45 protein-coding genes, 1 tRNA gene and 1 pseudogene (2 of these 47 only partly in view) are annotated in these 57,671 nt (G+C 61.4%); 23 read left to right on the forward strand and 24 right to left on the reverse strand.

The genetic code is table 11. From position 1 onward, the window contains the following. The 4 genes from ACSION_RS02200 to ACSION_RS02215 form a co-directional block, all read left to right on the forward strand. A protein-coding gene (locus ACSION_RS02200) for a hypothetical protein (protein WP_435304660.1) crosses the window boundary here: on the forward strand, positions 1-1,588 show its 3' portion. 3,041 nt of this gene lie to the left of the window's left edge; the window shows 1,588 of its 4,629 coding nt (coding positions 3,042-4,629); the start codon falls outside the window, past its left edge; the stop codon is at positions 1,586-1,588. Between the two features lie 6 nt (positions 1,589-1,594). Next, entirely contained in the window at positions 1,595-3,157 is a 1,563-nt protein-coding gene (locus tag ACSION_RS02205; RefSeq protein WP_185894586.1) for a MotA/TolQ/ExbB proton channel family protein, read from the forward strand. Positions 3,158-4,533: 1,376 nt separating this feature from the next. After that, entirely contained in the window at positions 4,534-5,073 is a 540-nt protein-coding gene (locus tag ACSION_RS02210) for a hypothetical protein (protein ID WP_185894585.1), read from the forward strand. A gap of 300 nt (positions 5,074-5,373) precedes the next feature. After that, positions 5,374-6,102, forward strand: coding sequence for a hypothetical protein (locus tag ACSION_RS02215; RefSeq protein WP_435304661.1), 729 nt, complete (start codon positions 5,374-5,376; stop codon positions 6,100-6,102). Here the strand turns inward: ACSION_RS02215 and ACSION_RS02220 are convergent. Then, positions 6,023-6,681: pseudogene (locus ACSION_RS02220) on the reverse strand (IS30 family transposase); the annotation flags it as partial. The gene ACSION_RS02215 and the pseudogene ACSION_RS02220 sit on opposite strands and share 80 nt — an antisense overlap. 87 nt (positions 6,682-6,768) lie before the next feature. On the opposite strand from ACSION_RS02220, the gene ACSION_RS02225 reads away from it, so the two are divergent. Continuing rightward, positions 6,769-7,883, forward strand: a protein-coding gene (locus ACSION_RS02225) for an IS3 family transposase (protein ID WP_435304662.1) whose coding sequence is annotated in 2 segments (ribosomal slippage) — positions 6,769-7,021 and positions 7,021-7,883 — 1,116 coding nt in all. Because the reading frame shifts where the segments join, the coding sequence is not laid out codon by codon here. A 29-nt stretch (positions 7,884-7,912) separates the two neighbouring features. Here ACSION_RS02225 and ACSION_RS02230 read toward each other — a convergent pair. Continuing rightward, positions 7,913-8,500, reverse strand: a complete 588-nt coding sequence (locus ACSION_RS02230; RefSeq protein ID WP_435304663.1) for a hypothetical protein — start codon at positions 8,498-8,500, stop codon at positions 7,913-7,915. Positions 8,501-9,072: 572 nt separating this feature from the next. Here ACSION_RS02230 and ACSION_RS02235 point away from each other — a divergent pair. The 3 genes from ACSION_RS02235 (at position 9,073) to ACSION_RS02245 (ending at position 13,025) form a co-directional block, all read left to right on the forward strand. Further along, positions 9,073-10,080, forward strand: a complete 1,008-nt coding sequence (locus ACSION_RS02235) for a TerB family tellurite resistance protein (protein WP_185894569.1) — start codon at positions 9,073-9,075, stop codon at positions 10,078-10,080. A 206-nt stretch (positions 10,081-10,286) separates the two neighbouring features. Next, a complete protein-coding gene (locus ACSION_RS02240; protein WP_435304664.1) occupies positions 10,287-11,162 on the forward strand; it encodes a hypothetical protein in 876 nt (291 codons plus the stop codon). A 57-nt stretch (positions 11,163-11,219) separates the two neighbouring features. Continuing rightward, positions 11,220-13,025 carry a GmrSD restriction endonuclease domain-containing protein gene (locus ACSION_RS02245; protein ID WP_185894567.1) on the forward strand — a complete coding sequence of 602 codons (1,806 nt, stop codon included), beginning with the start codon at positions 11,220-11,222 and terminating at the stop codon, positions 13,023-13,025. A 160-nt stretch (positions 13,026-13,185) separates the two neighbouring features. Here ACSION_RS02245 and ACSION_RS02250 read toward each other — a convergent pair whose 3' ends face one another. From ACSION_RS02250 to ACSION_RS02280, 7 genes are all read right to left on the reverse strand, one after another. Further along, complete coding sequence (locus ACSION_RS02250) at positions 13,186-13,587, reverse strand: hypothetical protein (protein ID WP_435304665.1); 402 nt, start codon at positions 13,585-13,587, stop codon at positions 13,186-13,188. 1 nt (position 13,588) lies between these two features. Beyond that, positions 13,589-14,461 (reverse strand): DUF3553 domain-containing protein, encoded by an 873-nt coding sequence (locus ACSION_RS02255; RefSeq protein ID WP_435304666.1) that lies wholly within the window; start codon positions 14,459-14,461, stop codon positions 13,589-13,591. Positions 14,462-14,766: 305 nt separating this feature from the next. Continuing rightward, a complete protein-coding gene (locus ACSION_RS02260) occupies positions 14,767-15,426 on the reverse strand; it encodes a hypothetical protein (RefSeq protein WP_435304667.1) in 660 nt (219 codons plus the stop codon). Positions 15,427-16,069: 643 nt separating this feature from the next. Further along, positions 16,070-16,549, reverse strand: a complete 480-nt coding sequence (locus ACSION_RS02265; protein WP_435306642.1) for a BPSL0761 family protein — start codon at positions 16,547-16,549, stop codon at positions 16,070-16,072. Then, positions 16,449-17,306, reverse strand: coding sequence for a hypothetical protein (locus tag ACSION_RS02270; RefSeq protein WP_185894563.1), 858 nt, complete (start codon positions 17,304-17,306; stop codon positions 16,449-16,451). Before ACSION_RS02270 ends, ACSION_RS02265 begins: the two co-directional genes overlap by 101 nt. A 117-nt stretch (positions 17,307-17,423) precedes the next feature. Further along, positions 17,424-18,734 carry an Arm DNA-binding domain-containing protein gene (locus ACSION_RS02275; RefSeq protein ID WP_185894562.1) on the reverse strand — a complete coding sequence of 437 codons (1,311 nt, stop codon included), beginning with the start codon at positions 18,732-18,734 and terminating at the stop codon, positions 17,424-17,426. Further along, entirely contained in the window at positions 18,727-18,963 is a 237-nt protein-coding gene (locus tag ACSION_RS02280) for a hypothetical protein (protein WP_056881497.1), read from the reverse strand. Before ACSION_RS02280 ends, ACSION_RS02275 begins: the two co-directional genes overlap by 8 nt. Before the next feature lie 125 nt (positions 18,964-19,088). Between ACSION_RS02280 and ACSION_RS02285 the strand changes: the two genes are divergently transcribed. Then, positions 19,089-19,340 carry a helix-turn-helix domain-containing protein gene (locus ACSION_RS02285; protein WP_056881498.1) on the forward strand — a complete coding sequence of 84 codons (252 nt, stop codon included), beginning with the start codon at positions 19,089-19,091 and terminating at the stop codon, positions 19,338-19,340. Positions 19,341-19,419: 79 nt separating this feature from the next. On the opposite strand, the gene ACSION_RS02290 is transcribed toward ACSION_RS02285, so the two are convergent. After that, entirely contained in the window at positions 19,420-19,893 is a 474-nt protein-coding gene (locus ACSION_RS02290; RefSeq protein WP_260618847.1) for a very short patch repair endonuclease, read from the reverse strand. Between the two features lie 30 nt (positions 19,894-19,923). Between ACSION_RS02290 and ACSION_RS02295 the strand changes: the two genes are divergently transcribed. The 6 genes from ACSION_RS02295 (at position 19,924) to ACSION_RS02320 (ending at position 30,883) form a co-directional block, all read left to right on the forward strand. Next, positions 19,924-21,522, forward strand: a complete 1,599-nt coding sequence (locus ACSION_RS02295) for a DNA cytosine methyltransferase (RefSeq protein ID WP_202924195.1) — start codon at positions 19,924-19,926, stop codon at positions 21,520-21,522. A gap of 77 nt (positions 21,523-21,599) precedes the next feature. Then, positions 21,600-23,678, forward strand: a complete 2,079-nt coding sequence (locus tag ACSION_RS02300; protein WP_185894560.1) for a sigma-70 family RNA polymerase sigma factor — start codon at positions 21,600-21,602, stop codon at positions 23,676-23,678. Next, positions 23,675-25,180 (forward strand): ATP-binding protein, encoded by a 1,506-nt coding sequence (locus ACSION_RS02305; protein ID WP_221893521.1) that lies wholly within the window; start codon positions 23,675-23,677, stop codon positions 25,178-25,180. Before ACSION_RS02300 ends, ACSION_RS02305 begins: the two co-directional genes overlap by 4 nt. Before the next feature lie 21 nt (positions 25,181-25,201). Next, positions 25,202-28,078: a Z1 domain-containing protein gene (locus tag ACSION_RS02310; protein ID WP_162338826.1), complete on the forward strand. Its 2,877-nt coding sequence runs from the start codon at positions 25,202-25,204 to the stop codon at positions 28,076-28,078. Beyond that, positions 28,062-29,090: a PD-(D/E)XK motif protein gene (locus tag ACSION_RS02315; RefSeq protein ID WP_162338827.1), complete on the forward strand. Its 1,029-nt coding sequence runs from the start codon at positions 28,062-28,064 to the stop codon at positions 29,088-29,090. The genes ACSION_RS02310 and ACSION_RS02315 overlap by 17 nt, the downstream gene beginning before the upstream one ends. Next, entirely contained in the window at positions 29,081-30,883 is a 1,803-nt protein-coding gene (locus tag ACSION_RS02320) for an AIPR family protein (protein WP_162338828.1), read from the forward strand. Before ACSION_RS02315 ends, ACSION_RS02320 begins: the two co-directional genes overlap by 10 nt. A 74-nt stretch (positions 30,884-30,957) precedes the next feature. Here ACSION_RS02320 and ACSION_RS02325 read toward each other — a convergent pair whose 3' ends face one another. From ACSION_RS02325 to ACSION_RS02335, 3 genes are read right to left on the reverse strand one after another with little or no spacing between them, the layout of a single operon-like run. Further along, positions 30,958-31,836 (reverse strand): hypothetical protein, encoded by an 879-nt coding sequence (locus tag ACSION_RS02325; RefSeq protein ID WP_202924197.1) that lies wholly within the window; start codon positions 31,834-31,836, stop codon positions 30,958-30,960. Between the two features lies 1 nt (position 31,837). After that, entirely contained in the window at positions 31,838-32,539 is a 702-nt protein-coding gene (locus tag ACSION_RS02330) for a Cro/Cl family transcriptional regulator (RefSeq protein WP_162338829.1), read from the reverse strand. A 10-nt stretch (positions 32,540-32,549) separates the two neighbouring features. Further along, positions 32,550-33,359, reverse strand: a complete 810-nt coding sequence (locus ACSION_RS02335) for a TIGR04255 family protein (RefSeq protein ID WP_435304668.1) — start codon at positions 33,357-33,359, stop codon at positions 32,550-32,552. 782 nt (positions 33,360-34,141) lie between these two features. Between ACSION_RS02335 and ACSION_RS02340 the strand changes: the two genes are divergently transcribed. Next, the gene (locus ACSION_RS02340) at positions 34,142-35,074 is read left to right on the forward strand and encodes a hypothetical protein (protein ID WP_185894556.1); all 933 of its coding nucleotides are present in this window, start codon (positions 34,142-34,144) and stop codon (positions 35,072-35,074) included. A gap of 134 nt (positions 35,075-35,208) precedes the next feature. Here the strand turns inward: ACSION_RS02340 and ACSION_RS02345 are convergent. Next, positions 35,209-35,285 (reverse strand) — tRNA-Arg (locus tag ACSION_RS02345). Positions 35,286-35,515: 230 nt separating this feature from the next. Between ACSION_RS02345 and ubiA the strand changes: the two genes are divergently transcribed. Further along, positions 35,516-36,409 carry a 4-hydroxybenzoate octaprenyltransferase gene (gene ubiA / locus ACSION_RS02350; RefSeq protein ID WP_435304669.1) on the forward strand — a complete coding sequence of 298 codons (894 nt, stop codon included), beginning with the start codon at positions 35,516-35,518 and terminating at the stop codon, positions 36,407-36,409. Between the two features lie 6 nt (positions 36,410-36,415). Here ubiA and ACSION_RS02355 read toward each other — a convergent pair whose 3' ends face one another. Next, complete coding sequence (locus ACSION_RS02355; RefSeq protein WP_435304670.1) at positions 36,416-37,117, reverse strand: ComF family protein; 702 nt, start codon at positions 37,115-37,117, stop codon at positions 36,416-36,418. A gap of 61 nt (positions 37,118-37,178) precedes the next feature. On the opposite strand from ACSION_RS02355, the gene bioB reads away from it, so the two are divergent. From bioB to bioC, 4 genes are all read left to right on the forward strand, one after another. Then, positions 37,179-38,255: a biotin synthase BioB gene (bioB, locus tag ACSION_RS02360; protein WP_435304671.1), complete on the forward strand. Its 1,077-nt coding sequence runs from the start codon at positions 37,179-37,181 to the stop codon at positions 38,253-38,255. 126 nt (positions 38,256-38,381) lie between these two features. Then, positions 38,382-39,581 (forward strand): 8-amino-7-oxononanoate synthase, encoded by a 1,200-nt coding sequence (bioF, locus tag ACSION_RS02365; RefSeq protein ID WP_435304672.1) that lies wholly within the window; start codon positions 38,382-38,384, stop codon positions 39,579-39,581. Between the two features lie 58 nt (positions 39,582-39,639). Continuing rightward, a complete protein-coding gene (gene bioH / locus ACSION_RS02370; protein ID WP_435304673.1) occupies positions 39,640-40,410 on the forward strand; it encodes a pimeloyl-ACP methyl ester esterase BioH in 771 nt (256 codons plus the stop codon). Then, positions 40,407-41,306, forward strand: coding sequence for a malonyl-ACP O-methyltransferase BioC (gene bioC, locus ACSION_RS02375; RefSeq protein WP_435304674.1), 900 nt, complete (start codon positions 40,407-40,409; stop codon positions 41,304-41,306). The genes bioH and bioC overlap by 4 nt, the downstream gene beginning before the upstream one ends. Positions 41,307-41,316: 10 nt before the next feature. Here the strand turns inward: bioC and ACSION_RS02380 are convergent, their stop codons facing one another. The 3 genes from ACSION_RS02380 to ACSION_RS02390 are packed head-to-tail and all read right to left on the reverse strand — an operon-like array spanning position 41,317 to position 43,362. Continuing rightward, positions 41,317-41,745, reverse strand: coding sequence for a ketosteroid isomerase-related protein (locus ACSION_RS02380; protein ID WP_435304675.1), 429 nt, complete (start codon positions 41,743-41,745; stop codon positions 41,317-41,319). Between the two features lie 49 nt (positions 41,746-41,794). Then, on the reverse strand, positions 41,795-42,403 hold the full coding sequence (locus ACSION_RS02385) for a YdcF family protein (RefSeq protein ID WP_435304676.1): 609 nt from the start codon (positions 42,401-42,403) through the stop codon (positions 41,795-41,797). Continuing rightward, a complete protein-coding gene (locus ACSION_RS02390) occupies positions 42,400-43,362 on the reverse strand; it encodes a pyridoxal-phosphate dependent enzyme (RefSeq protein WP_435304677.1) in 963 nt (320 codons plus the stop codon). Before ACSION_RS02390 ends, ACSION_RS02385 begins: the two co-directional genes overlap by 4 nt. A gap of 156 nt (positions 43,363-43,518) precedes the next feature. Here ACSION_RS02390 and ACSION_RS02395 point away from each other — a divergent pair, with 156 nt between their 5' ends. Both ACSION_RS02395 and mnmG read left to right on the forward strand, forming a co-directional pair. Beyond that, positions 43,519-44,127: a hypothetical protein gene (locus ACSION_RS02395; RefSeq protein WP_435304678.1), complete on the forward strand. Its 609-nt coding sequence runs from the start codon at positions 43,519-43,521 to the stop codon at positions 44,125-44,127. 442 nt (positions 44,128-44,569) lie between these two features. Beyond that, entirely contained in the window at positions 44,570-46,459 is a 1,890-nt protein-coding gene (gene mnmG, locus ACSION_RS02400) for a tRNA uridine-5-carboxymethylaminomethyl(34) synthesis enzyme MnmG (RefSeq protein WP_435304679.1), read from the forward strand. 12 nt (positions 46,460-46,471) lie between these two features. On the opposite strand, the gene ACSION_RS02405 is transcribed toward mnmG, so the two are convergent. From ACSION_RS02405 to glyS, 6 genes are all read right to left on the reverse strand, one after another. Further along, a complete protein-coding gene (locus ACSION_RS02405; protein WP_435304680.1) occupies positions 46,472-46,639 on the reverse strand; it encodes an oxidoreductase-like domain-containing protein in 168 nt (55 codons plus the stop codon). Beyond that, a complete protein-coding gene (locus tag ACSION_RS02410) occupies positions 46,636-48,777 on the reverse strand; it encodes a S46 family peptidase (RefSeq protein ID WP_435304681.1) in 2,142 nt (713 codons plus the stop codon). Before ACSION_RS02410 ends, ACSION_RS02405 begins: the two co-directional genes overlap by 4 nt. A gap of 71 nt (positions 48,778-48,848) precedes the next feature. Then, entirely contained in the window at positions 48,849-49,919 is a 1,071-nt protein-coding gene (locus ACSION_RS02415; RefSeq protein ID WP_435304682.1) for a winged helix DNA-binding domain-containing protein, read from the reverse strand. Positions 49,920-49,941: 22 nt separating this feature from the next. Next, complete coding sequence (locus ACSION_RS02420) at positions 49,942-53,688, reverse strand: translocation/assembly module TamB domain-containing protein (RefSeq protein ID WP_435306643.1); 3,747 nt, start codon at positions 53,686-53,688, stop codon at positions 49,942-49,944. A gap of 83 nt (positions 53,689-53,771) precedes the next feature. Continuing rightward, positions 53,772-55,556 (reverse strand): autotransporter assembly complex protein TamA, encoded by a 1,785-nt coding sequence (locus ACSION_RS02425; protein ID WP_435304683.1) that lies wholly within the window; start codon positions 55,554-55,556, stop codon positions 53,772-53,774. 117 nt (positions 55,557-55,673) lie between these two features. Further along, positions 55,674-57,671, reverse strand: the 3' portion of a protein-coding gene (glyS, locus tag ACSION_RS02430; RefSeq protein ID WP_435304684.1) for a glycine--tRNA ligase subunit beta. 96 nt of this gene lie beyond the right edge of the window; only the last 1,998 of its 2,094 coding nucleotides appear in the window; its start codon lies off the right edge, out of view — the gene reads right to left on this strand; the stop codon is at positions 55,674-55,676.

Genomic DNA, 57,671 nt, shown 5'->3' on the forward strand with positions numbered 1-57,671 from the left:
GGGAGAGGTGCTTAAGCAGCGCGTTAGCGTTACCGCAACGCAGGCACTGATGCCGATGGGCCTCCCTTCCTTGTCAGCGACCGTCGAAGTACTCGGCATCAATCTTTCTACAGAAATTCGTCGCAGCAGAGTTGTCATGCGAGGCAGAGCCGGTGGTCTTGCAAGTGTGACATTGATTCTTCCGCCGGCTGGCCAATTCGACAGGAGACAGGTAGAACAACTGCTGCGAAAGCTCCTGGAACCAAAGCTTAGTTGGGACGCCATTAGAGAGCGTGAGATAACTTTGTCGCTCCTCCCAGAAGGCACTTCAAGTAAAGAAGCTGATTCCGCTTATAGGGTCAATAACGAAGAGACAAAGCAAGATGAAACCAAAGGAACGAAGCCTACACGTCAAGTTCAAGGCCTTCCTTGTGGTCAAGACGGACGGGTGTGTACAACATTCTCAAATGGCAGCGCGATTTGGATCGACGACGCGCCATGCCGCATTGTAGTCGGCGAAGAGGGTGGCAATACACGTTCATGGAACTTATCTCAAGAAGTCTGCACGGGTGGCCTAAAAAATGGGCTTCTCCTCAACGCAAGAAGCGATCTACTTGATGAGTATCGTGTAGCAATCTTCTGTCCAAAGAGTGGATGTGCCGAGAACACACTTCATGTATCTGATGTAACAGGTCCTAGTACGCCCAATGTGAGCACACTTCGCGCGATCAAGATTCCTGACCGCGTGATCGGGAAGGCACGGCTTGCGTGGACGCCCGCTGCAATCAATAACTCAATTGGGGCGCTGATAAATTTTGTGAACGTAGGAAACAAGCACTCAGACTTTGACTGGGTTTGCATCCTTCCTATTCAGCAGGATCAGTCGTGCATGACATCCCTTGTTGTATATGGAAATCAGCTGTATCAAGCAGCTTGGGCAGCATTTGAGCGTCTCCCTTCTGATAGTCCTTACGCTGTGATCGCTTCACTAGGCGGCGAGGGAATTCGTCTTGCTGGAATTGAAGGCATCGTCAGTGGAGCGACTGGATGGATTCAGGCGGCAGGCCTAGATCAGAATCAAGTCATTGTTGCAACGAATAGAGAATGGTTCACCGTCTACAGGGGCACGGATGGCTCTTTGGCTAAAGGTAATACGCTATCCCTCCGCAGCCGACAGTTCTTCTGGCCACCAGTTGAGGTCATCTCCCAATCCCCTCGACCTGAATATGGCGGGATCCTCGCGTACGTAGCCCGCCACGAGAGTAAGTTTAGAGATTGTCAACTCTTGGCGCAGCGCATGATCTTCTGCGGCGACTTGGACAGTCGGGGAGTGTTAGCAGGGCGACTGTACGGCATCGAATCTCCTGACCGCCAGGCAAGCATAGTGGTTCGAAGTATCGATTGCTTGAGTCAAGGAATGGATCTATGGAAGAACGAAGGTCTGGCAAAGGAGTGGATTGCTTTCGGTGCGGCAGGAGCTACACCCAGCATCGACAAGATGTCGCGCTTCGTCCATGGCTTGAGTCAATGGGCCTCGAACGCGAAGCCTCATTGGTTGCACGCGAACCCTGCTCTCCTTGTCTATCACCCACCTATTGTTTGTGAGTGACAATCTATGGGTATTACTTCATTTGTTATCGCGTGCTTGCTCGGTCCGATTTACTGGGCATGCAAGGTTATCGTCGCCCTGCTTACTGAGCGGAAAGGCAGCTCGCAAGGGTTTGATATCGATTGGAAAACCAGCGCGTCTATACTTTTTGGCGCACTATTCTGGGGAAGTTTGATCTATGCCGGACTAGTCTTTAGCTCCCACAATGAACTGGTGGAGTTCGTGGCCAATGAAGCTGTTCCTCCAGCTTTGGTAGATCCAGTGCCCGATGTGGCACCGTCATCACCTGCTTACGGTCTATGTAGCCCGCGCAATCCGCTGATTACCAGCACAAAGGAGATTGGCGGCGCTCAGCCCAAGGGCTCTGGAGAAGACAATAAAGTAAGCGAGTTTCGCGCGGGTGCGCCAGAAGTCCTTGCTGCATGCGCAATGCTAGGAGAACTTGGCCAAGAAGTTAATGAGCAGTCCGTCGTAGCCGCCGCGTGCTCTCTTTCCTCCGAGACTGAGAGCGACGTGGCCGCTATGACCGGCGTAAAGGCGGCCACGCGCATCGCGATTATGAGCAGAGGAGCAGCTAATGTAGTAGATCCGGTGGCAAGCGAAAGCAGAAGCGCCATGGGCTGCGACAGGAAGCTTCTATGCAGCGATGGTGGAAAATGTGACGAAGACTTGCGAGAGGCCGTAGCCCAAATGCTTGTCGGCAGCTTAGGGTGTGCAAAAGAAAGCGAGGATGCCCTGAGGACATTGACTCTCGACTGCCCACTCGGCCTAACTGCACCGTGGCGACCGAGTGCGCTTGCGGCACCAATCTCTCCTCCAATCATAGCCGCGCGCATGGGCTGCGGCCCAAGTGATTCGCCAGCATGCACCCAGATGTCTTACCTGCTAAAGGGAGCGCTGAGCGATCCCGAGGCTCGCAGGCTCATGGTTTCCTTCGGCATGGTATTCGGCTGGGGTCGTTGGCTGGTTCTCGTTCTCTTCTTCGGAATTCTCGGCGTTCTTTGCTGGAGAGGCATCGCATCAATCGAGATGAGTCGGCAGATTGCAAATCTGAATTCCTCGATGGAAAGCACGGCAAACACAGAGCGAGTTGCTCGGGCCGAAGCCGCCTGGAAATTGGTAGTCACAGAGTACGGCTTCAAGCCTGACGGGCTTCCTCGCAGTCACCCGGTTCTTGCCGCCGTATATCAAGCAACCCAATCCCATCAGCTCCAGGATCCAACAGTCATTAAGGACATTGGGAACCAGGGGAAGGAAGAGGTTTCACGTTGGTGGGAACAGCTAACCACACTGATTACTTTGTTCCCGGTGATTGGGTTGGCCGCTACTTTGAACGGCCTCATCCACGCGTTTGCTCAAGCCGACCAAATCGCCGGGGCGCTTGGTGATGCACGCGCAAGCGCAATTCGCGCGATGGTTGGAGAGCTTAGTGCTAGCTTCTCGACGACCTTTGTAGCGCTACTGGCAATGGGGGTGCTGACGATATTGGCAATTCGCTTACAGCACACAGAGGAGCGCAACCTAGAAGCAGCAGTCGAGAGGATTGACACTCATCTTGGCTGGAAATAGCACAAATGAGTCGGCGCAAGAACGATGCTGGGTTGCTACTCATAGTCTCAGGAATTGACCTACTGCTCGCCGCACTGTGCGCCGCGGTCGGGATCCTCGTACTTCTCATGGGTAGTCGTGCTGATGAATCAAGGGAGGAAAGTCTATCGAGTGCGCATTTTGCGCGCTGGTGGGTACTAGTTATTGAATCCAGAGGTACGGACGCTCCAATTATCCTATGCAACGGGAAGGTGCCAGTGATTGCTGTCTCTGGGGATTACAGGCGAGTGATAGTCACTGGATCAGGTGATGAGGTGGCGAAATGCGAGGTCAATGGAGCCTTGGATAGATCAAAAGGTGAGCATATTGATGCGACGATCTTCCGAAACGACGCCTGCTGGAGATCGGACGGCGCTTCACCGTGTAAGAGCATAGAGAGTTCGGACAATCCGAGTGTCGTCATGAAAATTTCAAGCGTTCCTCCTGCTATGAGAAGTCTTGGGGATGGGCTTCAGCGATGAGCAGGAATTTTGCAGTAGCGATTGGGATCTCGGCTATGGACGGGATCCTTTGCGCTTTTGTGGCGGTTCTAGCGCTCGCGTTCATACTGCAGGCTCCCGACGGTGAGCCACGAAAGGCTGGAGACTCGAAAGTTGGATTGCTTCTCCTTGAGGTGGAAAAGCGTCCGAACGTCCCAATGTCTTCCAGCAACAACACTGCGGTGTCGGCGCGGATTAGAGGTTTGAGAGGAGTCTGCAAGGATGTGATCCTTGCCGATTTCGACAACTCGCGGCCCGCAGGAATAGGGAGCAGTGAGTGCGCGGCAAGTGCGCGATGGATGGACTGCAGAGCAGTGACGGGATCATGCGCCGGGTATCTGCTTTTCAATGGGCTTGTCCCTGATCAGACGTGGAGCGTGCAGTTAATCTCCAGTGACCGTATCGATTCTCTTGAGTTCTTCCCAGACAGAATCGGACTTCTGCCTACTGTGTTTACGGAAAGTGGGTTAAGAGGCGAGCGCGCCGGTGAGAAAATTCTTAGGGCTGGAGCACCAGAGGGTGCAAGTATCGTTGTTGAGGTAACGCAAAGCGGGCGGATAAAGGTGAGATAGAACGCGCATTGTGCAGACGTCGTTGGATGGCAACGTTTCGAATTGGAGCCTGCGACCGGGAGGGCGGTCCTGAATGGCGTTGATCGGGACGTCGGCTTCGAAAGCTGTCAGGTAGTGAGGCATGGGCCTTTAGGCTGAGGGGTTAAGCCACGAAGGCCTGGAAGACCCAAACTACTCTTGTAACCGTCATTACCAGAATCGCGGAAACGCCACTCAGTAAAGACCTAAGCTGGCCGAAACCGCAATTCCATCCCGTTTTCGCCTATATGCCAACTGGTGGTGCGCCATGAAACGCCTTTGTCTCGCCGCGTTCGCTCTCCTGCCGTTGCTTGTGGCCTTCAACGCTTCCGCCGGTTCCCTTATCAAGGGGCGAGACAATCGCGGGGTGCGGCTTGATTACGAAAGCTTGAGCATGGGCGGAAGTGGCGCTGTACGTTTCAGTCTTGAGTGCGTCAAGAACTGGGGCGGTCAGGTCGGCGGTGTTGCAACGGTGGTTGCCTACTACCTGGATGGGGCCGGTGAGATAAGGGAGAAATCTGAGTCAGTTTCATGTCACGTGAAAGGCGGTCTAGATGGGGAGCGCAGAAAGAGACGTGGCGTAGCAAAATCCATCACCATTCCTGTCCCGCTATCTCAGGCCGAAGTCAGGGCGTATGTCGATTACGAAGAGACCAGTAATATCGATGACGCCCTTGAGCACCTCGGAAATGAAGTGAACAAGGGAATCGAACGCGTCACTAGTGGAGAGGTAAGAAAGCCTCTGTCCGTTGGAAAAACACTTGAGCAAGCCGTAGCACCTGCGGGTGGTGACAAGCTAGCGCTCTGAAAAAAGTCCGAGGAGACCTGGCCTCCTTGCTTGGGTTCTGTAGTACTACAAGCCGACACCCCTGATCGAATGCGAGGCTGCAGAGATCAGTCCCTTCTTGTCGAACTCGTCCAAGAATCGCCCGAACTTCTCATCAGGGTCAGCTCCATTACCTCCTTCCGCTTGCCGTACGTGGGCCTGCTGAGCCGGCGGTCGTCGATCCAACTGCGGTTCTGAACCCGGCCTGCCATGGGACTTCGAGATCTTGCTCTAACAGCCCACGGCGGACTGCACGCCAAGCATCAATCCAGGAGGACAACCATGTACTACCGGCACGCTCTGTCGTTCATTGTGATCGTCGGGCTAGGTCTGCCGTCCGCAGCAGGCGCGGAGAAGCTAACTGGTCGCTCCACTCTTTGGACGTACGCGCCCTGCGAGGGGGTGGGACTGCACGGCGCGGCCAGTGCACGCTATGAAGCCGACATCACCCGTGAGAGGGGGAAGATCACCCTCACATCTTTGCAAGTCATCATCGACAGCGCACAATTTGAGCGAGCCGCTGTGACGGTGGCGGCTGGTCTAGAATCCTCCGATTCAGGCAGTAGAACTGCCCTTGTCCGTCCCTGGTTTGACACGATTCGCAAGGCAGCTGACAGGTCGCAAGACTTCTATTTGCCGCCGCGTCCAAGCGGTGGTCTCATGACAGATCAGGCCCCGATCACCCTGACCTTTGGCAAAAACCCGACGGTGACAGTCAGCGCATACTTTCAGGTCGACGGAGGAACATGTGTGATGGGTACGGGAATTCTAACTATAGACGTACCCTGGGCTAATACCTCAGGTGCGAGTGCATTCATTCGTGTGTTTGCTTCTGGGACAGAGACTCTGACATTGGGTTACGAGCGTGCTGCACCTGCTGACGGCAACATGAGCATCACCAACCCGCGAAGGTCCGCTTCTGGCCTTGGATTCAACCGATCGACGCAACAGTTCGTCGATATCGCTCTGCCGGTGTTTCGTAGCCAAGCGTCTTGCGGGGCCGTTTGTTGAGCTGACGCGCGACGGCATCCAGCTTGGCCTGCGTGACATCGGCCAGATTGATCCCCTTGGAAAAGTACTGCCGCAGTAGGCCGTTGGTGTTCTCGTTGGTACCACGTTGCCAAGGATGGTGCGGATCGCAGAAGTAGACCTGGATGTCGGTGGCCAAGGTGAAGCGGCGGCGCGCCGCCATCTCCTTGCCCCGATCCCAGGTCAGCGACCGATACAGCTGCTTCGGCAGACGGCGTGCGTTCTTGATCAGTGCATTGACCACGGTCTCGGTGTCCTTGCCTGCCACCTTCACCAGCATCAGGTAGCGGGTCTGCCGCTCCACCAGCGTAGCTATCTGACTGTTCCGGTCACGAACAGCAGGTCGCCTTCCCAGTGTCCCGGCACGGCCCGATCTTCGGCGCTGGCCGGCCACTCGTTGATTGAGACGGTGTCGGTGATCCGGCCCTGGTTCTCTGTCTTCTGGGTGTGATGTCGTGATCGACGCATCGCCCGCGTGCGCCTCAGGTGCGCGAGCAGCTCCTGTTTCAAGGCTCCGCGCGACTGGATGTAGAGCGTGCGATAGATGGTCTCGTGGGACACCTGACGGCTCGCATCGTAAGCTCCCCGCTTTGACAGACACCCGATAAGTAGAACTTTCTGGCAAGGTTTTCCCCGCCAGGAGGTTCCATGAAGAAGTCCCGTTTCACCGAGGCGCAGATCGTTTCGATCCTCAAGCAGGCCGACGCCGGAGTTCTGGTGAAGGATCTGTGTCGCCAGGCCAGCATCAGCGTGGCCACGTACTACCAGTGGAAGAGCAAGTACGGGGGTCTGGAAGCCTCCGAACTGCGCCGGGTGAAGGACCTGGAAGCGGAGAACGCCAGGCTCAAGCGGATGTATGCCGAGCTGGCGTTGGACAACGCGGCCATGAAGGACCTGATCGCAAAAAAACTGTAGGACCGGCGCAGAAGCGCGAGGCCGTGCGATTCCTGACCGAAGTGCATGCGCGGCCGCTGAGCCGGTCCTGTCGTTGCGTGGGGCTGTCGCGGGCGGCCTGGTATGTGCCGCCGCTGGACTGGACTGTGCGCGATGCAGAGCTGATCGCTGCGTTGGCCGGGCGGGTTGAGGAACATCCCAGCCGCGGCTTCTGGAAGTACTGCGACCAGCTGCGCAAGGCGCGGCCGGACTGGAACCCCAAGCGGATCTATCGGGTGTACAAGGCGATGAAGCTCAACCTGCGACGGGCCGCCAAGCGGCGCCTGCCCAAGCGTGAACGGGTGCCGCTGTACGTACCGCGGTTGCCTGACAGCGTCTGGTCGGTCGACTTCATGAGCGACGCGCTGTCCTGCGGACGGCGGTTCCGCACCTTCAACGTGGTCGACGATTTCAATCGGGAGGTCCTGCACATCGAGATCGACACCTCGATCAATTCCGATCGTCTGGTGCGCGTGTTCGAGCAACTCAAGCGCGACCACGGCTTGCCGCAGGTGGTGCGTACGGATAACGGCCCGGAATTCCTGGGAGAGGCGTTCACTGCCTGGGCCAAAGGCAATGGCGTGGCCATCCAGTACATCCAGCCCGGCAAGCCGAACCAGAATGCCTACATCGAGCGCTTCAACCGTACCTTCCGGGAAGAGGTGCTTGACCGACACCTGTTCGCCCGCCTGGACGACGTCCGCGAGGCGGCGCACTGGTGGATGATGGACTACAACGAAGAACGACCCCACGACTCACTTGGTGGGCTGACGCCCGCCGAGTACCGCATCCGACACGCCGAAAGTTCTACTTTTGAAATGTCTGCTTGACGGGGGAGCTTACGGCTTGACGGGGGAGCTTACGCCAAGAGCACAGCAAATCTGGGAAGGCCCGCCATGGCATCCGGCAGCTTCGCGCGGTCTAACCGGTGCCCGATTTCGTGATCCACAGCCGCCAGGAACGACAGCGCCATGTGGGCGCGTCGGTTCAAGGCAAGGTCTAAGATAGTCCGCTCAGATGCGGACAGAACCAACGTGGGGCCTCGGATAGCCCTCACCGCAAGCGGTGCGCAATAGTCAGGCCCCAACTCGGACTGTAGCCCAATCTCGGCGAGAAGACCGGACACGTCTGTGTCCGGCAACTGGCATAGCCGTTTGTCTGACGCATCGAACATGGCGACCAGTTCTCGGGTTGCCGACGTGCTGTGCTCGTCGAGCAAACCCAGCCCGTAGACCATGAGTGCTGAGTGCCCCTGGGGGATGTTCTCCCTGAACCCTCGGAATTCGGAGTCCGGGACACCGCGTTTCTGGAGCATGCGCAGCAGCAGCGAGTCCGAATGCGCTTCGACTTGCTCCCGCTTGGCCATGAGGGCCGCGTAGCCGCGGCCCCGTCGATAGTTCATGTGGCTGAGCCCTGTCGCGTACTCGAAGAACGCAGCGGGGGCCATGCCCACAAGCCTGTGGGCTACCTCAATGTGGAGCGCGAAAAGCATAGCGTTGAGTAGCCGCAATCTAAAGCGCAGGTCTGCCACCATTCTTGCGCATGGACGGATGTGGCGCCACTGCAGGCCCATGCCTATGAGTGAGCGAATCAGGGGTGGCGCTCTGCGCCCATATTTGGACCTCTAGGGGCAAGTGGAGCCAGGAATGAAGTGGGTCGGCGTATCTCGTCGGAGAGTTGAGGCTGGCTCCAGATGCCCGTTGAATCAGCAGAAAATTCTCGGTGTTTGTAGCGAAGAGTTGGCGAAAGAGATCTCGAAATTTGAGACGTGATGTTTATAGAATTGAAAGGCCGCAGCAGACGTCGAGGCAACGGGTAACGACCGTGCCTTATGGGTGCCAAGCAGGGGGGGGCGCCATGTCTTCCACTGCATCTAAATTTTCCAATGGCGCAGCCGATAGTTGATAACATCAGCTGCTATATCGCGTCACCTCTTGGGTTGCTTTAGTAGTGCAAGAGTAGGGCGTGTAGCAATTCCATAAATCAGGGGAGATCATGGAAAGAAGTCTTACGGAGCAGATGCAGGACAAGATCAGCGATGGCCTGCGCGAGGCGCTCGATTCGGTACGTATCTCTCGGAACGAGTACTACCAAGCAAACCCTGACAAAATCCCGGGCCCGGCGGCAATAGACGCCCTGATCCGCGCCGCTGTCACGCAGAACGCGGCGATATCCGGCGCAGCCAGCTTGGTGCCCGGACCGTGGGGCATGTTGGCGGTCGTACCGGAGCTAATGCTGGTAATTAGAAACCAGCTCAAGTTGATTTACGACATAGGCGCCGCACAGGGCCAGAAGGAGATTCCGAACGAGCTGCTGCTGGGCGTTTTTGTCAGTGCAGCTGGCAGCAGCGCGGGCAGTCTTCTCGTCATGCACGGTGGCAAAGTGTTGGTACGGCGTGCTTCGCTGCAGGTAATGCAGAAGATGATCACTTTGCTGGGCGGGCGCATCACCCAGCAGGCGTTGAAATCTGCAGTCAGCAAATGGCTGCCGGGCATCGGCGCGGCTGCGATGGCCGCTTGGACGGGCTACCTGACAAAGAAGATTGGTGAGAAAGCTCGCGAGGTATTCCAGCACGAGATCGTCAACGATCTCGCCACTGGTGACTTGGAGCTGATCAAGCCAGTAGAGCTTGCCGACACCAGTAGTGAAGTTGCAGATATCGAGGCAGATGCCGAAGATCTGCTCGAGTTTTGTAAGCTACAGGTGCTGATCGATCTGGCTAAAATCGATGGGCGTCTCGTCGACGCTGAAAGGCGCTTCATAGACGAAGCACTGGAGAGCCCAGAGCTGAGTGAGCAGCAGCGCGTACGACTGCGTACGTCATTGCTAGGCCATTCAGAGCCTTTGCAAGGTATCGACATGATTGCCGACCGTCCAGACAGCGCGATCGCGCTGCTATCTAACATGATCGCGCTCGCTCGGAAGGACGACGACTTCCATATCACCGAGAAGCTGTACATCAAAAAGGTCGGAGGTCTTCTGGGGTTCACATCGGCGGAGATCGACGAGGTGATTGACGGCGTCTGAGCCACCAGCCATAACTTCGCGCCGAAGGCGCGAAGGCTGCGCGCCGTCTCCATGCTTGGCTGGTGTGGTGTACGTCGCCTGTTGTGTGGCGGGGGAACGGCCAGCCGCACGGTCGCGGCTATGCCGGATGTCGGCTGCTACCTTCGCATTGTCGACCTTTTATAATAGGGCGTCAGGCCTGGGGAGGCCTCAGCTAGGGGAACATGATGCGGTTCAATCGCCCAGTGGTGATGCCCATCCTCGCGATGATGTTCTTTGCGTCTGCAAACGCCCAGGACATCAAGTGTGATCAGGTTTTCATGAACCCCTCGGAGAAGCAGATTTGCGGCTCCGAGGAGCTTCTGCGACAGGACGCGGTGATGGGCGAGCTGTATCGCCGTGTCGAGCCACACGTGGACCAAATCAAGAAGCAGCAACGCGAATTTCGCCGCGGACTAAAGTCGTGCAAGGGTGATGTTCCTTGTTTGGAGAGTTCCTACGGGCGCCGTATCGAAGAACTCAAGCAGGCGATTGATACGCTGCCGGATGCAACTCAAGAGCAGATCGAACAGCTATCTCAGGAGGCTGCTGTCATCGAGGAGCAGCGGAATGAGGATGCGCTTGTGCGCGCCGAACTTGAAGCGGAAATCGCGCCGACGGTTGAGACATCACAAGAGAATGTCGAGACGCCGCCTGACTCTGTAGTTCCGAACCCGGAAACCGTGATCAGCGAAGTCGTGGATGAGACGCCCGACATCGCAAGGGAGAGTGTTGAGTCGCCTTGGTGGTTGAAATGGCTGGGCGTTGGTGCTGCAGGTATCTTCCTATTGTGGTTATGGGGCGTAATCCAGGAGGTATTCGGTCGCTGTCCGAAATGCAAGCAGTGGCGGGTAGCTTCCGTTACTGACAGTGATCAGAGGAGACATACCGAGTATGAGACGAAGACTTTCACCGACGTTCACCGAGACAAGAACTACAACGTCACGGGAAGAACCGAGAAGAAGCGCCAAGTTAGAGTCAATGTCGTGAATACCACTGAGTACTTGAAATGCAGGAGCTGCCAGCATGAATGGTCAAGAAGCCATACTCGTCGTAGCAGCTGATCCGAATTGCCGGAACTCACGTAAGGCCTTCCATTCCAGACAAAAGGTTGCATCTGCGTGACCACTTTTGACAGTACCAAGCTACCGCTCAAAGACCTGCTCAAGGACATCGTCAGCGGAAAGATCCAGCTGCCGGACTTTCAGCGTGGCTGGGTCTGGGATGACGAGCACGTTCGTAGCTTGCTGGTCAGCTTGGGTCGCTCCTTTCCCGTGGGCGCGGTAATGCTGCTGGAGACCGGTGGCTCAGTGCGCTTCCAGGTGCGCCCGGTCGAGAACGTTCCGCTTGACGGGCTATTGGCATCCGAGAAGCTCATTCTGGACGGCCAGCAGCGTCTGACCACGCTCACGCAGGTACTCAAGCTCTCTGGCCCCGTCAAGACTACGACAGACAAAGGCAAGCCAGTAGATCGCTACTACTACATCCATATTCCGACCGCTTTAGCAGGGTCGGATCGGTTGGACGAAGCGATCATTGCCACTGACGGCAGTCGCCAGCAGCGCAGTGACTTCGGTCGAAAGATCGATTTGGACCTTTCTACGCGCGAGCTAGAGTGTCGGCAACTCTACTTCCCCTGCTCGGAGATTCTGGAGGCCATGGAATGGCTGCAGGACCTCTATCAGTACAACGCAGTAGCGGTGCCGCTATTCTTTGACTTTAAGAGGCATGTGCTCGATGTCTTCAACGAGTATCAGATACCGCTTATCGTGCTGAAGAAGGAGACCAGCAAGGAGGCAGTCTGCCTGGTGTTTGAGAAGGTCAATACCGGTGGAGTGCCGCTGTCGGTGTTCGAGCTGGTTACAGCGACCTACGCCGCAGATGCCTACAACCTGCGCGATGACTGGTTTGGAAGCGCACAGAGACAGGTGTCGTCACGCAAGGCACGCTTGGCCAAGGAAGCCATCCTCAAGGGGGTGGAGAACACCGACTTCCTGCAGGCTGTCACGATGTTGCACACCTTTGAGAAGCGGCGGGTTGATTTGGCTGAGGGTAAGATGGGGAAGCAGGTGACCCCTGTCAGCGCCAAGCGAGCCTCGGTGCTGGAACTGCCGCTTGAGGCCTACCAGCGCTGGGCTGACCAGGTAGAGCAGGGATTCCTGCGCGCAGCCAAATTCCTCAGACAAGAGTGTTTCACCTCACCCCGGGATCTGCCTTACAGGACCCAGCTGGCTCCTTTGGCTGCGGTGCTGGCTCTTGTCGGCGCTGATGAGCGCTGGCGCGAGCCGCGCATTCACCAGAAGCTGGCTCAGTGGTTCTGGTGCGGCATTCTTGGAGAACTGTACGGCGGTGCGGTCGAGACTCGCATGGCCAATGATGTGGAAGAGCTGGTGGCATGGATCGAGTCCGATGGCGCGGCCCCACGGACGATCGGTGATGCAGCGTTTCAAGTAGATCGTCTGGCATCTTTGACCTCGCGCCTCAGTGCTGCGTACAAGGGCATCAACGTACTCGTTCTGCGTGAAGGAGCCCATGACTTGTTCTGGAAGTCCCGCATTCGCGATCTGGAGGCAGACGAGGTCGCCCTCGACATTCATCACATCTTCCCGCGTGACTGGTGCGAGAAGCAGGGCATCGCCCGCCGTCGATACGACTCGATCATCAATAAGACCCCCATCTCATACAAAGCGAATCGCATGATCGGCGGCGCCGCACCATCCAGCTATCTTGTCTCCCTTCAAGCACATCGGCAGGTGCAACTTGACGCTGTTGGAATGGATATCCTTCTCAAGAGCCATCGAATCCCGACAGCAGCTTTGCGTGCCGATGATTTTGATACGTTCTACACGCAACGCCAGCAGAATCTGATGAGTCTTATCGAGGGCGTAATGGGCAAGCATTTCTCTTCCGAGACCACCCTTGGTTAGGTAGACGAGCTAACAAGCCCCAAGGGCCGGATACGACTCAAGCTTCGGGAAGATGCTGCGCGGAATCCGCGTTATCGAGAGTGCATTCGATTCCGAACTCAGAGCTCACGTGTCCTTCAGAGCTTGGCAGACGCCCGGCTTGCAGCAGCGAATCTTCTGGTCACCAGAAGGTAGATGGGTCCTGAAGAAACTCCGTTCGCGCGACAGTGAGCACTTGCTGGGGATCTCTGGCCATCACATCTACCGGCCGCTCACTGTCCAGCAGCAAATGTGGAGACATAAACCACTCCACTATGCCCCATGTGTTCTTCCAGACGTGACTGTAGTAGGTCTCATAGACGGCTAACAGGTCGGGCATCTCCCTAATCAAAGCGTTATCCCGAAACTGGAAGTCCGGATAGAGCCACTCATTGATGGGTCGATGCCAAACTGCGAGTAGTCTCCGTTGCTTGCGCCAGACCGTAAGCGTCGCCGCATCAATGCCGAGAGCCGACTGCACTGCCTGCCCCGATAGGTAGTTTCGCGCCAGCTCCAAGCGGTAAGTCGCCGCAGTGGCTGCCAAACTACTCCCCGTCGGCATAAGTACCGGGCGCTATGCACCACATGAAGGACTGGACATCAATCATGTCTCGCGGCTCCAGCTCCGCTAGAGCGTCAAAAAGATAGCGGGAGAAGCCAAGGACAGAGTGATAGGTTCGCCAGTTGAGCTGGGGCGTGTAATTCAACTCGAACCCACATAGCTCAGCCGCGAACCGTGTAATCGTTGGCTTGACGAACATGTACTGGTCGGGGTGGAGGAAGAACGGGAAGTAGGTGGCTGTTGTCCACTTACCAGCACCGATGCCATCCAACACCTTGGCGAACCGAGAGAACCGGCTCTCAAAAGAGTCGTCCCCGTGCAAAAGCCCATGAAGAGCCAGCGAGAAAAGACTTTGCGCCGCTTCGCTCTTCAGGCCGTCCCGGAGGGAGATCTTCTCTCCGGGGTAAACCAGATTCGTGGCATTGATGAGCTTTAGGGCGCGTCGGACCAGCTCGGCGTGATCATCTACCGCCAAGAGTGCGTCGAATGGTTCCCTGCCGAGAAGGTCAGAGGCTTGCCGGTGGGCCTTGTCCTTGTAGTCCCGCTCATGTCTTGCAAACCGCTCGCCCCGAAATCCTTCGGGGAATTGTGCCAGGAATATCTGGATGGACTCCGGCAGGCTCTGATAGCGGATGCCACTGGCGGAGCTTGAGATCCTTAGGTTGTCCAAGACGGGATGTGCTGCTTCGCCTCCTGAGACGCGGAGCGGCGTGACATGCTTCAACGAAAGCTTCTTTTCTCCGGCACCGACAAAGAAGATCCGCACGTGATCCTCGCCGCCCTCCTCGAGTACTTCACCGATACCCCAAGCTGGCATCCCCGGGTGGACCACGCGCTCACCTTTCAGATACTTCATTCACTTCACCTGTTCTGTTGGCCAGTCTGGCTTCTGTGTTCAGTAGATGGAACTTCTTTGCGTGTCAGCCTGAGTAGGTCATAGCGAGTCTCTCAGAGATTGAAGCGACTCCTCGTATCGAAGTAGGAGTTCCTGAAGCACGTAGGCCGAACCGGCAGCGTTCATGAATCTGCCGGTTGTCTCAAACTCCGCATACAGATGAAGCGGTCGCGGGTGCATGGTCCCATTTACAACTGAACCTGCGAAGGCATGCGTTTCCTGAGCCACGAAGAGCGCCAACTCGGCTGTGACGTAGGTAAGTGCCCCTAAGGAAAGGAAGTTGAGTTGGCTGGGGCAGAAAGTGCTGGTGAGAAAGCACTGAACAACGATGAGTTGCGACCTCCATGCGTGCTCTCGGAGAACATCTTCTTGGCCTGCCGATGACGCTCTACCAGTACACGTGCCCGATCTTCTGGAACGCCGCACGCAAGAAGATACTGAGTCATCTTGTCGTACACCTTGCCGTAGCCGATGTGTTTGTTCCAGAAGTCGTTCGTATCATGTGTGCTCGCAAAGGCGCGGCATGTGTCTGCGCTCAATGCCAATGCCATCGCGATCTCGATGTCCTCGACAAAAGTCCGTGCCAGAACCCGCGCCGTCATGTCTTGTCCGATGGCCAGAAGCTCCCTGATCGATAGGATGTCTCTCTTGAGCTTGGAGACCATGACGGCGTAACCCATGAGCTCGCTACTCAAGGGGAACTGATACAAGAACCGTTCGAACTGCACGAAGAACTGGACGCTTTCATCCAGCAGGATGAACCAGGGTTGCAGCTTCTCGTCGATCTTCTTTGATAGCCGAGATCGTAGGTCTAAAAGCTCCTTGGCGATGTCGATGCGGCCGTAGTCCGCAGGGATGACAGCGGCGAGCTGTAGCCGGTCGGCTTTTGTGATCAGATCACTGACAACTGATGGCTCAATTCTCATTCGGTTCCCCTTCCCCAAGAGGATGATGGGTGACGCTTCTCGGCAGATACTAGTGCACGTTCGTCTGGCTCGCGAGTTCCATCCGGTAATGGCCACTAGGCCGGCGTAACCGCTTGAATTAGGGCTTGAACGCGCGATCCACGGTTAGCCCGTGGCTCCGGCTGCGAGGTTTAGGGCGTAGGCATGAACCGCGGCGGTCCTCCCTTGAGACACATACTGCTCGGCGGTAGCGCCTCCCAGCTCGATCAATGGAGCATGGCGAAACCAAGTGACGGCGTGCTCGACGTCCAAGTCACTGAGTTCGGTAAGTACCGCTATGACGCTAGCGGCGTTGCGCATGTAGTTCTGCAGTAGCTCCGACTCCGGAGCATGCGAGATGGCATCTGGCTGAACGTGTGCCAGATCAGCGAGCGTCTCCAAGTCGACATGGAACTGTTCGGCGAACAGTCTCGGAGAAATGGTTCCGTTTTCGCATAGTCCCGCTAGGAAGTTGCTTGATGGCTTATGCGGAGCGGATGTCATTGCCTGTGTACCTTTGAACGAAAGTTTCGGTGATGTTGCTCGACCCGATGGTGTGTTCGATGTATCCGGTTGTCGGGTCCATTCGGTTGCCGTGGCAATGAATGGCTGCCAGCTCTTGAATTTATGGGCCGTCGGGCCAGCTGAGTCTCGTGGAGTGCCTTAGCGGCTCGAAGTCCCAGTCACTCTGTTCGGGAAGTGCTTGTTCCGGTGAGGCCAGCTGAATGCTGAGAACAGACTCGCGAAGGGACTCCGCCAGCCAGGTGACGTCTTCCACAGTAGGGAAATGTCTCACGATCGTTGCGGCCCTCCGCCTGATGGAGACGGGAAGTGCTTCGTCACGCGCAATGTCGACAAGGAAGCTACCTGCCCACAACAGGGATCGGGTTCTTTCATCTGGCATGGTCATGAGATGGCCTTGGAATAGTCGGGTTAGAGCATCGCTTTGGCGGATATCAGGTAGTGAGACCGCGACTGCACCGGTGTCTGGCGGCACAAAGATGTCAGGTAGACCCGGAAGCCCGACGGCGCCGGAGGGCGTCCAAGGAGATGAGGTTGCTCGGGCCATTAGGCTCTTGTCCGTCCAATCCCCCCCAGTGGGCATCAAGCCAGCTTGTATCAGCCAGATGATTGACATGCTCCAGAGTGGAAAGGGCCAGCGGGCTGAGGGAGAGGCGGTACTCGTGCTCCATCAGTTCCCTCAGAACGTCCGCATCCTCTGGATACCCTTGGGCAAGATGCGACATGGATCCATCGATTTGCCTGAGCAGGTGCAAGGCATGCTCGCCATCTGACCATTGCTCCCGCGGCCAAGCCTGCCCTGCGTTTCGAAGCAGGGCGAACGTCATCCCCACGGCGCGCTGAAAGGATGACAACCCCACACCCCACTGGACCAGTTCGGCGTTGATGATGGCTTTCTCCGCCAAGGAGCGGGATTTGCCGTCGATCTCAAGCGCCGTGTTCCAGTAGTTGTAGAACAGCGGCCGCAGGGCAAAGACGTCATGCAGAAGCTGTTGCAGGCCCGGGTGACGGATCTGATCCACCAACGAGCGGAAACGTGCGACCAGTTTCGCGGTGCCTGCGACTTCGGGGATGAGGTCGATGACCTGCAAGGCTGGCTGCCACTGGATCCGGTCAATGACAGAGGTCAACCCCACTGGCTGGCCAAAGGGCTGGATACTCACGGTGCCCGTCAGTACTGAGTCCGTGTTGGCTGCATCGAAGTGATGCCAGGTCCACGCGGCGAGCTCGCCGTCCGGATGGATCACGCGCACCGACTGGAGGCCATCGCCGCTGATCAGGCCTGGTTCGAGAACGGCATCGAAGGTAACGGGGTGGGTGATCAGGGGTTGCTTGTTCATGGGTCTTCCTTGGATGAGTGGCTTAAGAGTGGACTTTTGGGGCGCAGTAGGGCTTCGCCCGACGCAAACATGTTGGAGCGGTCGAAATTGGTGGGTGGCAGCTTGTTGTTGGAGCCGCTACTGCTGTTGCAGCTGGGCGACCAATGCTTCGAGCTGTTTGCGTGTCAGCACCGACAAAGGAGTAGCCGTGCCCTGCGGGGCATCCTTCGTCCGGGGAGTGTTGTTGGTCGGCATGGAGGAGGCGGTGACCAGCCCCGTGAAGGCCTTGCCGTCGTTGCGGGTCAGGTTGGGCACGTAGCGAGAGTAGACCCGGAACAACATTTCCGTATTGGCATGGCCCAAGGTCCGGGCCACCCACTCCGGATTCTCGCCCGAGGCCAGCATCAGCGTGGCCGCCGTATGGCGAGTCTGATACGGCCTGCGGGGTGCCAAGCCCAGATGGCGGAGCAGGGGGTGCCAGACCCGGTTGGTGAAGTTGACCAGGTTGATCGGATCACCGTTGCGCTGTGCAAAGACCCAGCGGCAATCGTCAGAAACCAGTTTCCGCTGTTCCAGCAACGCGGTCCGCACCAAGGGAACCATCGGAATGTCCCGCATCGACCCATCGGTCTTGGTGTTCTCCAACTTCCCTTTGACGATCGACTGGCGGACAAGGATCAGATCCTGCTCAAAGTCGATGTGCTTCCACTCCAGCGCATTGATCTCGCCTGTCCGCATCCCCGTGAAGAAGCGGGTCGCCAGGTACGGATGCCAGTCTTTGCGGACGGTGCCGAGCGCACGGTGGACCTCATCCAGCGAAAGCGGCTGGATGTCTAGCTTGGGTAGGCGCAGCGGCTTGATGTTCCGGAAAGGGGTGAGGAACTCATAGCGCTCGGAGGCCTCGGCCATCAGCATGCGCAAGGGCGTCATGATGTGATTGATCCTCGAGGGAGACAGGGCGCCGCCGCCTTTGCCGGTTTGCTTGCCCAGTTCGGCCCGGAAGGCCAGCAAATCTGCCCGCGTGATTTCAGCCAGCGGCTTCTCACCCAGCTTGGGAAGGATGTGCTGATGCAGGGTCCCTTCAACCGTGTCGGCATGGGTTTGGCGCCAGCGCGGCAGGTTCTCTTGGTACCAGGTCCCGGCGAACTGCCCCAGCGTCGGTGTGGAGGGACCCCTATCCGGCGAGGCATGGCTGCGTGTCGCCACCGCCGTCGGAGTGGCCTGCATGTCGCCGTCAAACTGGCTGGCGCGAGGACTGTCTGGGAAGAACGCTCGGTAATCGAACGTTCCTTTGGCCATCTCGCGCTTGATGCGATTGGCGAAAGTTTCCAAGGTTCGACGGTTGGCTGGTGTGTCCTTCAGGGCGGTCTGCTCTTTGCACCGTTTGCCGCGGAACGAAAAGTCCAAGTAGAGGTTGTTGGTCTCAGGGCGCAAGCGAACCTTAGCCATGTGCCACGCCGCCATTTGCCATTGGGATCAGCGGGGTGTGGGCCGAGGAGGCAGTGTGAATGTCGCGCTCGATGGCCTCCCAGACGAAAAGGAGCTTCCGCCCGCCGAAGGGACGGATGTAGTGGATGCCCTCCAGCAGGACGCTATCTTTGAGGCGGTTGCGGATGGTTCGAACGTCGTAGTGGATGCGTTCCGACAACTGTTCAGTGGTAAGGTAAGTACTGCTCATCAATGCTCTCCTATGCAGATATCCGCTATCACGTGATAGTCAAAATCATCATGAGATGACGATACTAGCTATCGGATGACGAAAAGCAAGATCGTTTGATTATTTTAATAATCGGTATTCAGTCAATGTTAAGATTCAAGTTGCGGGAGCGGATAGCCGACCTCGAGTTCCGAGAGCGGAAGCGAGTCCAACTGCAGGAGATCGCAACCGCCACCGGCTTGAATCGGATGACGCTTTCAAAGCTCGTCAACCAGCATGGAGCAAATGTCCAAACGGACGTGCTCGACAAGCTATGTGCCTATTTCGGATGCCGGATCGAGGATCTGGTCGAGCATGTCCCGGACGAGTTGCAGGGACACTCGGATATCGTCCAGTGAGACGTGTATGGCCTAGGGTCTTGGCCGCGCGGGTGGACGCTGACAGGGGGCGGACATGAGTCTTGGGGCCAGCATCTGCTCAGATGCGGGGAAGAGGGAGTTGGCGACTTCGAACTTTCTGATCAAGTCCCTCGATCTGGATGTTTCCCTTGCCTCGCCCAGCCCATGCGGCGAGCTTGCGGCCGACGGCGTCAGGGTCGCTGCGGACAGCACATTCCCATACGACCGCAACGCGCCAACCGACATCGATCAAGGCGGAAATTGCCGTCTCGTCCCGTTCCTGATTGCGTCGCAGTTTCTCGTCCCAGAAGTCGGGGCGGGTTTTGGGAAGGCGAAAGTAGGGGCAGCCCGCGTGGCAATGCCAGAAGCAGCCATGCACAAACACGACCGTTTTCCATTTAGGCAAAACCAGATCGGGTTTGCCTGGCAGTCCCTTGTCATGCAATCGATATCTGAAGCCGGCTCGCCAGAGCTGCTTCCGCACCCGCAATTCCGGGCCGGTGTCCTTGCCCCGGATACGTGACATCAATGCGGAGCGCTTGTCAGCGCTCATCACGTCAACCATATCGTCAGAGTCCAGATCTTGTCCGCAGCACGTAAACGCAAACGCAGCACCATCGGTGTAATCGACATCTTCGCAGGCCCCGGCGGGTTGGGCGAGGGGTTCAGCGGCTTCGAAACCGTTCCCGGCTCCGGCATGCACCCGTTCGAACTTGCCGTTTCTGCCGAGATGGAGGCATCTGCCCATTCAACCTTGCGTCTGCGCGCGTTCTATCGACTGCTGGTTCGGCAGGAGGGAAGCGTGCCTCGAGACTACTTTGCCTACCTTGAAAAGGTAGCTAAGGGTGAAGCATTGCCGCCCTCCGTCCACTTCGGGGAGGGGAAATGGAAGCCGCTTTGGGATCAGGCCGAAGAGGAGGCCTTGAACCTGACACTGGGTGTGGAAAAAGACAATCGCGCCCTTCTTGATCGGATCGAGGCGGTGAAGGATGAGTTCGAGGAAATGATTCTGATCGGGGGCCCCCCATGCCAGGCGTATTCGCTTGTGGGGCGTTCCCGGCAGAAAAAAGTGAAAGGCTTCAGGAGCAAGGGCACAACGAAGCACTTCCTCTACAAGCAGTATCTCGACATCCTTGCGGAGTATTCGCCCGCCGTCTTCATCATGGAAAACGTCAAGGGCATCCTGACATCGAAAGTCGGGAACAATGAGATGTTCGCGGCCATCATGCGGGATCTGGCCGACCCATCCGCGGCGTTGTCTGGGTCCTCCCGACCAGGCAAGAAGGACAAGCGATACGTTCTTCTGCCCATCCACCTGGATGAAGCGCAGAAGCGAACCACCGAACTGGTAGCGGACAACCCTGCCGCCTTCATCATCCGCTGCGAAAACCATGGCATTCCACAGGCAAGGCATCGGGTGATCATCATGGGGATCCGCGAGGATCTGATGCATCCGGGCGTCGCTACGGTGCCGGGGCTGCCTGTATCTGACAGCGAGATCCCGATCGAAAAAGCGTTGGCAGGCCTGCCGAAACTACGGAGCGGATTGAGTCGACAGCAGGACGATCCGGAGCTGTGGAAATGGGCTATGGAGTCCGAGCGGGATTGGGTGCTAAAGGTTCTTGGGACGAGCATGCCGAATGTCTCTGGGCGGCTCAAGAAGCTGAAGCCATCCCACGGGTTGCCGCGCAGCTCCATCAGATACAGCGAAGGGACGAGTTGCTTTACGGAGAAGCTGCGGAACTCCGACCAGACGGTGGTTCTAAACCATGAAACTAGGGGCCACATGCAGTCGGATCTGGGCCGCTACATGTTCTGCGCGGCCTTCGCCAAGGAGCACAAGCGCTCGCCCTCCAGCGAGGAATTCCCGAAGCGGCTGGCCCCGGATCACAAGAATTGGGAATCCGGCGCATTCGCCGATCGCTTCCGAGTGCAGAGGCAGGAGCGACCTTCAAATACCGTGACCAGCCATCTTTCCAAGGATGGTCACGCCTTCATTCATTGGGATCCAAAGCAATGTCGCAGCCTCACTGTTCGTGAAGCTGCACGTTTGCAAACCTTCCCGGACGACTATCTGTTCATGGGAAACCGGACCCAGCAATACATCCAGGTCGGAAATGCAGTTCCGCCAATGCTGGCGCGTGAAATTGCACAAGTGGTCTGGTCGATCATTAAAAAGTAAGGGGCATTCCGGGGGGATAACCAGATGAATGAAGGACCTGAGCACCTCCAAGGTATCGGTGCGGTGTAGTTTCCAAGATGGACGGAAGCACGAACCATCCACCGCTCAAGCCGCTTCTGCGCCTTGCCATTTCGCAAGGCAACGCGGAGTTGGTGCGAACGTACTTGGAAAACGGCGGCAGTGCGGAGGCTCGCGATCAGCGTGGGCGATCGCCATTGATGCTCGCTGCGACGAAGGGCAATCTGAAGCTGTGTCGCCTTCTCTTGGAATACGGAGCAGATCCAAAGAGCACGGACGATGATGGGATTGATGCGATAAGAATCGCGAGGGCTGCTGGCCAAATTGAAGTGGCCGAGTATTTGATGGAGTGCAGCGCCCCAGATTTTCCATCAGTGCCGTCCCCCGAAACAACGAGCGCGGACCCGCCGGACGGCGTGGAGTGGGCGTGGGAGGAAGAACAGGAAGTCAGCTCACCTGAAGACGACACGGCCCTCCGGATTGCCATTTCCGAGGTCGAAATGGAATTGGCCGCGCATCGCATCTTCGATGCCTATGAAGACTGGTCGGATCTCGAAGTTGATCTGCCGGACGTCCAGGATCTCACGGCAAGACGCACTCTGTTCGACGGGGATGGAAGGAATCACCTAGCAGGTATTTTGGTGGATGGTCGCGATTACGGTTGCGTGAGGATTTCCCGCATACGCGAACTCGCACGTGAAATGGAAGGATCGCGTGACGGGGAGCTTGCTGCACGACTCGAGCAAGTGGCCGGTGAACTTGGATTTGTCATCTCCGACGATGATTCGGAGTGGATGACGGAAGCTGAAGTTGAAGAGCTGTCGGAACCCGATGAAGAGCTCCTTGCTGACGTGGAGGCATACCTGCTTGAGCTGGCCTCTCGTGGAAACGATCCCGCGTTCCATTTGAGCAAGACGTTGGGGCGGTCTGAATTGCTGGACCGGGAGGGGGAACAACGTATTGGAAGGCTGATCGAGCTGTCTGTCGGAGATGCGTGCCGCGCGATCGCGAATAGCGAATCAGCAACAGACGTTCTCTTGGCCATTCGGGAGGAGCTGCTCTCAGGTAGGTTGCAGGTGGGCACGGTCAGCCGGATCGGCGAGCAGGAGCAGGAAGAAGGGGATGGCAATGGCGCAGCGCCACAGGAGGCGACACCCATTGATCAGGACGATGGCCCGGAAACTGGAGCGAATACCGGGGTAGCGAAATTCAATGGACTTCTCGACGAAGTGCAACAAATTAGTCAGCGAAGGAATCCCGCTTCCGATCGTGGCCGCGCAGACAACCGTCTCGTCGGAGCGGTTCTGGATCTCAAGCTCACCATCGCCGGCATCCGATGGGTCCACTCGAGATTGGCGAGTCTAGGCAACGAATGCCCGCCGTTGGCGGCTGCGATTGCAAAACTCGACGTACTCAGAACGGAACTGGTCGAAGCCAACCTGCGGCTCGTCGTTTCCATCGCAAAGAAGTACAGCTGGTCAGCCCTGTCCAGAATGGATCTCATCCAGGAAGGAAATCTTGGGCTCCTTCGTTCTGTCGAGAAATTCGATTGTTCCCGGGGAACAAAATTCTCCACCTACGCGACGTGGTGGATTCGACAGGCAGTCACGCGAGCGGTTGCGGACAAGGCCAGAACCATTCGGGTTCCGGTGCACATGCTGGAAAAGGTAGCCAAGCTGGATGCCGTGGCGCGAAGCATGGGGCTTGATACCGCCTCTGAGTTGCCTTTGGACGTCCTTGCAAGGAAATCCGCCATGCCGATGGCGGAAGTTGGCAAGGCCCTGGGCGTAGTTCGAGAGCCAGAGAGCAGCGACGAATCAGAAGCGATCCGAGAGGCGGTCGAAGCGGTTCAAGACGAGATGGTGGGGCCGGAAGAATACGCGACCGCGCAGAACCTTATAGAGGTCATGCGGGTGTGTGTCTCGGCATTGCCTGAAAGGATGGCGGCTGTGATCAGCCATCGGTTCGGCCTGATCGATGGCCAACAAATGACGCTCGAAGAGGTGGGTCAGATGTTTGATTTGACGCGCGAAAGAATCAGGCAGATCGAAAACAAGGCGCTCGTGAAACTTCGGAATCCCTCATACGCTCGCCAGCTGCGTACGTTCTGGGCCGACGATGACGATGAAGAGGCATGAGCATGCTCAAGACCAGGAGTGCTCCACCGCGAGCCGACGGCACGATCGAAGCATTGAGAGGACTCGGCTATACGACGGAGACGGCGCTCGCCGATCTGATCGATAACAGCATCACAGCGGGCGCCACAAAGGTTGAGATCACATTCCACTGGGCAGGAAGCGACAGTTGGGTGACGATTTGCGATGACGGCCGGGGAATGTCCGACCCCGAGTTGGATAGGGCCATGAGATTGGCCGAAATGAATCCACTTCGAGCCCGGGATCCAGCGGATCTTGGCCGGTTCGGCATGGGCTTGAAGACGGCATCTTTCTCGCAATGCCGCCGGCTTACGGTAGCGAGCCGCAAGAATGGTGAGGTGAGCTGCCTGCGTTGGGATCTGGACTTCTTGGCCAACGATGACGAAGGTGGTTGGTTTCTGCTGGAAGGGCCACACGAGGGTTCAAATGCAAAGCTTCATTCCCTGGAAGGGCTTGAAAATGGAACCGTGGTTCTATGGGAAGTTCTCGACAGAATCGTATCTGTAGGCTTCAGGGAGCGAGATTTCCTGGATCTCATAGACCGGGTAGAGCGTCACCTGGCCATGGTGTTCCATAGATTTCTTGATCGTAGCGGACCTTCAATCGATCTCCGTATCAACGGACAGAGAGTCAGGGCATGGGATCCGTTTCTGTCATGGCATTCGGCAACTTGGCGGTCACCGGAAGTCCCAATCGGCGCGTCCGACTGGCGCGTCTATGCTCAGGCGTTTGTGCTTCCCCACAAGGACAGGCTGAGCGAAAAGGAATATGAGAACGCCGGAGGCCCCGAGGGTTGGTCATCGCAGCAAGGGCTGTATATCTACCGAGGCCGGAGGTTGCTGGTTGCGGGTAGCTGGCTTGGCTTGGGCCGCGGCAGATCGTGGTCGAAAGACGAATCCCACCGGCTGGCACGTATTCGCATTGATATCCCGAATAGCACCGATTCCGACTGGAAGATCGACATACGGAAGTCTACGGCGCACCCACCCGTACGGATCCGTGAACAGCTGACAAGGCTGGCCGAAGACGTCCGCGATAGGGCGCGCAGGGTATTTCTTCACCGCGCCCAAGCGAATACGTCCTTGGTGCGGGGCGAGCAAGTGGCGCCGGTATGGGTTTCGGAGAATCTGGCTTCCGGTCGCCGGTATCGAGTTGATCGTTCGCATCCAGTAGTTCGGTCCCTCCTGGAAGAGGGTGGGGATATAGCAAGAAGAGCGGAAGCGTTGCTCCGTGTGCTCGAGGAAACCATTCCGGTGCAGCGGATCTGGCTGGACACCGCCGAGACCGGTGAGCAGCCAAAAGGGGGCTTTACCGCGGAACCGGATTCGTCGGTTCTGGAAGTGTTGAGCGTCCTGTATCGGAACCTTGTCCTCCGTAAAGGTATGGCGCCGGCGATGGCGCGTCGACAACTGTTGGTGACCGAGCCCTTTGACTTGCATCCCGACTTGGTAATGGGCCTGCCCGACAATGTCGCCGCCGACTGACTGCGTAACACAGGGAACACAATGAACGATTCGAATTCAAGCCGCGTAGTCAAGATTGTTCAAGAGCTACTCCTCGACGAAGAGGACAAGTCCGTCATCACTCCGGCATTGATCGCAGAAAAGATCGATCTGGTTTTGCGGATGCACGCGAAATGGGCAGAAGCGCTTGATCGTGAAGCTGTGACAGACGAGTTGATACGCCGATTCAGCGTCTGGATAGGCGAAGACACCTCGCTTGTGGATTCGTCGGGTCATGAGCCTTGGCTTGATGCAGCGAGAAAGCAGGATTGGCGCTACTGGCAGCGCTATAGGGAGTTCCAAGAGAAGAAGTTGTCCTGGAAGGCAGTGGACGCTTTGGACAAGTCCACAGACAGAATCCTTAGCATGCTCGAAGACCCAATGCGTCCGGGCATGTGGGACCGTCGTGGGTTGGTCGTAGGTCATGTTCAGTCAGGCAAGACCGCAAACTACACCGGTCTTGTTTGCAAGGCGGCAGATGCCCAGTACAAGGTCATCATCGTGCTGGCCGGTCTGCACAACAATCTCCGGTCTCAGACACAGATCCGTCTCGAGGAGGGGTTTCTTGGATACGAGACCAATGGCGCCACGAATGTTCAGCGCCGCATAGGCGTAGGGCTCATTGACACGGACCAATCGATCAATCCTAACTGCGCAACGACGCGGGCCAACAATGGCGATTTTGGCGGCCGTGCTGCCACACAACTTGCGATCTCTCCAGAGCAAAGGCCTTGGCTATTTGTCGTCAAGAAAAACAAGTCTGTTCTCGTCCAGTTGTTGAAATGGATCCAGAACCATGTTGCCGACATGCCGATCGCTTCGGATGATTCATTCACCGCGGAAAAGGATCAATTGCCGCGAGTAAAGAAGCGGGTAACCAAGCTTCCGCTTCTCATCATCGACGACGAAGCGGACAACGCCTCCGTGGACACAGGTGAGACCGTCGTCGATGCAGACGGAAATCCTGACGACGAGCATCAGCCCACGACGATCAACCGCTTGATCCGTCGAATACTCCATTCGTTCTCGAGAGCGGCGTATGTCGGATACACGGCCACGCCGTTCGCGAACATCTTCATTCACGAGCGTGGTACGACCAAGTCGGAGGGGCCGGATCTCTTCCCCTCCGCTTTCATCCAGAATCTCGCCGCACCGTCTAACTATGTCGGTCCGGGGACAGTGTTCGGGCGTCCTGGGCCGAATGGTAGGGAAGGCCAGCTCCCTCTCATCAAGGAGGTGGCGGACTACATGTCCGAGGATGAAAAGTCGGGTTGGATGCCAGTGAAGCACAAGCCCGTTCATGTTCCAATGTATTCGAGCTCCGATGCGCTTCCGCCAAGTTTGAAGACTGCGCTGAACTCCTTTCTGCTTGCATGCAGTGCAAGGGAACTGCGCGGCCAAGGAGGCGAGCACAGCTCAATGCTTATTCATGTGACCAGGTTCAACTCGGTCCAAGCAGCCGTCCATCAGCAAGTCGCTGAATACATGCAGGACGTGCGGCAGAGGATAAGTCGCCGGATTGGCCACGAGGCAATCATCGAGCAGCTTCGGGAGCTTTGGGAGACTGACTTCCTGCCCGCGACGCAGCAAATTCGCTTGGCAGGGGTCGGCAATGTTCCGGAAGAAGACCCGGAATGGACGGACATCGTCGGCGTTCTGCCAGATGTAATGCATGACATCGATGTTCGAATGATCAACGGCACCGCAAAGGACGTGCTGGACTACGAGGAAAGCAAAGCCAAAGGACTGAAGGTTATTGCCATCGGTGGAGACAAGCTCGCCCGCGGCCTGACGCTTGAAGGACTGTGCACAAGCTACTTCCTTCGTGCGTCCAGGATGTACGACACACTGATGCAAATGGGTCGGTGGTTCGGCTATCGGCCGGGCTATCTTGACCTTAGCCGTCTCTACACTTCTTCAGATCTTGTCCGCTGGTTCCGACATGTTTCGGATGCGGCCACGGAACTGCGTGAGGAATTTGACCTGATGGCGAATTCCGGTGCGACGCCGAGGGAATATGGACTAAAGGTCCAGTCGCACCCCGAGCTTCTGGTTACTTCGCAGATAAAGATGCGGAGTGCCCGCACCTTGCAGCTATCGTTCAGTGGTCAACTGATGCAAACGGTATCTCTGCCACGCCGGAAGTCCGAAATCCAGAAGAATTTCGATGCGGCCTCAAGGCTTTTCGGAGCACTTGGTCCATCGGCGGGAGAGGCTTTCGAGCGCAGATTCGGTGCAACCAGCCATCAGTGGAATGGCCATCTATGGAAGGATGTGCCGCATTCTCACATTGTCGATTTCCTGCAGGGATATAGGACCAATGAAGCCGCTCATCGTGTCAACAGTGCCGCTCTGTCGGACTTCATCCGGATGATGGCCGGCTCCGGCGAGCTGACAAAATGGACGGTTGCTCTATTGGGAGTTCGCACTGGAAGGCCGTCTGAGCTTGCGCCTGGGGTGTCGGTGAACATGGCCAAGCGAACAGGCGATTCCCAATTCGATGATCGATACGCGATCGGAGTGCTGTTGGACCCCAAGGACGAATCGATTGGCCTGGACGAAGCCCAGTGGAATGCGGCGCTTGAGTTGACAGCGGAGGCATGGACGAAAAGCGGGAAAGCCGGACAGCCGGAGATCCCCAGTGGGCCTGCTATCAGGAGGGTCAGGGGCCTTGGGGCACCTGGAGCACTACCACGGCCCGACGAAGGGCTTCTGGTCGTCTATGTGCTGGACCCGGGAGGTGCCGGGCTCGACTTCGAAGTCGGGACGTCTGGCATTGTGGCTTTTGGCATCAGTTTCCCAGGAAGCAAATCGAACGTGAAGGTCGACTACAAGATCAACAATGTCGCCTGGGAGCTTGAGTATGGCGCTTCAGAATGAGCAGGATCAGCTGACCGCAGCGTGGCGTGCTCTCGGAGCTGAAAGCGGCCAAGGCTGGAGAGTTATCGAGCTTGTTCGGAAATTAAACTGTACCGTCCACGCAGGGCGGCGGGCGCCGGGCAATGAGGAATCGCTACTGATTGGCATCGAAGGCTCTCCGGTCGGACGGGATGTCCAGCTGCCAAGGGGGCAGGGATTCAGCCTTACCCGGACCGAAACCATTGATGCGGCTACTGGGCGGACATGGTTCGCACTCGCTCGCAATATTGGTGGGCAACTGGGGCTTTTTACACTGATGGCCGCAGATCTGGTGGCGCTACTTGCTCAAGCGGGTGACGAGGACCCAAGCCGCATCTACTCCGCCTTGATGGCCCGCATTCGCGCATGGCAGGAGTTCATGAAGCGGGACCGCACCGGCGTGCTATCAGCGGAAGAGGAAGTTGGCCTGTTCGGGGAATTACTTGTGTTTAAGGACATCTTGAAGAGCGGCATGAACGCATCGGATGTCATTGATTCTTGGGAAGGTCCAGCGGATGGTTTGCACGACTTCCTGATCGGGACCGGGGCAGTCGAAGTCAAGTCGACGGTTTCCCCAGTGGGATTTGTCGCGGAAATTGCAAACCTCGATCAACTGGATGACAGCTTACGACGCCCCCTGTATGTGGGTGCAGTTCGCCTCTCGCAGACAAGCAGCGGACAGACATTGCCGGAGCTTTGTGACGAACTGGCGCAGGTTGTCCAGGAAGCTGCGGGAGCGACGACGGCATTGGGGAGCAAACTCTTATCGGCGGGCTACATCGAGGCCATGCGGGAGAGGTACACGCGTAGATTCGTCCAAGTCCATCTTGGCTATAGATTGATTCGCGATGATTCGCCTCGTTTGACTAGATCCAATGTTCCTGCGGCTGTGCAACGCGTCAAATACGCGATGGATCTTGACGCCATACCTGAAGTGGCGACGAGATGCGAAGAAATCATTGAAAGTCTTGGGGTGAATGTCGCGTGGAACTGATCGAATTCCTTGTCCAAACCCGCGCCGAAGTGAGCGATGAAATTGCGGAGCGGATGACCGTATCCGGTACTCCGTATCCGTATCCCGAGCTCGTATTCTCCGAAATCGTCATGCGCCATATGGAAGATGTGGGGATGACGTACGAGCCGCAGGTCTGCTACTACGACACCAAGGTTGGTAATGCCAACATCAAGCTGAGCGGCTACTCGGTTTCTGAGGATGACGACAGACTCGATCTGTTTGTCAGCATCTACATGAACGCGGAGACGCTGCAATCGGTGCCGGATTCGACAACCCAGAAGGCGGCCGAGCAGTGCCTGCGGTTCTTGTCGCTATCGGCGCAAGGGAAACTTGCGTCAACCATGGACCCTTCGAATGACGCCCATGAGCTGGCCGTGCACATTGAAAAGGGTTATGCGGGCTTGGACGAAATCAGGATCTATGTCCTGACCGATGGCCAAGTCAAAGCCAAGAACTTCAAGTCTCGGGAGATCAACGGTAAGACCGTCAGGCTGGAAGTAATGGACATCGAGCGGCTTCATCGCCACTGGTCGGAAGGCAAACCGCGGGACGAGCTTGTTGTGAACTTCGACGATGTCGCTGGCGGACCATTGCCCTGTGTCTATATTGAGGGAAATCCGAGTACCTACGACTATGCGATGACCGTCTTTCCGGGCGATGTCCTCAGATTCCTCTATGAAAAGTACGGCGCCCGCCTTCTTGAGGCCAACGTCCGGTCGTTTCTAAGTGCCACGGGAAAGGTCAACAAGGGGATCCAGGCGACACTTCGTTCGGACCCAGAGAAGTTCGTTGCCTATAACAACGGTATCGTCATCGTCGCAGATGAGGCCAGACTGGGGCAGACCAAACAGGGTGGCCCAGGAATCGCATGGCTCAAGGGTATGCAGATCGTCAACGGCGGTCAGACTACCGCTTCGATCTATTTCACCAAGAAGAAGTATTCCGAGATCGACCTTGGGAAGGTCCGTGTGCCTGCCAAGGTGGTTGTCTTGAAGACTGACGACCCTGCGGCTGAAGAAGCGATGATCTCGGACATCTCACGATATGCCAACAGCCAGAACACAGTGAAGCAATCTGACTTGTCGGCAAATTCTCCCTTCCATGTGGAGCTGGAGAAACTGTCCAACAGGATCTATTGCCCGGATGGTGTTGGCCGCTGGTTCTACGAGCGAGCTGCGGGCAGCTACACGACCATGCTGGCGCGGGAGGGATCGACGCCGGCCAAGTACCGCAACCTGAAGACGGTCGTGGTGCCGCCTGCTCGCCGCCTGACTAAGACTGACCTTGCCAAATTCTTAAATGCCTGGGATGGTCGGCCGGACCTCGCGAGCTTGGGCGGACAGAAGAACTTCGCGCGCTTCATGGATGAGATTCGGGACAAGGAGGAGCAGGGTGTATCCGCGATTCCAGACGTCCAAGGCTACAAGCGCATGATTGCCAAGGTCATCTTGTTCAAGCGCGTTCATTCGCTTTTGCGCCCCATGTTTCCCGCGTTTCAGGGCAACGTTGCGATCTACATTGTCTCGATGATTTCCCGCGTGTACGCGAGCAAGGTCGATCTCGACAAGATTTGGGAGCAGCAGGACGTTTCAGATGCCTTCAAGAGTCAGATCCGGATATGGGCGGTAGAGGTGAATCAGGCACTCCATGCGTCTGCCAACGGCCGGATGATTTCAGAGTGGGCAAAGAAGGAGGAGTGTTGGGTATCGGTCCAGAAAGTTGCCTTGTCCTCGCCAGGCGCTCTCATACCAGAGATATCGCCAGTAAAGTGACCCTTGGTTTTCTTCGGTCATCTTGTACGTTGCCTTCGTGCCGAGCGGCTCTTTGGTCTTCCCGGGTCAGATCCCTATCGGTCAACAAAAACGGGCTGCTCGGGATCTGTTCGCAAGCTAATGTGATCGCCATGCCACTTGCTCAGGGCTTGTGACTGAGCAACCGTAATTGCGTCGTCGGCAATAGAATCAATGCCGCAGAGTTCGATCCACTTCCAAGATTCAACTCCGTCTACAGTGACTTTGCATCTTGAACTAAAGATCTCCTCAATGCGGTCTGCAGTCTTCTGCGCAACGTCGAACGCTTCACTTGGATCGGAAGCTGTGCTGTACATCAGCGTGATGTACAGGGAATAGGTATCAGCTGCACCGTTCCGCGGAACCTCGTGCCCTTCGTCGATATCAAAAAACATCGCGGATATGTAGGCCCCTGAATCCTTGAACGCCTTTGCAATGCGCTCTTTGACTCCGGTCTCTTCGTTGAGCCGTCGATCGAATTCATCGGGGAATGCCGAGCGGTGGTAGCGTGACGCAAGCCAGAGCTGGAGAGTTCGCCTTTCCCGTGGGCTCATGCGAATCTCGTCTCGCGGGACGAATGCCGCGAGGGATGGCATTCCGGGTCTGAGTTTTGGCAGCGACCGTTTATTCGAACCGGTAAGAGCAACAAAGCGAGGCGCTGGTCCTGCAGTGCACTCTAAATGAAGGGTCCGCGTGTTCTTTCCGTGACTGTAGTTGCCATCGAGCTTCTCAATGAATTTGCCAATCAGAATCTCGACTTCGGGCTCTGATTCGGGAGGCTGGGCAAGGTCACAGTCATGGCTGATGACGACTATGGCGGTATCCTGATCGCCATCATGGGCGATTCCAAACGCCGTCGCCGCTTCGTGGGATAGGAACATCCCTTGGCGCCATGGCGTATTGCGCCCCCATTCCGGGACATTGGCATCGCTCAAGTCAGGCTGATTCATCCGGGTATGGCGAACCAATCTCGCTGATGTCTATGGGTTTCCGAGCCCGTCCAGCCAAGCGCTGTGAAATCGAATTGCGCTGGCGCACTTCTCGCTCAAGCATGGAGATGAGTTTCTTGACTGCGTCCTCAGGCGTGGAGCCTTCGCGGATCGCCTCAAAAATCGTCTTTCCACCGGGCAGTTTTCGCGTCAACGGACGGAGGGCGCCGGAAATCCCGGAGGCAACCAGCAAGTCAGAAGCCTTCGCGAGCTCTTCGAGTCGCGCCTCGTTATGGGGGGCGACAATCTGTCCCGACTGCCAGTTGTAGATCGTTTGCCTCGACACTCCGACAAGCACCGCGAGTTCAATGGTTGTCGGACGTAGTACATGGCGAACGCGAGCCAGGTTCTCCGTGGAACTCCGGACCAGTTGACGGGATATTGCTTTGAATTCGCCCCCCCGGAATTCGAACCCCTGCAATCGATATCCGCGGTCGTTTCTTGCGGCCACGTAGTCCGCAGTCAAAAGGCCCCCCGTTCCAACGACGAAGGCGGCAACCAATCCACCGGATAGGAAACGTGAGGCGGGGATCGGCTGAGCCTCAGCTGCCTGAGGCTTATCGGCAACCATCTTTTCCAAGAGCCTCGCCCTGGCGATCGCGTCACCAACAGCAAAGCGATGATCGTCGCCTGTACGCAAATTGCTCATCACCACCCCCTCATTCGTTCCATGCCTTTGATGCGTGCGGCATTACCGATGCTTTGAAGCAACCGCTAGCCAAGTCATGGAGCTTGTCCATGTGTGTGCCAATCTCGTCCAGATCAAATGGCCTCCTTTCAGCAAAGGAGCCGTCCGTGTCTAGGATTGCATGCTCTCCTTTGAAAGAGCTAAACCGGTTCAGAAGGTTCAGGCCAAGTGGCTGCAGGTCGGGCGGAAAGCCGATACCACCTTCCTGAATTACTGTCCGGCTTGTGACTCTGCCCACATTCTCGGCTATCAGTAGGCTTTCCGAGAATGAGTAAGCAAATTGCGCCGTCGGCATGCACGTGGGCAGGCCCAGTAGCTGGGGTACCAAGTAATCGCTCAAGGATTCCCCGGCCTTGGGCATCACTGCGTCGAGATATCGAAGTCCTAGCCGCTCCGCAAATGCCAGTCCTCCTACTGCTGTGGACAGGATTTCGAGCCCCTTTCTCAATTCCGCCCAGAACGCTTCGAAGTTCTGGTAGTCCGTCGTCTGGAATGCGAGGCCGTTAGCCGTCATGACGAAGCCACTGGTGCTGTCGATGTTTGTGAAAACAAACATCTCAATCCGTTCGCTCGGCAATTGTTCGGAGGGGGCGCCTTCATTGCCAGCCAGTGCCTGATTCAGGTTGAACGCCACCCTGAGGGTGCGGTTGAAGCCTGGGTAGCCGGCCTTGCGCATGCTCTCCTGGATGGCGGGTATGTAGTGCTCCAGGCTCAGCAGTGGGTTGTGTTGAATCTGGCCCAGTGAAAAAAACACAGGCGCGTTCTTGAGCTTGGCACCCATATGAACCCCGATTGACAATCCAGTTGTCACTTTACATAGTACTTGTCACTTGGACAACGAGGTCTTGATAAAAGTTCGGCCATCTCTGCGGCGTGTTCTTAAGCGATGAGATCAACCTAAGCAATTGATCTGCCAGGAAAAGAGTGGAGAAAAAAGCGTTGACTTCGCCCGAGGCCATATGTACGTTTGGACTGTGCCTGAACGGTACATCTTGTGGTTCTAAGTTGGTCAGGGGGCGACCGATTGTGGTCGGAACCGCAAGCCACTTATTCACAGGGTTATCTGCAACACTTGGCTTAATGGGCTGTTAGCCTTTTGGCCGAGAACAAAAAGCCCCGCCACTGAGGGCGGGGCCTAGGTCTTTCACAACCTGATTTGCCCCGGCGGTTCTGGTGCGCGCCAACGCACCTGAACCTGACCGGATCCTCCGGGTAGAGCGAACGACTGGAACGGTTCGCCTACTAAAGAGTTGCTGCTTTGTCAACCCATTGCGCGAGATGACTTGGGGATTAATCCATATCCCCTGGTCGCCTGTCAAAGCCTCAGCTCGGAAACGGTGCGTTCCCTCTCACAAGAGGGTTCTCTGTGATCTCGAGCAAGCCGGTGCCCGTGCGTGCTTATGTCCGTCGCCGACATGGCAGGACTGAGCACGTCCGCAAGCACTTCCGTTCATACCCGCGTCGTTGACTCGGATGAGGACTTGGGGCGGGGGCTGGCTAAGCCAGCCCCCAAGCACGAGGTCGTTGAACCCATCCGTTCAACTTCCTACGAGCACCATTCAAATGAAACGCATTTTGAAGCTTGAAAGGCATCTGCCAGAGTTCGAGGCTGGAGCCTCGGTTCGTGCCGCCATTGGTCTGTCTGGACTCAGTCCAGATGCCTTGAAGCGGTTTGGTTTTCTTGATCCCTTTGACGTTGGGCAAACAGTCTTGCCCAGTGTTCACTTGGGGCCTGCTGCGCGAAGGAATGCCAGTGGATTTGAAGTCGTTCATCGGGACTCGCCGATGGAGGAAGTGTTCCGTCTCCAATCGTGGCGTCGCAAGGAGTGGCGCGGGAGTCATCAGGTTGAAGTGGACGACTTCATCCTGCGGTCGTACAAGCGTTATCCGCGCACTTACGTTGCGGGGAGCGGCATCGAGTTCACCATCTTCCAACGCGACGACGGGCAACGGTTCGTCGCCTCGCCGGTCTATGACACTGCGACCGAGTCGGATGAATTGCTCGTGGCGGCGAACCTGGTAGTGGAAGGATTCGCGGACGTGGAATTCTTGCGTGCCGATTTGTTGCCGGTGCTTAAGACTCCTATCAAGCGTCTCAATTGGGAGGTGTTTCCACGGGGGCGGGTGCCGTGGGATCGGGTTAGGAAGGAGCTTGAACGGGTCATCGAAAAGACCCCGCCTTCCATACAGCCGGTAATTCGTGCGCGGACGAGCCAAGTCGAGAAGTACGGCCCCGACTTCGCCGCAATCGGGCGTGCCGGGTTCTACGGCTATTGGGTTTTCGGCTTCACCAGGCAGGGCTTGTACGTGCTTGAAAGCCGGATGTTGGATAACGCTACCTATGTTCTCGGAGCGGACTGGGAAGTCGTTTCACGACTGACCAAGGCCGAGGTCATTAACAGCGATCTGGCAGTTGCGCGCCTCGTTCACGACCGTAGTTGGCCGGAGAAGCTGGATCAAGTGTTGCGTCATGTGATGCCGTCAAAGGCGGCATGAAGACAAAGCCCCGGCCAATGAGCCGGGGCTTTTTCATTTGAGCTCTGCTCGCGCCACAAGGCCATTACTCAGTCCGGGCTGCTGAAACCCCGGGGCTGTGTCCCAGATTCGGCGCAGATTTGTCACATGGGGGATGGCGCGCCTGGAGGGATTCGAACCCCCGACCAATGGCTTCGGAAGCCACTACTCTATCCGGCTGAGCTACAGGCGCGTTTTTAAAGGACTTTTTGCTTCGGGTCAGCCACTTTTGAGTAGTAGCCCCGTGACACTGCGGTTCCCGATTTTGGCCTATGAGCAGCGGCTTCGGAAGCCACTACTCTATCCGGCTGAGCTACGGGCGCACGGGACCGGCATTCTAGCCGCAAACCGATGCGATGGCCCACTTCGCAGTGCGGCGCGGTGCCAACCTGGCGTGGAGGGCGTGCCTGTTACCCTTTGCGCATGGGATACGAACGTTTCGAGAACGCCGGGGTGCCGCGCTGGCGCGAACGGCTGGGCCAGTACTGGAAGCTGGTGCGCGGAGACCGCCCCATCGGCGTACTGCTGTTGCTATGGCCGACCTGGTGGGCGCTCTGGCTCGCGGCGGGCGGCATGCCGCCATGGTGGACCTTGTTCGTGTTCACGGCGGGCGTGTGGCTGACGCGCTCGGCCGGCTGCGTCATCAACGACTATGCCGACCGCTGGCTGGATCCGCAGGTCGAGCGCACGCGGGAGCGCCCGCTGGCGACCGGTGCGGTCGGCGGGCGCGAGGCGCTGGCCGTGTTCGCGGCACTCATGCTGGTGGCGTTCGGCCTGGTGTTGACGATGAACCGCCTGACGGTCGGGTTGAGCGTGATCGGGTTGTTCCTGGCGGCCAGTTATCCGTATCTGAAGCGCTACACCTATCTGCCACAGGTCTACCTGGGCCTCGCGTTCGGCTGGGGCATCCCGATGGCGTTCGCGGCAATCCAGGGCGAAGTGCCACCGGTGGCGTGGGTGCTGTACGGCGCCAACATCCTGTGGGCGACCGCCTACGACACCTGGTACGCGATGGTGGACCGCGAGGATGACATCCGGGCCGGGTCCAAATCGACGGCGATCCTGTTCGGCGACCTCGACCTCGTGATCCAGGGTGTCCTCTACGCGCTGGTGCTGCTGGCGCTGGGGCTGGTGGGTCGGCAGGCCGGGCTCGGTCTGTATTACGGGACGGCGCTGGGCCTGTCGGCGCTGTTGATCGGCTGGCAATTCAGGCTCGCCTGGCGCCGGGAACGCACCGGGTGTTTCAAGGCCTTCCTGCACAACAACTGGGTGGGCCTGGTGGTGTTCGCAGGTCTCTGGCTCGATCTGGCGCGCTGAGTCCGCTCACGGCACACGGGCGATGACCCAGGCATCGACCCGGGTGACGCCGGCCGCAAGCAAGGTGCGGGCGGCGGCATGCAGGGTCGCGCCGGTCGTCATCACGTCATCCAGCAGGGCGACATGCGCGGGCAGCGGCCCCGCGCCGGCGATACCGAATGCGCGGGCGACATTGCGTTGGCGTGCGACCGCATGGAGTTCCGATTGCGGCGCGGTCGCGCGAAGCCGTGCCAGGCGGTCCGCCAGCAACGGAATCGACAACGACCGGGCGAGCGGACGGGCGAGTTCCAAGGCCTGGTCGTAACCCCGATCGCGCAGGCGGCCTTCATGCAGCGGAATCGGGACCAGCGCATCCGGCCGTGGCGCACGGCCCAGGGTGCCGGTGGCCAGGTCGGCGAGCAAACGACCTGCTGCCAGATCCTGGTGGAACTTGAACCGGGGTACGAGCCGATCGACCGGAAAGCCATAGACGAACACGGCAGCGGTCGTCGTCACTGGGGGCGGGGCCGTCAGGCAGGTCCCGCACTCGTCCGGCGCGGGCAACGGCAGGCCGCAACGCACGCAGGCGGCGTGATTCCACGGCAACGATTGCGTGCAGTTGACGCACAGATCGAGGCCATAGGCACCTGTTTCGCGGCAGATAAGGCATCTGGGTGGCAGCAGCCAACGGCAGGCGCTGCGCCACCTGTCAACTAAACCAGCATCCATGCGGTTGACAGCTCCGTCCGTGGTTTCCAGACTTTCGCGACTTTATCCGCGCGAGTCCGCGATGTCTCTGCACATTTCCAGCCTGCCCTCCAGCCTGCGCCACGATTGGGGGCGCGACGAGTTGCTGGCCCTGTTCGACCTGCCGCTGCCGGACCTGCTCCACAAGGCCGCCAGCGTGCACCGGGCCCATTTCGATCCGGCCGAAGTGCAGGTATCCACCCTGCTGTCGGTGAAGACCGGTGGCTGCCCGGAGGACTGCGCCTACTGCCCGCAAGCGCAGCGCTACGACACCGGCGTGGCCGCGCAGAAACTGATGGAGACCGAACAAGTGCTGGCGAAGGCCGCGCAGGCCAAGGCCGCGGGCGCGTCGCGCTTCTGCATGGGTGCGGCCTGGCGCTCGCCGAAGGACCGCGACATCCCGAAGGTCGCCGAAATGATCCGCGGGGTGAAGGCGCTGGGCCTTGAGACCTGCGCGACGCTGGGCATGTTGAGCGGCGACCAGGCGCATGCGTTGAAGGACGCCGGCCTGGACTACTACAACCACAACCTGGATACGGCGCCGGAGTTCTACGGCGACATCATCCATACCCGCGAATACCAGGACCGCCTGGACACGCTGGCGCATGTGCGCGACGCCGGCATGAAGACCTGCTGCGGCGGCATCGTCGGCATGGGCGAGTCGCGCGACCAGCGCGCCGGCCTGTTGCAGGCGCTGGCGAACCTGCCCGCGCATCCGGATTCCGTGCCAATCAACCAGCTGGTGCAGGTGGCGGGCACGCCGTTGCACGGCACGCAGGCGCTGGACCCGTTCGAGTTCGTCCGCACGATCGCGGTCGCGCGCATCACGATGCCGGCGTCGATGGTGCGCCTGTCGGCCGGACGCGAGGCCATGAGCGACGAGTTGCAGGCGCTGTGCTTCCTGGCGGGCGCCAATTCCATCTTCTACGGCGAGAAGCTGCTGACCACCGGCAACCCCGATACCGAGCGCGACCAGGCCCTGTTCGCCCGGCTGGGCTTGCGGCCGATGGCCGTGCAGGTGGAAAACGTGCACGACCATCACAGAATGGAAGCCGCCGGCAGCGGTACGGTGCATGCCGACATCACCCGTCCTGCGCCGTCCTGCGGCCAGGCGGCATAGTCGGGGCGCAACAGGGGGCAGGACGAAGGCCATCACGCCGGCGCGGATATCGCGTCCCGGCGCGTCGGCGTCGCCGCACCCCGGGCGCGTCCATCGACGCGATCCCCAGCATCCGGTGCCGACACCATGAGCCGTCTCGACCTGCACGACCGCATCCTCGCCCAGCGCCAGCAGCGTGTCGCCTTGGCGCGCCAGCGTACGCGCCGCACCATCCATCGGCGCGACGGCGTGCGGGTCGAAGTCGATGGACGTTGGCTGACCGAGTTCAGCAGCAACGACTACCTCGGCCTGGCCCAGCAATTCGAAGTCACCACGGCCCTGCAGGACGCCGCGGGGCGCGATGGCGCCGGCGCGGGCGCGTCGCATCTGGTCAGCGGCCACCACGCCGCGCATGAAGGACTGGAGCGCGACATCGCCGACTGGCTGGGGTATCCGCGCGCGCTGCTGTTCGGCAGTGGGTTCCTCGCGAACCTGGCCGTGCAGCAGGCATTGCTGGAGGATGGCGACGTCTGCGTGCAGGACCGATTGAACCACGCCAGCCTGCTCGATGCGACACGGTTGGCGGGCGCGAAGCTGCGGCGCTATCCGCACCTCGATCCGGAAGGCGCGCTGCGCCAGCTCAAGCTGCAACCCGAAGGCGCCGCGATGCTTGCGACCGACGGCGTCTTCAGCATGGACGGCGACACCGCGCCGCTGCGCGCACTGAGCCTGGTCGCGCGCATGCAACAGGCGCTGTTCTTCGTCGATGACGCCCACGGCGTTGGTGTGCGTGGCCCCGAGGGCCGCGGCAGCGTGGCCGAAGCGCGGATGGGCGTGGCCGACGTGCCGCTGCAACTGGTCACCCTCGGCAAGGCCCTGGGAGGTTACGGCGCGGTGGTCGTGGGCGAAGAGACGCTCGTCCAGCACCTGGCGGAAACCGCGCGGCCCTACATCTACACGACGGCCATGCCGCCAGCGCTGGCCGCGGCCACGCGCATCGCGGTGAAGCATGCGCGCAAGGACCACTGGCGCCGCGAGAAGCTGCAGATGCTGGTGGACCGGTTCCGGGTCGGTGCGCAGCGCGCCGGCCTGCAGTTGATGGCGTCCGAATCGCCGATCCAGCCCGTGCTGTGCGGAAGCGATGGCAACGCGCTGGCGTTGGCTGCAGCGCTGGACAGCGCCGGCTACCTGGTGCCGGCGATCCGGCCGCCTACCGTTCCGGATGGGAAGGCGCGGCTGCGTGTCACCCTCTCGGCGCTGCATTCGCCGCAGGATGTCGACGCTCTCGTCGCCACGCTGGCGCGCTCCTGGGATGCCGTACAACGCGTGCACGGCGCCGTCGCCTGACACGCGCTTTCCTGCGCATGGATGCACCTCGCCGCGCCTGATCGGCGACAATACGCGCATGCATATCGAAACCACCGGCAGCGGCCCTTCCCTGGTGCTGCTGCACGGCTGGGCCCTGCATGGCGGCGTGTTCGCGCCGCTCGTGCAGCGCCTGTCCGACCGCTACACGCTGCACCTGGTCGACCTGCCGGGGCACGGCCATAGTCGCGACAGCGACATTCCGCTCTCGCTCGATGCCACGGTCGACGCACTGCTCGCACGCACGCCGCCGGCCGCGTGGCTCGCGTGGTCGCTGGGCGGCCTGTTCGCTCTCCACGCCGCCGCGCGTTCGTCGCAGGTGCGCGGATTGGCGATGGTGGCGTCCACGCCGCGTTTCGTACGTTCCGAAGACTGGCCGCATGCGGTGGACGCCACGGTGTTCGGGCAGTTCGGCGACGATCTGCGGAACGACTATGCGGGCACGCTGGAGCGATTCCTGGCGCTGGACACCATGGGTTCGGAGCACGCGCGTAGCGAGCTGCGTACGTTGAAGCGCGATGTGTACGCGCGCGGCGAACCGGCGCCGTCCGCACTGCAGGAGGGCTTGCGCCTGCTGGAGCAGAGCGACTTGCGCGCCGCGTTGCCGGACATGCGCGTGCCAAGCCTGTGGATCGCCGGCCGTCGCGACCTGCTGGTACCCGCCAAGGCCATGCGCGCCGCCTCGGAGTCCGCGTTCGACGGGCGTTATGTCGAGATCTCCGGTGGCGGCCACGCACCGTTCCTCGGCCATGCGGACCTCGTCGTCGATGCGCTGGATGCCTTCCTGCCGACGTTGGGGGCAGCGCCATGAACACGTTCGACCAACGCCATATCCGCCGCGCGTTTTCGCGCTCGGCCGCCGGCTACGATGCGGCCGCGGCGCTCCAGCACGAAGTCGAAAAGCGCCTGATGGAGTCGCTGGACTACTTCGCCCTGCGCACGGGCAGCGACGGCACCGAGCCTGGCGTGGTACTCGATGTCGGCTGCGGACCGGCGCACGCGGCCGCTGCCATGCACAAGCGCTGGCCCAAGGCGAGGGTGATCGCGCTCGACCTGGCCATGCCGATGCTGCGCGAAGCGAAGAAGCAGGCGGGCTGGTGGAAGCCGTTCTCGCGCGTCTGCGCGGACCTGCGCGCGCTGCCGATCGCCGATGGCAGCGTCGATGTGCTGTTCTCCAACTTGAGCCTGCAGTGGGTCGACGACCTGCCGGCGGCGTTCGCCAACTTCCGCCGGGTGATGAAGCCCGGCGGCTTGCTGGTGTGTTCGACGTTCGGCCCGGAGACGTTGCAGGAACTGCGCGATGCCTTCGCGCAGGGCGATGCGGCGCCGCATGTCAGTCCGTTCCCGCCCATCGCCCAGTTCGGCGATGCGCTGGTGATGGCGGGGTTCCGCGATCCCGTGCTGGACCGCGATCGCTTCACCCTGACCTACGACGACCTGCCCAGCCTGATGCGCGAACTGCGTGCGATGGGCGCGACGAATGCGCTGCATCGACGGCGGCACACGCTGACCGGAAGAGCGCGTTTTGCCGCTGCAGCCGCTGCGTACGAACCGCTACGGCGCGACGACGGCAAGCTGCCGAGTACCTGGGAAGTGCTCTATGCCCATGCGTGGGCACCGCCGCCGGGCGCGCCGATCCGCGGACAAGGCGAGGACATCGCGGCGGTACCGCTTTCGCGCATTCCCATTCGTCGCCGGGGCGAATGACGCGCGTGGTTCAGCGTGAAACCTGCGCGACCCAGTCCTGCAGGTTGTAGTAGTTGGTGACGCGGGCGATCCGATCGTCGCGGATGTCGAAGAACGCGCCGCCCGGCAACACGTAGGTCTGTCCGTCCGCGACCGGCAGGCCTTCGTCGGTGCGCAGGTACTCGCCGTGCACGACGTACTCGGCCGCGGCGCGGCTTCCTTCCTGTGTCGCGAGCACCACGATGCTGCGCAGCTGTTCGCGATAGCTCGCATTCATGCGCCCGAGGAATGCCGCGAACGCATCCTTGCCGACTTCGCGCGCACCCTGGTTGAGGTCGTGCACCACGTCGTCGGTCAGCATGGCCAGCATGCCTTCCCAGTCTCCCCGGTTGAACGCGGCGTAGTAGGTCAGCACCAGTTCGGTGGCGCGGTCCTGCTTGCGCGTGCCGTCGATCTTCATGGGCGATTCCGTGGGCGTGGGGCGAACGCGGCCATCATACGCCACGCATTCAGCGCGGCAGGCGGTCGCGGTGGAAGAAGTAGACCTCCTGCAGCAGGAAACGCCAGCGCGTGGCGAACGTGCGGAAGCGGCTGGTCGGCGTCGGCGAGCCGACCGCCTGGATACCGATGTCCTTGCTGATCCGCAGCGCGCGGGCCATGTGCAGCGGGTCGCTGACGATGATCACCTTGTGCAGCTTGTGCTGCTGCATCACCTGCGAAGCCTGGCGCAGGTTGTCGTGCGTGTTTCGCGACAGCGACTCGATCAGGATCGCCTTGTCCGGCACGCCCTGGCGCAATGCGTAGCGTCGCGCGACCTGGGATTCGGAGAAGCGTGCACCCTTGCCCCCGTAGCCACCGGTGAAGATCAGCGTCGGCGCGAGGCCGCGCTTGTACAGGTCGATGCCGTGCCGGATGCGCTCCTCGAACACCGGCGACGGCTTCGCGTCGTAGGCGGCCGCGCCCAGGACGATGATCGCGTCGGCGGGTGCGGCATCGTCGCGCTGTCCCACCCAGATGATGTAGGCGGCGACGCCGAGCAACCACAGCAGCACCATCACCAGCAGGCGCCACGTCCAGCCCAGGAAGCCACGCCGCGTCTGCTTGCGTCGTGCGCTCATGCCGCCTGCTCCCACGGCAGGGCGTCGAGGTCCACGTTGCCGCCCGACAGCACCACGCCGACATCACGGCCAGCGAACGCGTCGCGATGGCGCAGGATCGCGGCCAGGGCGATGGCGGAGGAGGGCTCGACCAGCAGCTTCAGGCATTGCCAGATCAGCCGCATCGCCGCGAGCGTCTCTTCATCGGGCACGGTGTGCACCTCGACAGCGTGTACTTGCAGCAGTGCGAAATTGGGTTCGCCGAGCGTTCCGCGCAATCCGTCGCATACCGTGTCGGGAACGAAGTCCAGTTCGCGCTTGCCGGCCGCCAGGGATGCGGCCGTGTCGGCGGCACCGACCGGCTCGGCGCCGTGGACGCGGCAGCCCGGCGTGGTCGCAGCAGCGGCGATCGCTGTTCCGGAGAGCAGGCCACCTCCCCCGACCGGCGCCACGACCGTGTCGATGTGGCGGTAGGCGTTGAGCAGTTCCAGCGCCGCCGTCCCCTGGCCCGCGATCACGTGCGGATGGGTGTAGGGGTGGATGAGGATGGCCCCGGTTTCGGCCTGCACGCGATCGGCAGCCGCCTCGCGCGCGGCGATCGTGGCGGCGCAGAGGTGGATCTGGGCGCCGTAGCGGGTGATGTTGGCCAGCTTCGCCGCGTTGGCGCCTTCCGGCACTACCACGTGGCAGGGAATACCGCGCGTGCGGGCGGCGAGTGCGAGGGCAGCGCCGTGGTTGCCAGAGGAATGGGTGACGACGCCTCGCGCGGCTTCGGCATCCTCCAGCGCCCAGACCGCATTGCAGGCGCCGCGGAACTTGAATGCGCCCCCGCGCTGCAGCGGCTCGGCCTTGAAGTACAGCCGACACCCTGCGAGCGCGTCCAGGGTGCTGGAGCGCAGCACCGGCGTGGCGTGGGCGTGGGGGGCGATGCGGGCGGCAGCGGCGAGAATGTCGCCGAAGGTGGGCAGGGGCAGCGGCATGAGGAAAGGTTAACGCATCGGGGCGGTAGCGCAGCCCTGGCACCGGTCGCCGAGGCTTTCCCTGCGCTGAGTCCGGGATGGCACGACAGGCAGGGTTAAGCACGGATTCAAAGCGACAGGCCGATGCTGCCAATACAGAGTAACGGGGGTTCCGCCATGAAGCGCATCTATCTGACCGCGGTCGCATTCGCCAGCCTCGCGCTGGGGGGTTGCGCAACCTACGACTACGTGGGTGACGCCGCGCCGGGCGGCTACTACTACGGGCGCCCCAGCACCCAGTACTACGACCCGTACGGCGGCTACTACGGGGGCGTCGGCGTTTACGGCAGCTACGGATACTACGGGCCGTATCGCTACTCCAGTTATCCGTACTACGGCTATTACGGTCCGTACTACCCCTATTACCCGCACCATCCGCGTCCGCCGCGTCCGGGCGACAACACGCCCAAGCCGCCCACCAGCGGTGGTGGCAATCGTCCGCCGCCGTGGCGGGATTCGACGGGTCGTTGGCGCGAAGGCGGTTCGCAACCGATGGTTCCGAATCGTTCCGGCCAGGCCCTGCCCGCGCCGAATTCGCCGCGGGTCGGCGAGGGTGGCTATCGGGCTCCCCGCGTGACCGCGCCGCCGTCCGCTCCGCGCACCGCAGAGCGCCCACAGCGCATGGAACGCATGGAGCGATCGGCCCCGTCCCGGATGGAGCGCTCGGAGCCGGCACCCCGGCCGTCGAGGCGTTCAGACAACGCCATCCGTCAGCAGGAGCAGTGATCCGGCCGGCTTTGGCCGGCTCTTCCGTTGCTTTCCCACACAGGTCGTCGCAGGCTGCGAACAAAGGTTGACCGGTTGCGTCGCTTTCTGACGTAAGCGGCAATAAAGGTTCAATGTCGACGTCCGGTAGGGAAATCTGGATCCCCCCTGTTCCGGCCCTGCCGGGCGTCGGCGCCTAACAAAAAGCCCGGCTTTTGCCGGGCTTTTTTCTTGCTCTGGTATCCTGCGCACATAAAAAAGGGGCCGGTAGTCCCCCGACTACCGGCCCCCGGCATCCCCGGCGTGCGCATTGCTGGCCCCTGTTCCATTACCAGCTTGGCGCCCCTGGTCGCTTGCCACGACGGGTGCAAGGGTATACAGCAGGAAGCGTGCCAACTTCGCCCCGCACCCCAACGCTTTTGCCTGAACCCCTACCCGCCTGTGCGCGGGCCCGGAATCCACGATGAGCCCCAGTTTCCATCACTACGACGTCATCATCATCGGCGGCGGCCACGCCGGCACCGAGGCGGCGCTCGCGTCCGCGCGCACGGGCGCCCGCACGCTGCTGCTGACCCACAACGTCGAAACAGTGGGCGCCATGAGCTGCAATCCGGCCATCGGCGGCATCGGCAAGGGCCATCTGGTCAAGGAGATCGATGCGCTCGGCGGCGTGATGGCCTGGGCGGCCGACCGCGCCGGCATCCAGTGGCGCACGCTCAACGCATCCAAAGGACCGGCCGTGCGCGCGACGCGCTGCCAGGCCGATCGCGCGCTGTACCGAAGCGCGATCCGGCGCGCGGTGGAGGCACAGGCGAACCTGACGCTGTTCCAGGCGGCCGTGGATGACTTGGTCATCGAGAACAACACCGTCCGCGGCGCGATCACGCAGACCGGACTGCGCTTCGATGCCGCGGCCGTCGTGCTGACGACGGGCACCTTCCTGGCAGGCAAGATCCACGTCGGCGAAACCCAGTACGCCGCCGGTCGCGCAGGCGACCCACCGGCCACCGCGCTGGCGCAGCGCCTGCGCGAAGGCGCCTTCGTGGTCGATCGCCTGAAGACGGGCACGCCGCCGCGCATCGACGGCCGTTCGCTCGACTATTCGGTGATGGAGGAGCAGCCCGGCGATGATCCGCTGCCGGTGATGTCGTTCATGGGCGACGTGGCCGACCATCCGCGGCAGGTGTCGTGCTGGATCACGCATACCAGCGAACAGACGCACGAGATCATCCGCGGCGCGCTGCACCGCTCGCCGATGTACTCGGGCCAGATCGAAGGTATCGGGCCGCGCTACTGCCCGTCGATCGAAGACAAGGTAGTGCGTTTCGCCGAGAAGGCCAGCCACCAGATCTTCGTCGAGCCGGAAGGCCTCGATGTCGCGGAGATCTATCCCAATGGCATCTCGACGTCATTGCCGTTCGACGTCCAGCTCGCGCTCGTGCGCAGCATCCGTGGCATGGAGAACGCGCACATCACGCGCCCGGGCTACGCCATCGAGTACGACTTCTTCGATCCGCGCGGATTGAAGGCGTCGCTGGAGACCAAGGCGGTCGCCGGCCTGTTCTTCGCCGGCCAGATCAACGGCACCACGGGATACGAGGAAGCCGCCGCGCAAGGCCTGCTCGCCGGCCTCAACGCCGCGCGCTTCGCGCAGCAGAAAGAGGCGTGGTCGCCGCGTCGCGACGAGGCCTACCTCGGCGTGCTGGTCGACGACCTGATCACGCACGGCACGAAGGAGCCGTACCGCATGTTCACCAGTCGCGCCGAGTACCGGTTGCAGCTGCGCGAGGACAACGCCGACCTGCGCCTGACCGAAACCGGCCGCGCGCTGGGCCTGGTTGATGACACGCGCTGGCAGCGCTTCGACGCCAAGCGCGACGCCATTGCGCTGGAAACCGGCCGCCTGCGCGCGCTGTGGGCCACGCCCGGCAATGCCCTGGGCCGCGAAGTGGCCGATACCCTCGGCGTGCAGGTCAGCCGTGAGACCAACGTGCTCGACCTGATCAAGCGTCCGGAACTGGACTACGCCAAGCTCGTCGCCGTGCCGTCGATCGGCCCCGGCGTGGACGATGCGCAGGTCGCCGAACAGGTGGAGATCGGCGTGAAGTACGCCGGTTACCTGGACCGCCAGCGCGACGAGATCGAGCGCCAGCAGCGCAACGAGTCCACGCCCATCCCGGTCGGCTTCGACTTCGCCAGCGTGCGCGGCCTGTCGGCCGAAGTGCAGCAGAAGCTCGACCGCGTGCAACCGGAGACCATCGGCCAGGCGCAGCGCATCCCCGGCATGACGCCTGCAGCCATCTCGCTACTGCTGGTGCACCTGGAGCGCGCGCGGCGTACGCGCGTGGCGTAAGTTCCGCGGACGTCAGGCGACGTCCGGATGTCGCTGCGTCCACGCCGCCAACTGCTCGCGATAGTGCTGCAGCTGTTCCGCGTAGAGATCGTGCACGCAGATCGGGCAGCCGCTGTTGCAACAATCGCTGGGTAGCGGCGGTTCGGGTTCGACCGGGCGCGGATCGTTGTCGGGTGTCACTGCGCGCCCATTTCCTTCAGCAGGTGCGGCGCCGGATAGACCTTGCCCATCAGCCAGCGCAGGTAGCGCATGTCCACGTGCACCGCGCGCTTGTAGCGCGGGTCGAACATCCAGCTGGCGCTGACGGACTCCCAGTTGCTGTCGAAGTTCAGGCCGATCAGTTCGCCGCGCGCATTGAGCACGGGAGAACCGGAGTTGCCGCCAGTCGTGTCCAGGTTGGTGAGGAAATTGACCGTCTGCGTCTTCAGTGCGGGATCTTCGGTGCCGGCGAAATCGCCTTTGGCGATGGCATCGAGCAGCGGCTTCGGCGCGTCGAACGGCACCTCGCCGGTGTTCTTCTCGACGATGCCGGCCACCGTCGTCACCGGCGTGTACTGCACGCCGTCGCGCGGCGAGAAACCGTCGACCTTGCCGAAGCTGACCCGCAGCGTGCCGTTGGCGTCCGGGTACAGTGCGCTCCCCTGCTGCTTTCGCCATGCGAACAGCGCGCGCATGTAGGCCGGGCGCAGCCGCAGTTGTTCGCCCTCACGTGTCTTGCGCTCTTGCTCCAGCGCCAACTGCACGGGTACCAGCGCCGTTGCCAGGTCGATCAGGGGATCGGCGGCCAGCGCTTTGCCTTCGCGCGCCGCCGCGAAGCGCGACAGTCGCTCGGCCTCGTCGCCGAGCTTTGTTCCTGCATACAGCACGTCCAATGCCTTCTTGAGCGAGGCGGGCGTGCGGCCGAAGGCCGCATCGAAGCCCGGCAGGCGCTGCGCGTCCGGCAACTGCTGGTAGCGCGTCAGCAGGACCGTCAGCAGGGCCTTCTCCACGGCAGGCGAATAACGGCGCTGCACCTGCTTCAGGATGCCTTCGATCAACGCATGGTCGCGGGCCTGATAGCCGCTCTCGCGCTCGGCGTCCGGCTTGGCCGACTCCACCCGCAAGCGTTCCAGCGTGATCGCGCTGCGCATCAGTTGCGACTGCGAACCGAACAGCGCCAACAGCAGCTCGCGCTCGCGCACCGCCGATCCGCCGGCGATCGAGGCGGCGAGTGCATCGATGTCCGACCGTTCCTTCGCTGCCGCGTCGGTCGCCAACATGCCGCGCTCGTCCTCGCTGCGGACGCGCACGGCATTGCTGCGGCGCAGGCCTTCCAGTTCGCCGGCAGCGCGCTTGCGGTTGTTCTTCAACGATTGCAGCTGCGCCGCATAGCGCGTCTTCGCGTCGGCATCCTGCTTGCCGGCCGCTTCGATCACGTCGATGAGCTGGTCGAACACTGCCACGCGCGCGGGCAGGGTCCAGTTGATCTGTTCATCGAACTCGGCCGCCGTGCGGTGCCGGTAAGTGACGCCCGGATAGCCGGCGAGCATGGCGTAATCGCCCGTCTTCGGTCCGTCCTTCGCCAGCGCCAGGTGCGCCGGTGCGCGGTAGGGCACGTTGTCGGCGCTATACGCGGCGGGTTTTCCGTCCTTGCCCACGTAGGCGCGCAGCAGGGTGAAGTCGCCGGTGTGGCGCGGCCACATGAAGTTGTCGATCTCGTCGCCGTAGTTGCCGATCGCGCGGGGCGGCGCATACACCAGGCGGATGTCGCGCAACTCGAGCTGCTTGATGCGGTAGAAGTCCGTGCCGTAGTACATGTTCGCCACGCTGCAGCGGACGCCGGATTCCCGTTCGCAGTCGGCGACGATCGCTTTGCTGGCGCGGTCGATGGCGTCGAAGTAGGCGCGTCCGGTCTTGCCGCTCGCGTCCTTCAGCACCGCGTCGGTCACCTTGTCGTAGCCCACCGTGACCAGCACGCGGAAATCCGGATTGGCGGGAAGCTCGGCGCCGCGATCGCCGGCAACGAAGCCGTCATCGATCAGGTTGCGCTCCGGCTTGCTGTTGTACTGGATCACGCCGTACGCCACGTGGTGGTTGGTGAGCACCAATCCATCCGGCGAGACGAATGCGCCGGTGCCACCGCCGGCACGTACGACGGCACTCAAGGGCGCGGCAGTGACATCCGCCAGCGCCTTCGGATCGCCCTTGAAACCGGCCTCGCGCAGCGGTTTGGCCAGTTGCGGCAGCTGCGACGGCATCCACATGCCTTCATCGGCATGCGCGGGCAGGGCGAGGGCGACGCCCAGGGCGAGGGCGGAAGTCGAAAGTCTGCGGCGCATCGGCAGGGTCCACGGAAACAGGTCGTGACGATAACGATCCATCCGTGGCGCGGCAAATGCCGCGCCGCAGGTCAGGACAGGAGCGGCGTGGGCGCGCCGAGGAAGCGGCCCAGTCGCGCGGCGGCTTTCGCGATGCCGGCGAGCTCCCTGTCCTGCAAGGTGCGGAACGGCGAAAGCCGGAGCCCACCCCGCGCGTCGGCTTCGCGCTTCCAGGTGCCAACGACTCTGCCCTCCACGATGATGGTGGGGCTGACCAGGCCATTGATGCCGATCACGCGGCGCAAGTACGCGTTGTCCACGACGGGCGCGCGATTGCGATAGCCGATAACGTACTCGTCGAATGCCGGCAGCAGGTGGATCGCGTGCGCGCTGCGCGTCTCGGGCAATGCAGGTGCATGCCACAGCGTGTCGTCGTCGTTCGGTTCGCGCTGGAGCTGCGAAGCCGCCACGTCCAGTGCCCGCTTCGCATCCTTCTGGGTCAGGCCAGACCACCATGCGAGATCCGCCGCCGTGGCGGGCGCATGGCCTTGCAGGTAGCGCAGGGCAAGGCGTTGCAGGGCTTCGTCGCGATCGAGCGATGCGGCGGCGGGAATCCAGGCATCGAGCCAGACGAACGTCGGTTGTCGTCCTTCGCGGGGTCCTTGGCAGATCAGCCCTTCCTGCGCCATCCAGCCGAGGACGTGCAGGCCGCGCTGGCCACCGCTGTCCACGCCGATCGCATCCAGGCACGCGTACAGATCGCCGCGTTTGACGGGTCGGCCGCGCGACAGTGCCGCTTCGATTGCGCGCCTGCAGCGTCCGAGTGTTTCGGCATCGAGTCCATGGTCGCGGGCGATGCGCGCGGCGTTCGCGGCCTGTACGCGCGGTGCCATCAGCGCCACCATCCAGCGCACGTCCTCGCGCGCGAGCCAGTGCAGGGTGCCGCGCATCGGCCAGGTGCGCACGATCTCGCCGCGTGCGATCGACGCTTCCACCGTCGCCAGCGTCGCACCCGCGGTACGCAGGCCGATCGCCCACAGCGAGGCGGCGTAGTCCTGCGCCTGCATGGCGCCGAGATGGCCGACCGCGGCGCCGACCGAGTCGGCGATCGGCGTGGCGATGCCCTGCCGCTGCAAACGATGCCGGCGTAGCGCCGCGGTCATCGGGATGCGTGGACGTGGCGCACTATTTTTCCTTGCGCCAGTTGACCGAGCCGCGCGTCTCGGTGGTGCTGGATTCGATTTCCACGTCGAAGCCCTTGCGCAGCAGGTACTTCAGCGTCACCGCGGAGCCGGAGCCGATCATCGATACGCCGTAGCTCACGTACAGCTTGGGCGAGAGGTACTTGCCCACGCCGAATACGGAACCGCCCAGCGTGCGCGATTCCAGCACGCCGGCATCGTCCAGGCCGATCTTCGCGCCGAGCTGCGAAGCCAGCAGGCCCGCGCCCGCGCCCAGTGCCGAAGACGCTGCGTTGATGCGCTGGCTTTCGTCGCTGCTCGCCGTGTTGAGCGAGCGGCCGAGCACCAGGTAGGCGAGCGCTTCGGATTCGGACATCGCGGGGTTGGACCACACGCGCGCACGTGGCTGGCTGGCGCGGCCGGTCACGTCGATGCCGGCGGTGACGCTGGCGCTGACGACCTCGCGCTCGGCGCGGATGTTGATGCGCGGGTCCGAGACCGCGTTGTTGCTCCAGGTCAGTTCGCCGCGGGTGATGCGCAGCTTCTGTCCATACGCTTCGTAGCGGCCGTCCACGTCGAGGCGACCGGTGGCGAGCATTTCGCGGCCGGGCTGCGAACGCACGTGCAGCGTGCCGGCGAGCGTGCCCTCCAGCCCGTATCCCTTGAGGTTGACCTCCGGGCCGACCTTGAGCGCGAGGTCCAGATCCAGGCGCGAGCTGGGCGCGCGTTCGGGATCGGCCGGATCCAGCACGACGACGTCTTCGGAAGCGGACACGCCGTCGTCCAGTTTCTCCACGTCGATCGTGGCGGACGGCACGCCGACCTCACCGCGGACCTGGATGGTGTTGTCGGCGAAGCCCACCTGCAGGTTGGGCGAGGCGACCGCGCGCAGGTCGGTGGTGTCGGCGACCAGCACGTTCTCGCCACGCACCTGGAATTGCAGCGGCGTGGTGTCGTTGTTCCAGCCCAGCGTGCCGGCGACGTTCAACACGCCACCGGTACCGGTACCGCCGGTGGACGACACGGTCTTCATGCTGCCGTCGATGCGCGCGCTGCCATCGGACAGGGCGACCAGGTCGGCGCTGCCGTCGGTAAGCGAAACGCCCAGCGCCGGCAGCTCGCCGGTGAATTCGGTGAGCGTGGCTTCGCCGCTCAGCAGCGGATGCCCGCGTGTGCCGGCCACGCCGATATGGCCGGCCAGCTTGCCGCGCGGACGCACCAGATCCGGCGAGAACAGTTCCATCCAGAACAGGCGCGAGTTGTGGAAGTACAGATCGCCCTTCAGCGGTGCGAACGCATCCCAGCCGGTGTTGAACGTCGCATCGACATAACCGTCGCCCTTGAAGCCCGTGCCCAGGCGGCCCTGGATGCGCTGCGGGTTGAATTCCGCATCGAAGGTGAAGTTGTCGTAGCGGATGATCTCGCCGCGCGCGCTGGTGCCCATCTTCAGGCCGCCATCGAGCGAGGCCAGGTGCACTTCGCCCTGCCACGCGTTGCCGGCAGGGCGCAGCGATGCATCGAGAGTGAACTCGCCGCGCAGCGTCAACGGACGGCCGTTGTTCGGCGGCAGCCACGGCTGCACGAGCGCCAGCGACAGCGCTTCGCCACGCACCTTCAGGCCCTCACGCGGCCAGTTGGCGATGGCGCACAGTGCGCCGCCGATGTCGGAGCCCAGGCAGCTCTCGGACAGCGTCCACGCGGCGCCGTTCTGCGCGAAACGCGCGGGCTGCCGCAGCGTCCACGGGTTGCCCTTGGACGGCGCGATGCGCAGCGCATCCAGCGTGCCCTGCCAGTTGGCGCCGCGCTTCTGCGCACTGCCGGCCAGCGCCACCGCGCCCATCGCGTTGCGTGCATCGCCGTCGAAGCGCAGGTCTTCCACCGCGCCGCGCGCATGGAGTTGCACGCTGTCCAGCACGGTACCCACGTCCACGGCGCTGCCTTGCAGGGCGAGTTCGCCATTGCCGTTGCGCCACGGCAGGCGGCCGCGCAGGCTGACCTGGCCTGCGCTCCAATCGTTCCAGCGCAGGTTCTCGCCGCCGAGGTCGGCGTCGATGTTAGGCGCGGTCCGCGCACCCGTCAGTTTCAGCGTGCCGGCCAGCGTGCCGCTGGCTTCAGGCAGCAGGTCGGCGAGGTTGAGCGGGCGGAACGTCGCATCGACGTCCAGCGTATCGCTGACTTTGCCCTTCGCAGCGACGCGGCTGCCGCCGAGCGACAGGTCCAGTTCGCCCTGGCCCGCGTTGCCGTCGAGGGCGAACTTGCCGCGCGCGTCGAGCGCGCGATCGCGCAGGCGGCCGCCCAGCTTCGGGACGTCCAGCGTGCCCTGGAACTGACCGTCCTCGCGCTGCCGTCCTTTCGAGGCGAGCTGGCCGGAAACGTTGCCGTTCCAGCCCGCCGCGAAATATCCAGGATCGAACCCGGCGAGCGTGGCCTGTACGTCCCAGTCGAGCGCGGGCGCCCAGCCGACGGTACCGGTGGCATCGAGCGTGCCGGTCGGCATGGTGGCCCGCAGCTTCTCCAGCTGCACGCGCTCGGCGTTGCCACGGCCATCGAACTCCAGCACGGCACTGTCGTCTCCGCGCGTCAGCGTGGCCTTGCCGATCGCGGCCCAGGCTTCGAGCTTGCCCGCCAGGCCGAAGTCGCCCTCAGCACCGATCGTGCTGTCCGCCTCGGTGCCCCAGCGCAGGCCGCGTGCATTCACCGCGAACCGGAACTCGGGGTTCTCCGGTACGGTGAAATCCGCGCGTCCGCGCAGCGCGGCGTAGCCGTCGAACGCACGGATCGCGAGCGGTTCGACCGTGAGTACTTCGCCGTCGATGCGCGCGTGCGACGGTTCGATCACCACCGCGATGTCGCCCTGCTGCACCGTGCCCTGCAGGTCCGCAGCGCCACCGGCGCCTTTGGCGACCAGGTCGAACGCCACCGGCGTGCTGTCGTCCATCACGCCCAGCAGCGACAGGTCGAGCGCTTCGGTTTTCGCGGCGAAGTTCCAGGTCGGTTTCGTCTCGCCACGCAGCGTCAGCGTGGCGCGCACCGGCGCGGGTGCCGCACCAGCCAGGCCGACGTTCATGCGTGCGCGGTTGCCGCGCGCCACCAGCCCGAGGCGCGCAGGCGTGCGACCGGCCGCGGCGGGAAACACGCCGCTGGCGGTCAGGTCGGTCTCGTAGTTGTCGCGCGGCGCGTAGGCGCCGTGCACGCCGAACGCGCCACGGTCGCTGGCGATCGCCAGCTTCTCCGCGTGCACGTAGCCATTGCCGATGTCGATGCCGCCGGTGGCGCGCGCGATGTCGATGACCGGTTGGCCGCTTTGCCGGATCAGGAAGCGGTCGATCTCCAGCCGGTCGGCCTGGATCGCGAGCGGCATCTCGATCTGCGGCAGCAAGTCGGGCCAGTGCGGCAGTTCGAAAGGCTCGTCGCTCTCGGGGATGTCGAGCATCGCGCCGCGCACGCGCAGCACGTCCAGGCGCAGGCGCTTGCCGAGCAGCGGCCGCAGGTCCGGTTCGAGGTAGACCTCGTCGGCGGTGAAGCGGATCGTGTCCCAGCGGAAGTCGACGCCACGCAGCGTCAACGGGCCGGCGATGGGGCCATCCACTTCCTTGTAGGTCAGCGATGCATCCGCCGGCAGGCGCGCCTGGATCTGCGCGAGCAACACATCGCGACCCGCCACCGTCTGCAGCAACCAGTACAGGCCGATGCACAGCAGCACCAGCAACACGCCGCTGCCGATCGCGCTGCGGATCGCCAGCGTGCGCATGCGGGCCTTGCGGCGCGCGCGCAGCTCGGCGATGCGCGCGTCGCGCTCTTTGGGCGTGAGGTTGTCGGGGACGCGTGGCTTCCTCACAGGTCCGTCCCGATGTTGAGGTAGATCTGGAAGCTGGAATCCGGGTCATCCAGGCCATGCGCGATGTCGAGCCGCACCGGTCCCACCGGCGAGCGCCAGCGCAGGCCGATGCCCACGCCGGTGCTGAGCTGCGGGCGGGTGCCGTCGAACGCGCTGCCGGTATCCACGAACACGGCACCGCCGTAGGGCCCGCCCTTGGGATAGAACTCGTACTCCACGCTGCTGGTGAGCACGTTCTTCGCGCCCAACGCGTAGTCGCCCCGGCGCGGGCCGACTTCGCGAAACGCATAGCCGCGGATGCTGCGGTCGCCGCCGGCGAAGAAGCGCAGCGACGGCGGCATCGCCACCAGCGAGCTGGTGAACGTGTGGCCGTATTCGCCGCGCACGATCAGCGCGCTGTTGGTCTTGTACTGCTGCGACCAGCGCGCGCGCATGTGGAACTGCAGGAAGTTGGCATCCGAGCCCGCGCCTTCCAGGCCGCCACGCAACAGGATGGAGCCGGCAAGCTGGTCGGGCCGGTTCGAGCCGACCGGCGAATTGGTGTAGTCCGCGCGCAGCGAGGGGTAGGTGAACGTCGCGTACTCCACGGTGGTGTCGGGCAGGCCGGTGACGGGATCGTCTTCGACATAGCGCCAGCGTTCGCGCAAGGCATGCAGCGAGGCCACCGCGGTCCAGTCCTCGCTGACTTGGCCGCTGCGGCTGCCGGTGAACTCGACATGGCGCAGGTCGATGTAGTCGGTCTGCTCGTCGCTGGCCTGCACACCGACGGTGAACCAGCCATCGAGCCACTTGAACGCGGGGATGCGGTACTGCGTCAGCAGCGTCTTGCGCTTCTGCGCGTAGTCCAGGTACGTGGACAACTTGTGGCCGCGCGAATTGACGTAGCGGCGGTCGAGGCCGAGCCGGATGCCGGGACCGCTCTCGGTGCCGTAGCTGACACCGGCGGTGTAGATGTCGCGCTTGGCCAGTTCGAGGTTGACGTCGATCGGCACGCGTCCGTCTTCGGCCTTGTCCGGGTTCGCCTGGATGTCGATGCTGGAGAAGTAGTCCAGCCCCACCAGCGATTCGCGCAGGCGGTCCAGCTTGCCCTGGTGGAAATAGCTGCCTTCTTCCCAGTACACGAGCTTGTCGAGCAGGCCCTGGTCGAACTTGTTCTGGTGGAACGTGGTCGGACCCATGTCGTAGCGGATGCCGCTGACCCAACCCAGGGCGATGTCGGCCGCATGCTCCGCGCGCGTCACCTCCACGCGGCGATGGGTGAAGTCGGCGTCGAAATAGCCACGATCCGCCAGCCGCCGCACGATGGCCAGCTTGCTGGCTTCGTAGGTGGTGTGGTCGAACACGTCGCCGACCTTCGGCGCGAACGCCTCCAGGTCTTCCTTCAGATAGCGGTCGCTACCGCCGTCGCCTTCGATCGACAGGTCGCGCCGGCGCACGCGCACCGGCTCGCCCAGCGCCACCCGCACGGTGATGGTCAGGCGTTCGTCATCGGCGCCTTCCGTGCGGGGTGCATCGATGGTGATGTCGGGGGCGTAGTAGCCGAAGGGCTCGAGCGCTTCGCGCGTCTCGGCGACGGCTTCGCCCAGCAGGTATTCCAGCCGCGATTCGCCCAGGCGGCTTCCGAGCGAGTCGTTGAGTGAGAGCGCCGCGTTGACGTTCTCGATCATCAGTTCGTCATCGAGTCCCTCGATCCGGACCTTGTCCACGATGGCCGCAGCCCAGGCGGGGCCCGTGGCGGCAAGCATGCAGAGGACGGTGGCGAAGCGGGGGAGTCGTCGCATGCAGGCAGGATAACCGGTGCAGGTTAAGCGCGGTGAACGAGCAGCGTGGCGACATCTGCGGCGCGGCCACGCCCGTTCATGTCACGCCGTCCATGCCGTGGACGGCGCGGGCGCGGATCAGGCCGACAGGTGCTCGATGGCGGCCACCGCACGGAAGCGGTCGGCCAGGCGCTTGAGCAGCGCCAAGCGGTTCGCACGCACGGCAGGATCGTCCGCATTGACCATGACGCCGTCGAAGAACGCATCCACCTGCGGCCGCAGGCGCGCGAGATGGGCCAGCACGGTGACGTAGTCATGGTGGTGAAGCGCTTCGTCGGTCTCGCCGAGCACGGCTTCCACGGCTTCGGCCAGCGCACTCTCGGCAGGATCGTTGAGCAGCGCGCGGTCCACGCCATGCGGGATGGCGATGTCGGCCTTCTTCAGGATGTTGCCGATGCGCTTGTTCGCCGCGGCGAGCGCTTCGGCTTCCGGCAGGGTGGCGAAGGTGCCGATCGCATCCAGGCGCGTGTCGAAGTCGTACAGCGACGCCGGCTTCAGTTCCGCCACCGCGGTGAAGTGCGTGGCAGGCACGCCCTTGTCTGCGTAGTAGCTGCGCAGGCGGTCGAGGATGAAGTCATAGAGTTCGCCCGCATCCGCCGTGGCGGTTGCGTTGTCCTTGCCGGTGGGCAACGGGCCGATCGCATCGATGGCTTTTGCGATCAGGTCCTTGATCGAGAGATTGAAGCCACTCTCGATCACCGTCCGCGCCAGGCCCAGCGCATTGCGGCGCAGCGCGAAGGGATCCTTGTTGCCGGTCGGCTTCAGGCCTGCGGCGAACCCGCCGGCCAGCGTATCCAGGCGTTCGGCGATGGCCAGCACCTTGCCCAGCGGCGACAGGGCGATGTCGTCGCCGGCGAAACGCGGCTGGTAGGCCTCGTCGATGGCCAGCGCGATCTCTTTCGGCTCGCCGGCGGCGAGGGCGTAGTGGCGGCCGGCGATGCCCTGCAGTTCGGGGAACTCGTTGACCATGCGCGACTGCAGGTCGTTCTTCGCCAGCATCGCGGCACGGCGCGCCAGCGCGGCATCCGCACCGACCATCGGCGCGATCGCTTCCGCCAGGGTGGCGACGCGCTCCGCCTTGTCGGCGACGCTGCCCAGCTTGGCCTGGTAGGTCACGGTCTTCAGGCCATCGCCCATCGACACGAGGCCCTGCTTGAGGTCTTCGTCGAAGAAGAACTTCGCGTCGGCGAAGCGCGGACGGATCACGCGCTCGTAGCCCTTGCGGACTTCCGCCACGTCCTGCGACTCGATGTTGGCGATGCCGATGAAGTGCTCGGTCAGCTTGCCGCCGTCGCTGAGCACCGGGAAGAACTTCTGGTTGATCTCCATCGTCTCGATCAACGCTTCCTGCGGCACGGCGAGGAACGCGGATTCGAAACTGCACAACACCGCCGCCGGCCACTCGGTCAGGCAGACCACCTGTTCGAGGTTGTCGTCGGTGACGCGCGCGGTACCGCCGGCCTGTGCGGCGGCCTTGTCGACTTCGGCGACGATGCGCGCGCGTCGCGCGTCGGCATCGACCAACACTTTCGCGCCCTGCAGCGCCATCACGTAGTCACCGGGATCGTTGATCCAGACCGGCTTGTCGTGTTCGAAACGATGGCCGCGGCTCATCCGGTCGGAGGTCACGCCCAGCACCTCGGCCGGCACCACGTCCTTGCCCAGCAGCAGCACCAGCCAATGCACCGGACGCGCGAACGCGTATTCGTGCGCGCCCCAGCGCATCGGCTTGGGGATCGGCATGCCGACGATGGCCTCGCGCACGACGTCGGCCAGCAGCTCGGCGGTCTTCGCGCCGGGCTTCACCGCGCGATGGACGAAACGCTCGCCCTTGCCGTCGGTGGTGCGCTCCAGTGCGGTCCAGTCGATGCCGGCCTTGGCGGCGAAGCCTTCCAGCGCCTTGGTGGGAGCGCCGTTCGCGTCGAGTGCGATGTTGAGGTACGGGCCCAGTACTTCGGACTTCTGCTCGGGCTGCTCCACGTCCACGGCCGGCAACAGCACCGCCAGGCGGCGCGGCGTGTACAGCGGCTTGGCATCCCCACGCTCGAAGCCGATGCCGCGCTTCTCCAGCGCGGC

The sequence above is a fragment of the Pseudoxanthomonas sp. LjRoot125 genome, assembly GCF_964252705.1.
GTDB lineage: Bacteria > Pseudomonadota > Gammaproteobacteria > Xanthomonadales > Xanthomonadaceae > Pseudoxanthomonas_A.

Excerpts from the sequence above, each read along its gene's own strand:
- bioH (WP_435304673.1), top strand. The coding sequence starts at position 39,640 with ATGCATATCGAAACCACCGGCAGCGGCCCTTCCCTGGTGCTGCTGCAC.
- ACSION_RS02210 (WP_185894585.1), top strand. The coding sequence starts at position 4,534 with ATGAAACGCCTTTGTCTCGCCGCGTTCGCTCTCCTGCCGTTGCTTGTG.
- mnmG (WP_435304679.1), top strand. The coding sequence starts at position 44,570 with ATGAGCCCCAGTTTCCATCACTACGACGTCATCATCATCGGCGGCGGC.
- ACSION_RS02395 (WP_435304678.1), top strand. The coding sequence starts at position 43,519 with ATGAAGCGCATCTATCTGACCGCGGTCGCATTCGCCAGCCTCGCGCTG.
- ACSION_RS02380 (WP_435304675.1), bottom strand. The coding sequence starts at position 41,745 with ATGAAGATCGACGGCACGCGCAAGCAGGACCGCGCCACCGAACTGGTG.
- ACSION_RS02340 (WP_185894556.1), top strand. The coding sequence starts at position 34,142 with ATGAAACGCATTTTGAAGCTTGAAAGGCATCTGCCAGAGTTCGAGGCT.
- ACSION_RS02300 (WP_185894560.1), top strand. The coding sequence starts at position 21,600 with ATGGACGGAAGCACGAACCATCCACCGCTCAAGCCGCTTCTGCGCCTT.
- ACSION_RS02420 (WP_435306643.1), bottom strand. The coding sequence starts at position 53,688 with ATGCGCACGCTGGCGATCCGCAGCGCGATCGGCAGCGGCGTGTTGCTG.
- ACSION_RS02255 (WP_435304666.1), bottom strand. The coding sequence starts at position 14,461 with ATGAAGTATCTGAAAGGTGAGCGCGTGGTCCACCCGGGGATGCCAGCT.
- ACSION_RS02305 (WP_221893521.1), top strand. The coding sequence starts at position 23,675 with ATGAGCATGCTCAAGACCAGGAGTGCTCCACCGCGAGCCGACGGCACG.
- ACSION_RS02415 (WP_435304682.1), bottom strand. The coding sequence starts at position 49,919 with ATGACCGCGGCGCTACGCCGGCATCGTTTGCAGCGGCAGGGCATCGCC.
- ACSION_RS02270 (WP_185894563.1), bottom strand. The coding sequence starts at position 17,306 with ATGAACAAGCAACCCCTGATCACCCACCCCGTTACCTTCGATGCCGTT.
- ACSION_RS02355 (WP_435304670.1), bottom strand. The coding sequence starts at position 37,117 with ATGGATGCTGGTTTAGTTGACAGGTGGCGCAGCGCCTGCCGTTGGCTG.
- ACSION_RS02230 (WP_435304663.1), bottom strand. The coding sequence starts at position 8,500 with ATGGCCCCCGCTGCGTTCTTCGAGTACGCGACAGGGCTCAGCCACATG.
- ACSION_RS02330 (WP_162338829.1), bottom strand. The coding sequence starts at position 32,539 with ATGAGCAATTTGCGTACAGGCGACGATCATCGCTTTGCTGTTGGTGAC.
- ACSION_RS02280 (WP_056881497.1), bottom strand. The coding sequence starts at position 18,963 with ATGAGCAGTACTTACCTTACCACTGAACAGTTGTCGGAACGCATCCAC.
- bioB (WP_435304671.1), top strand. The coding sequence starts at position 37,179 with ATGTCTCTGCACATTTCCAGCCTGCCCTCCAGCCTGCGCCACGATTGG.
- bioF (WP_435304672.1), top strand. The coding sequence starts at position 38,382 with ATGAGCCGTCTCGACCTGCACGACCGCATCCTCGCCCAGCGCCAGCAG.
- ACSION_RS02425 (WP_435304683.1), bottom strand. The coding sequence starts at position 55,556 with ATGCGACGACTCCCCCGCTTCGCCACCGTCCTCTGCATGCTTGCCGCC.
- ACSION_RS02390 (WP_435304677.1), bottom strand. The coding sequence starts at position 43,362 with ATGCCGCTGCCCCTGCCCACCTTCGGCGACATTCTCGCCGCTGCCGCC.
- ACSION_RS02215 (WP_435304661.1), top strand. The coding sequence starts at position 5,374 with ATGTACTACCGGCACGCTCTGTCGTTCATTGTGATCGTCGGGCTAGGT.
- ubiA (WP_435304669.1), top strand. The coding sequence starts at position 35,516 with ATGGGATACGAACGTTTCGAGAACGCCGGGGTGCCGCGCTGGCGCGAA.
- ACSION_RS02335 (WP_435304668.1), bottom strand. The coding sequence starts at position 33,359 with ATGGGTGCCAAGCTCAAGAACGCGCCTGTGTTTTTTTCACTGGGCCAG.
- ACSION_RS02290 (WP_260618847.1), bottom strand. The coding sequence starts at position 19,893 with ATGAGCGCTGACAAGCGCTCCGCATTGATGTCACGTATCCGGGGCAAG.
- ACSION_RS02285 (WP_056881498.1), top strand. The coding sequence starts at position 19,089 with ATGTTAAGATTCAAGTTGCGGGAGCGGATAGCCGACCTCGAGTTCCGA.
- ACSION_RS02205 (WP_185894586.1), top strand. The coding sequence starts at position 1,595 with ATGGGTATTACTTCATTTGTTATCGCGTGCTTGCTCGGTCCGATTTAC.
- ACSION_RS02260 (WP_435304667.1), bottom strand. The coding sequence starts at position 15,426 with ATGAGAATTGAGCCATCAGTTGTCAGTGATCTGATCACAAAAGCCGAC.
- ACSION_RS02385 (WP_435304676.1), bottom strand. The coding sequence starts at position 42,403 with ATGAGCGCACGACGCAAGCAGACGCGGCGTGGCTTCCTGGGCTGGACG.
- ACSION_RS02265 (WP_435306642.1), bottom strand. The coding sequence starts at position 16,549 with ATGCCCACTGGGGGGGATTGGACGGACAAGAGCCTAATGGCCCGAGCA.
- ACSION_RS02410 (WP_435304681.1), bottom strand. The coding sequence starts at position 48,777 with ATGCGCCGCAGACTTTCGACTTCCGCCCTCGCCCTGGGCGTCGCCCTC.
- ACSION_RS02240 (WP_435304664.1), top strand. The coding sequence starts at position 10,287 with ATGCGGTTCAATCGCCCAGTGGTGATGCCCATCCTCGCGATGATGTTC.
- ACSION_RS02310 (WP_162338826.1), top strand. The coding sequence starts at position 25,202 with ATGAACGATTCGAATTCAAGCCGCGTAGTCAAGATTGTTCAAGAGCTA.
- ACSION_RS02315 (WP_162338827.1), top strand. The coding sequence starts at position 28,062 with ATGGCGCTTCAGAATGAGCAGGATCAGCTGACCGCAGCGTGGCGTGCT.
- ACSION_RS02235 (WP_185894569.1), top strand. The coding sequence starts at position 9,073 with ATGCAGGACAAGATCAGCGATGGCCTGCGCGAGGCGCTCGATTCGGTA.
- ACSION_RS02275 (WP_185894562.1), bottom strand. The coding sequence starts at position 18,734 with ATGGCTAAGGTTCGCTTGCGCCCTGAGACCAACAACCTCTACTTGGAC.
- bioC (WP_435304674.1), top strand. The coding sequence starts at position 40,407 with ATGAACACGTTCGACCAACGCCATATCCGCCGCGCGTTTTCGCGCTCG.